Source organism: Pseudomonas sp. 5P_3.1_Bac2 (assembly GCF_025465995.1).
Taxonomy (GTDB): Bacteria; Pseudomonadota; Gammaproteobacteria; order Pseudomonadales; family Pseudomonadaceae; genus Aquipseudomonas.
Genome location: NZ_JANLNY010000022.1, coordinates 226,607 through 282,724, shown reverse-complemented (window position 1 = coordinate 282,724; position 56,118 = coordinate 226,607). Strand labels below are relative to the sequence as shown.

Annotated in this window: 54 protein-coding genes, 1 tRNA gene and 1 other RNA gene (2 of these 56 only partly in view); 31 read left to right on the top strand and 25 right to left on the bottom strand. The window is 59.6% G+C overall.

From position 1 onward, the window contains the following. From NTD81_RS12760 to ppk1, 3 genes are all read left to right on the top strand, one after another. Nucleotides 1-177: the 3' portion of a sterol desaturase family protein gene (locus NTD81_RS12760; protein ID WP_262182852.1), read on the top strand. It extends 1,059 nt beyond the left edge of the window; the window shows 177 of its 1,236 coding nt (coding positions 1,060-1,236); its start codon lies beyond the left edge, outside the window; the stop codon is at nt 175-177. A gap of 353 nt (nt 178-530) precedes the next feature. After that, entirely contained in the window at nt 531-1,544 is a 1,014-nt protein-coding gene (gene hemB / locus NTD81_RS12755; protein WP_262182850.1) for a porphobilinogen synthase, read from the top strand. A 16-nt stretch (nt 1,545-1,560) separates the two neighbouring features. After that, entirely contained in the window at nt 1,561-3,783 is a 2,223-nt protein-coding gene (ppk1, locus tag NTD81_RS12750; protein WP_262182848.1) for a polyphosphate kinase 1, read from the top strand. On the opposite strand, the gene ppx is transcribed toward ppk1, so the two are convergent. Beyond that, nucleotides 3,770-5,272, bottom strand: a complete 1,503-nt coding sequence (ppx, locus tag NTD81_RS12745) for an exopolyphosphatase (RefSeq protein WP_262182847.1) — start codon at nt 5,270-5,272, stop codon at nt 3,770-3,772. The two genes, ppk1 and ppx, sit on opposite strands and share 14 nt — an antisense overlap. Before the next feature lie 273 nt (nt 5,273-5,545). Between ppx and trxA the strand changes: the two genes are divergently transcribed. The 4 genes from trxA (at nt 5,546) to NTD81_RS12725 (ending at nt 9,960) form a co-directional block, all read left to right on the top strand. After that, complete coding sequence (gene trxA / locus NTD81_RS12740; RefSeq protein WP_262182846.1) at nt 5,546-5,872, top strand: thioredoxin TrxA; 327 nt, start codon at nt 5,546-5,548, stop codon at nt 5,870-5,872. 243 nt (nt 5,873-6,115) lie between these two features. Then, on the top strand, nt 6,116-7,375 hold the full coding sequence (rho, locus tag NTD81_RS12735) for a transcription termination factor Rho (RefSeq protein WP_262182845.1): 1,260 nt from the start codon (nt 6,116-6,118) through the stop codon (nt 7,373-7,375). A gap of 150 nt (nt 7,376-7,525) precedes the next feature. Continuing rightward, nucleotides 7,526-8,992 (top strand): 4-hydroxy-3-polyprenylbenzoate decarboxylase, encoded by a 1,467-nt coding sequence (gene ubiD, locus NTD81_RS12730; RefSeq protein ID WP_262182844.1) that lies wholly within the window; start codon nt 7,526-7,528, stop codon nt 8,990-8,992. Next, nucleotides 8,992-9,960 (top strand): CDP-6-deoxy-delta-3,4-glucoseen reductase, encoded by a 969-nt coding sequence (locus tag NTD81_RS12725; RefSeq protein ID WP_262182843.1) that lies wholly within the window; start codon nt 8,992-8,994, stop codon nt 9,958-9,960. The genes ubiD and NTD81_RS12725 overlap by 1 nt, the downstream gene beginning before the upstream one ends. 18 nt (nt 9,961-9,978) lie before the next feature. Here NTD81_RS12725 and glpT read toward each other — a convergent pair whose 3' ends face one another. Both glpT and NTD81_RS12715 read right to left on the bottom strand, forming a co-directional pair. Further along, a complete protein-coding gene (gene glpT, locus NTD81_RS12720; protein WP_262182842.1) occupies nt 9,979-11,307 on the bottom strand; it encodes a glycerol-3-phosphate transporter in 1,329 nt (442 codons plus the stop codon). A gap of 147 nt (nt 11,308-11,454) precedes the next feature. After that, nucleotides 11,455-12,435, bottom strand: coding sequence for an NADPH:quinone oxidoreductase family protein (locus NTD81_RS12715; RefSeq protein ID WP_262182841.1), 981 nt, complete (start codon nt 12,433-12,435; stop codon nt 11,455-11,457). A gap of 156 nt (nt 12,436-12,591) precedes the next feature. Here NTD81_RS12715 and NTD81_RS12710 point away from each other — a divergent pair, with 156 nt between their 5' ends. After that, nucleotides 12,592-12,999: a flagellar basal body-associated protein FliL gene (locus NTD81_RS12710; protein ID WP_262182840.1), complete on the top strand. Its 408-nt coding sequence runs from the start codon at nt 12,592-12,594 to the stop codon at nt 12,997-12,999. A gap of 5 nt (nt 13,000-13,004) precedes the next feature. Here NTD81_RS12710 and NTD81_RS12705 read toward each other — a convergent pair whose 3' ends face one another. Next, entirely contained in the window at nt 13,005-13,454 is a 450-nt protein-coding gene (locus NTD81_RS12705) for an EVE domain-containing protein (protein WP_262182839.1), read from the bottom strand. 133 nt (nt 13,455-13,587) lie between these two features. Here NTD81_RS12705 and NTD81_RS12700 point away from each other — a divergent pair, with 133 nt between their 5' ends. Continuing rightward, nucleotides 13,588-13,722, top strand: a complete 135-nt coding sequence (locus NTD81_RS12700) for a hypothetical protein (RefSeq protein ID WP_262182838.1) — start codon at nt 13,588-13,590, stop codon at nt 13,720-13,722. Between the two features lie 62 nt (nt 13,723-13,784). Here NTD81_RS12700 and NTD81_RS12695 read toward each other — a convergent pair whose 3' ends face one another. The 4 genes from NTD81_RS12695 to NTD81_RS12680 form a co-directional block, all read right to left on the bottom strand. Next, entirely contained in the window at nt 13,785-14,387 is a 603-nt protein-coding gene (locus NTD81_RS12695; protein WP_262182837.1) for a 5-formyltetrahydrofolate cyclo-ligase, read from the bottom strand. 48 nt (nt 14,388-14,435) lie between these two features. Then, nucleotides 14,436-14,614, bottom strand: a non-coding RNA gene (gene ssrS, locus NTD81_RS12690) — 6S RNA. 40 nt (nt 14,615-14,654) lie between these two features. Further along, nucleotides 14,655-14,960 carry a cell division protein ZapA gene (locus NTD81_RS12685; RefSeq protein ID WP_262182836.1) on the bottom strand — a complete coding sequence of 102 codons (306 nt, stop codon included), beginning with the start codon at nt 14,958-14,960 and terminating at the stop codon, nt 14,655-14,657. Beyond that, nucleotides 14,960-15,166, bottom strand: a complete 207-nt coding sequence (locus NTD81_RS12680; protein WP_262182835.1) for a TIGR02449 family protein — start codon at nt 15,164-15,166, stop codon at nt 14,960-14,962. Before NTD81_RS12680 ends, NTD81_RS12685 begins: the two co-directional genes overlap by 1 nt. Nucleotides 15,167-15,475: 309 nt before the next feature. On the opposite strand from NTD81_RS12680, the gene NTD81_RS12675 reads away from it, so the two are divergent. Genes NTD81_RS12675 through NTD81_RS12655 form a run of 5 tightly spaced genes read left to right on the top strand, consistent with a single transcriptional unit; the run spans nt 15,476 to nt 20,300 of the window. Then, nucleotides 15,476-16,030 (top strand): YecA family protein, encoded by a 555-nt coding sequence (locus NTD81_RS12675; RefSeq protein ID WP_262182834.1) that lies wholly within the window; start codon nt 15,476-15,478, stop codon nt 16,028-16,030. Nucleotides 16,031-16,065: 35 nt separating this feature from the next. Then, on the top strand, nt 16,066-17,400 hold the full coding sequence (gene pepP, locus NTD81_RS12670) for a Xaa-Pro aminopeptidase (RefSeq protein WP_262182833.1): 1,335 nt from the start codon (nt 16,066-16,068) through the stop codon (nt 17,398-17,400). Nucleotides 17,401-17,403: 3 nt separating this feature from the next. Next, nucleotides 17,404-18,591, top strand: coding sequence for a 2-octaprenyl-6-methoxyphenyl hydroxylase (gene ubiH / locus NTD81_RS12665; RefSeq protein ID WP_262182832.1), 1,188 nt, complete (start codon nt 17,404-17,406; stop codon nt 18,589-18,591). Continuing rightward, nucleotides 18,588-19,073 (top strand): DUF4442 domain-containing protein, encoded by a 486-nt coding sequence (locus NTD81_RS12660; RefSeq protein WP_262182831.1) that lies wholly within the window; start codon nt 18,588-18,590, stop codon nt 19,071-19,073. Before ubiH ends, NTD81_RS12660 begins: the two co-directional genes overlap by 4 nt. Before the next feature lie 9 nt (nt 19,074-19,082). Further along, complete coding sequence (locus tag NTD81_RS12655) at nt 19,083-20,300, top strand: 2-octaprenyl-3-methyl-6-methoxy-1,4-benzoquinol hydroxylase (protein WP_262182830.1); 1,218 nt, start codon at nt 19,083-19,085, stop codon at nt 20,298-20,300. 18 nt (nt 20,301-20,318) lie between these two features. On the opposite strand, the gene NTD81_RS12650 is transcribed toward NTD81_RS12655, so the two are convergent. From NTD81_RS12650 to rfbC, 3 genes are all read right to left on the bottom strand, one after another. Next, nucleotides 20,319-21,701, bottom strand: a complete 1,383-nt coding sequence (locus NTD81_RS12650) for a sigma-54-dependent transcriptional regulator (protein WP_262182828.1) — start codon at nt 21,699-21,701, stop codon at nt 20,319-20,321. Continuing rightward, nucleotides 21,698-23,512 carry an ATP-binding protein gene (locus tag NTD81_RS12645; protein ID WP_262182827.1) on the bottom strand — a complete coding sequence of 605 codons (1,815 nt, stop codon included), beginning with the start codon at nt 23,510-23,512 and terminating at the stop codon, nt 21,698-21,700. Before NTD81_RS12645 ends, NTD81_RS12650 begins: the two co-directional genes overlap by 4 nt. A 106-nt stretch (nt 23,513-23,618) precedes the next feature. Further along, on the bottom strand, nt 23,619-24,164 hold the full coding sequence (rfbC, locus tag NTD81_RS12640) for a dTDP-4-dehydrorhamnose 3,5-epimerase (protein ID WP_262182825.1): 546 nt from the start codon (nt 24,162-24,164) through the stop codon (nt 23,619-23,621). 425 nt (nt 24,165-24,589) lie between these two features. On the opposite strand from rfbC, the gene NTD81_RS12635 reads away from it, so the two are divergent. The 13 genes from NTD81_RS12635 to pcaC all read left to right on the top strand — a co-directional run bounded on the left by NTD81_RS12635 (nt 24,590) and on the right by pcaC (nt 37,632). Beyond that, complete coding sequence (locus NTD81_RS12635; RefSeq protein ID WP_262182824.1) at nt 24,590-26,011, top strand: amino acid permease; 1,422 nt, start codon at nt 24,590-24,592, stop codon at nt 26,009-26,011. Nucleotides 26,012-26,180: 169 nt separating this feature from the next. Then, nucleotides 26,181-27,113: a pca operon transcription factor PcaQ gene (gene pcaQ / locus NTD81_RS12630; protein ID WP_262182822.1), complete on the top strand. Its 933-nt coding sequence runs from the start codon at nt 26,181-26,183 to the stop codon at nt 27,111-27,113. A gap of 118 nt (nt 27,114-27,231) precedes the next feature. Beyond that, a complete protein-coding gene (gene pcaH, locus NTD81_RS12625; protein WP_262182821.1) occupies nt 27,232-27,951 on the top strand; it encodes a protocatechuate 3,4-dioxygenase subunit beta in 720 nt (239 codons plus the stop codon). 10 nt (nt 27,952-27,961) lie between these two features. Next, nucleotides 27,962-28,573, top strand: coding sequence for a protocatechuate 3,4-dioxygenase subunit alpha (pcaG, locus tag NTD81_RS12620; RefSeq protein WP_262182820.1), 612 nt, complete (start codon nt 27,962-27,964; stop codon nt 28,571-28,573). Continuing rightward, entirely contained in the window at nt 28,563-29,573 is a 1,011-nt protein-coding gene (gene zapE, locus NTD81_RS12615) for a cell division protein ZapE (RefSeq protein WP_262182819.1), read from the top strand. The genes pcaG and zapE overlap by 11 nt, the downstream gene beginning before the upstream one ends. A gap of 100 nt (nt 29,574-29,673) precedes the next feature. After that, nucleotides 29,674-30,525 (top strand): IclR family transcriptional regulator, encoded by an 852-nt coding sequence (locus NTD81_RS12610; RefSeq protein ID WP_262182818.1) that lies wholly within the window; start codon nt 29,674-29,676, stop codon nt 30,523-30,525. A 212-nt stretch (nt 30,526-30,737) separates the two neighbouring features. Then, on the top strand, nt 30,738-31,586 hold the full coding sequence (locus tag NTD81_RS12605; RefSeq protein ID WP_262182816.1) for a CoA transferase subunit A: 849 nt from the start codon (nt 30,738-30,740) through the stop codon (nt 31,584-31,586). Next, on the top strand, nt 31,586-32,368 hold the full coding sequence (locus NTD81_RS12600) for a CoA-transferase subunit beta (protein ID WP_262182814.1): 783 nt from the start codon (nt 31,586-31,588) through the stop codon (nt 32,366-32,368). The genes NTD81_RS12605 and NTD81_RS12600 overlap by 1 nt, the downstream gene beginning before the upstream one ends. Continuing rightward, a complete protein-coding gene (gene pcaF, locus NTD81_RS12595) occupies nt 32,368-33,573 on the top strand; it encodes a 3-oxoadipyl-CoA thiolase (RefSeq protein WP_262182813.1) in 1,206 nt (401 codons plus the stop codon). Before NTD81_RS12600 ends, pcaF begins: the two co-directional genes overlap by 1 nt. A 101-nt stretch (nt 33,574-33,674) precedes the next feature. After that, the gene (locus tag NTD81_RS12590; protein WP_262182810.1) at nt 33,675-34,964 is read left to right on the top strand and encodes an MFS family transporter; all 1,290 of its coding nucleotides are present in this window, start codon (nt 33,675-33,677) and stop codon (nt 34,962-34,964) included. 9 nt (nt 34,965-34,973) lie between these two features. Beyond that, nucleotides 34,974-36,332: a 3-carboxy-cis,cis-muconate cycloisomerase gene (locus NTD81_RS12585; protein ID WP_262182809.1), complete on the top strand. Its 1,359-nt coding sequence runs from the start codon at nt 34,974-34,976 to the stop codon at nt 36,330-36,332. Between the two features lie 12 nt (nt 36,333-36,344). Next, nucleotides 36,345-37,133, top strand: a complete 789-nt coding sequence (pcaD, locus tag NTD81_RS12580; RefSeq protein ID WP_262182808.1) for a 3-oxoadipate enol-lactonase — start codon at nt 36,345-36,347, stop codon at nt 37,131-37,133. Between the two features lie 94 nt (nt 37,134-37,227). Next, nucleotides 37,228-37,632, top strand: coding sequence for a 4-carboxymuconolactone decarboxylase (pcaC, locus tag NTD81_RS12575; RefSeq protein WP_262182807.1), 405 nt, complete (start codon nt 37,228-37,230; stop codon nt 37,630-37,632). Nucleotides 37,633-37,707: 75 nt separating this feature from the next. Here pcaC and NTD81_RS12570 read toward each other — a convergent pair whose 3' ends face one another. From NTD81_RS12570 to pchA, 5 genes are all read right to left on the bottom strand, one after another. Beyond that, nucleotides 37,708-39,285, bottom strand: coding sequence for a methyl-accepting chemotaxis protein (locus tag NTD81_RS12570; protein ID WP_262182806.1), 1,578 nt, complete (start codon nt 39,283-39,285; stop codon nt 37,708-37,710). Between the two features lie 272 nt (nt 39,286-39,557). Beyond that, complete coding sequence (locus tag NTD81_RS12565; RefSeq protein ID WP_262182803.1) at nt 39,558-41,123, bottom strand: FAD-binding oxidoreductase; 1,566 nt, start codon at nt 41,121-41,123, stop codon at nt 39,558-39,560. Next, entirely contained in the window at nt 41,120-41,815 is a 696-nt protein-coding gene (locus NTD81_RS12560; protein ID WP_262182801.1) for a hypothetical protein, read from the bottom strand. The genes NTD81_RS12565 and NTD81_RS12560 overlap by 4 nt, the downstream gene beginning before the upstream one ends. An 11-nt stretch (nt 41,816-41,826) precedes the next feature. After that, nucleotides 41,827-42,168 (bottom strand): c-type cytochrome, encoded by a 342-nt coding sequence (locus NTD81_RS12555; protein ID WP_262182799.1) that lies wholly within the window; start codon nt 42,166-42,168, stop codon nt 41,827-41,829. A 31-nt stretch (nt 42,169-42,199) separates the two neighbouring features. After that, nucleotides 42,200-43,675: a 4-hydroxybenzaldehyde dehydrogenase gene (gene pchA / locus NTD81_RS12550; RefSeq protein ID WP_262182796.1), complete on the bottom strand. Its 1,476-nt coding sequence runs from the start codon at nt 43,673-43,675 to the stop codon at nt 42,200-42,202. A gap of 461 nt (nt 43,676-44,136) precedes the next feature. Between pchA and NTD81_RS12545 the strand changes: the two genes are divergently transcribed. After that, on the top strand, nt 44,137-45,969 hold the full coding sequence (locus tag NTD81_RS12545) for a sigma-54-dependent Fis family transcriptional regulator (protein WP_262182794.1): 1,833 nt from the start codon (nt 44,137-44,139) through the stop codon (nt 45,967-45,969). A 72-nt stretch (nt 45,970-46,041) separates the two neighbouring features. Here NTD81_RS12545 and NTD81_RS12540 read toward each other — a convergent pair whose 3' ends face one another. Both NTD81_RS12540 and NTD81_RS12535 read right to left on the bottom strand, forming a co-directional pair. Next, a complete protein-coding gene (locus tag NTD81_RS12540) occupies nt 46,042-46,983 on the bottom strand; it encodes a transporter (protein WP_262182792.1) in 942 nt (313 codons plus the stop codon). A 202-nt stretch (nt 46,984-47,185) separates the two neighbouring features. Continuing rightward, entirely contained in the window at nt 47,186-48,055 is an 870-nt protein-coding gene (locus NTD81_RS12535) for a helix-turn-helix domain-containing protein (protein WP_262182790.1), read from the bottom strand. A 204-nt stretch (nt 48,056-48,259) separates the two neighbouring features. On the opposite strand from NTD81_RS12535, the gene pobA reads away from it, so the two are divergent. Together pobA and azu are read left to right on the top strand one after the other, a co-directional pair. Beyond that, complete coding sequence (gene pobA, locus NTD81_RS12530) at nt 48,260-49,447, top strand: 4-hydroxybenzoate 3-monooxygenase (protein ID WP_262182788.1); 1,188 nt, start codon at nt 48,260-48,262, stop codon at nt 49,445-49,447. Nucleotides 49,448-49,504: 57 nt separating this feature from the next. Further along, on the top strand, nt 49,505-49,951 hold the full coding sequence (gene azu / locus NTD81_RS12525) for an azurin (RefSeq protein ID WP_262182787.1): 447 nt from the start codon (nt 49,505-49,507) through the stop codon (nt 49,949-49,951). 385 nt (nt 49,952-50,336) lie between these two features. Here the strand turns inward: azu and NTD81_RS12520 are convergent, their stop codons facing one another. Further along, entirely contained in the window at nt 50,337-50,879 is a 543-nt protein-coding gene (locus NTD81_RS12520) for an adenylate kinase (protein ID WP_262182979.1), read from the bottom strand. A gap of 131 nt (nt 50,880-51,010) precedes the next feature. On the opposite strand from NTD81_RS12520, the gene NTD81_RS12515 reads away from it, so the two are divergent. Continuing rightward, nucleotides 51,011-51,448, top strand: coding sequence for a hypothetical protein (locus tag NTD81_RS12515; protein ID WP_262182786.1), 438 nt, complete (start codon nt 51,011-51,013; stop codon nt 51,446-51,448). Between the two features lie 173 nt (nt 51,449-51,621). On the opposite strand, the gene NTD81_RS12510 is transcribed toward NTD81_RS12515, so the two are convergent. The 6 genes from NTD81_RS12510 to NTD81_RS12485 all read right to left on the bottom strand — a co-directional run. Beyond that, entirely contained in the window at nt 51,622-52,191 is a 570-nt protein-coding gene (locus NTD81_RS12510) for a hypothetical protein (RefSeq protein WP_262182785.1), read from the bottom strand. Nucleotides 52,192-52,282: 91 nt separating this feature from the next. Next, a complete protein-coding gene (locus tag NTD81_RS12505; RefSeq protein ID WP_262182784.1) occupies nt 52,283-52,804 on the bottom strand; it encodes a hypothetical protein in 522 nt (173 codons plus the stop codon). 496 nt (nt 52,805-53,300) lie between these two features. After that, nucleotides 53,301-53,376, bottom strand: a tRNA-Thr gene (locus tag NTD81_RS12500). Between the two features lie 382 nt (nt 53,377-53,758). Then, a complete protein-coding gene (locus tag NTD81_RS12495; RefSeq protein ID WP_262182783.1) occupies nt 53,759-54,982 on the bottom strand; it encodes an SAM-dependent methyltransferase in 1,224 nt (407 codons plus the stop codon). A gap of 59 nt (nt 54,983-55,041) precedes the next feature. Then, on the bottom strand, nt 55,042-55,731 hold the full coding sequence (locus NTD81_RS12490) for an ABC transporter permease (RefSeq protein WP_262182781.1): 690 nt from the start codon (nt 55,729-55,731) through the stop codon (nt 55,042-55,044). Then, nucleotides 55,728-56,118 carry the 3' portion of an ABC transporter permease gene (locus NTD81_RS12485; protein ID WP_262182780.1) on the bottom strand. 305 nt of this gene lie beyond the right edge of the window, so only the last 391 of its 696 coding nucleotides appear in the window; its start codon lies off the right edge, out of view; its stop codon occupies nt 55,728-55,730. Before NTD81_RS12485 ends, NTD81_RS12490 begins: the two co-directional genes overlap by 4 nt.

Below are 56,118 nucleotides of genomic sequence, written 5' to 3'. Positions count from 1 at the left end.
GCGAAAACCCTGGAGGTGCTGCGTTTGCTGCTGAATCTGCCGGCACTGTGGCTGGCCACGCAGATGCTCTTGCTGCCCAGCACGGCGGGTTTATGGTTGGGCTTGGCGGTTTACAGTCTGCTCTGTGTGGCCTGGCTGTATTGGCCTGGGCGCCGCGCTGGCCTGCTGGCCAGCTAGCTTCGGCCGGCTGCGCGGAGCCGCTGGCGGCATGGGGGGAACCTCTAGGGCTGGCAACACTCCACACTAAGCTGTTAAGGAAAAGTGCCAGGCGTTGTTGGCGCGTGGTTATCCATCGGGGCACATTGCTCACCGGCCATTCGTACGCTTGAATGTGAGCCCAGCCGCTGGCTCAGCCATATTTGCCCCGCTGCACTGCGCGCGCCGTCTTTTCGATACAGCCAGGTTTCTGGCATTGGGCTAAACAGCTTGCGGCACGCGGTCGCAGAGTCGCCAAGCGACGTCATAATTTAGTCATAATCGCCACTTATAACTGTCACACTCGCCCGTCATTACGGGCTACGGAGTTTGCCGTGAGTTTTACCCCTGCCAACCGTCTGTTTCCTGCTACTCGTCTGCGTCGCAACCGTCGTGATGATTTCTCCCGGCGTTTGGTCCGTGAAAACCGTCTGAGCACTGATGACCTGATCCTGCCGGTGTTTGTGCTGGACGGCGAAAACCGCCGCGAAACAATTGCGTCGATGCCCGGCGTTGAACGTCTGTCGATTGATCTGCTGCTCAAAGAAGCCGAACACTGGGTGAATCTCGGTATTCCTGCGCTGGCATTGTTCCCGGTGACGCCGCTGGAGAAAAAATCCCTCCAAGGCGAAGAGGCCTGGAACCCCGAGGGCATCGCCCAGCGCGCCATCCGCGCTTTGCGCGCGAAGTTCCCGGAGCTGGGCATCATCAGTGATGTGGCTTTGGACCCGTTCACCACCCACGGCCAGGATGGCATCCTCGACGAAAACGGCTATGTGCAGAACGACATCACCGTCGATGCGCTGGTCAAGCAAGCCCTGTCTCACGCCGAAGCCGGCGCGCAGGTAGTGGCGCCATCGGACATGATGGACGGCCGGATTCAGGCCATACGCGAAGCTCTGGAGCTGGCTGACCACACCAACGTGCGCATCATGGCCTACTCGGCTAAATACGCCAGCGCCTACTACGGCCCGTTCCGCGACGCTGTGGGCTCGGCAGCTAACTTGGGCAAGGGCAGCAAAAACACCTATCAGATGGACCCGGCCAACGGCAATGAAGCCCTGCATGAAGTCGCTGCGGATCTGGCCGAGGGCGCTGACATGGTCATGGTCAAGCCCGGTATGCCGTATCTGGATATCGTTTGGCGGGTCAAAGACACCTTCAAGGTGCCGACCTTTGCCTATCAAGTCAGCGGCGAGTACGCCATGCACCGTGGCGCCATCGACAATGGGTGGTTAAGCGAAGCGGTGATTCTGGAATCGCTGACCGCTTTCAAACGTGCCGGTGCTGATGGCATTCTGACTTACTTCGCCGTACGTGCGGCAGAACTTCTGAAGCAGGGCCAGTAAGCCCCCAGGATTGACAATGAACACCGAAGGACTCAGCAACACTGAATTGCCAGAAGCCCCAGCACCTGTGGATGAGGCCGCGCTCGCGCCAGTGCTCGAACCCGAGCCAGCCGTAGAGCCGGCGGTTGTCGCGACGCCCACCCCAGCGCCGGCGCCGGTGACCAACCTGGATGACAGCAGCCTGTACATCCACCGCGAGTTGTCGCAACTGCAATTCAATATCCGCGTGCTGGAGCAGGCGCTGGATGAGTCCTATCCGTTGCTGGAACGCTTGAAGTTCCTGCTGATTTTTTCCAGCAACCTCGATGAGTTCTTTGAGATCCGCGTAGCGGGGCTGAAGAAGCAAATCAACTTCGCCCGCGAACAAGCCGGCGCTGATGGCTTACAGCCGCATCAGGCGCTGACACGTATTTCTGAATTGGTGCATGAGCAGGTTGTACGTCAGTACGCGATCCTCAACGACACCCTGTTCCCGGAACTGGCCAAGCACAACATCAACTTTATCCGCCGCAGGTTTTGGACCACCAAGCTCAAGGCCTGGGTGCGTCGTTACTTCCGCGACGAGATTGCGCCGATCATCACGCCGATTGGCCTGGACCCAACCCATCCATTCCCGCTGCTGGTGAACAAGAGCCTCAACTTTATCGTCGAGCTCGAAGGTGTCGACGCCTTTGGTCGTGACTCCGGTCTGGCGATCATCCCGGCGCCGCGCTTGCTGCCGCGTATCATCAAGGTGCCGGAGGATGTCGGTGGGCCTGGGGATAACTATGTATTCCTGTCCTCGATGATCCACGCCCATGCCGATGACTTGTTCCAAGGCATGAAGGTCAAGGGGTGCTACCAGTTCCGCCTGACCCGTAACGCTGACCTCTCGGTGGATACCGAAGATGTCGAAGACTTGGCCCGCGCCCTGCGTGGCGAGCTGTTCAGCCGCCGTTACGGTGATGCGGTGCGCCTGGAAGTGGTTGAGAGCTGCCCGCAGCCGCTGCTGGATTACTTGCTGAAGCAGTTCAACCTGAGCGAGAGCGAGCTGTATCGGGTGAACGGCCCGGTCAACCTGACGCGTTTGTTCAGCATCACTGGCTTGGAAAGCCATCCGGAGCTGCAGTACAAGCCGTTCACTCCGGTGATCCCGAAGATCTTGCAGAACGCCGAAAACATCTTCAATCAGGTGAGCAAGCAGGACATCCTTCTGCTGCATCCGTTTGAGTCCTTCACCCCGGTGGTCGATCTGCTGCGTCAAGCGGCGAAAGACCCACAAGTGCTGGCGATCAAGCAGACGCTGTACCGCTCCGGGGCCAACTCGGAGATTGTCGATGCGCTGGTCGATGCGGCCCGCAGCGGTAAGGAAGTCACTGCGGTGATCGAGCTGCGCGCGCGCTTTGACGAGGAATCCAACCTGCAACTGGCCAGCCGTCTGCAGGCCGCCGGTGCAGTGGTGATTTACGGCGTGGTCGGGTTTAAAACCCACGCCAAGATGATGCTGATTCTGCGCCGAGAAAACGGCGAGATCGTCCGTTACGCCCACTTAGGCACCGGTAACTACCACGCCGGCAACGCGCGGCTGTACACCGACTACAGCCTGCTCACCGCAGACGTGGCTTTGGGCGAAGACGTGGCCAAGCTGTTCAGCCAGTTGATCGGCATGGGTAAAACCCTGCGCATGAAGAAGCTTTTGCATGCGCCCTTTACCCTGAAGAAGACCCTGCTGGATATGATCGCCCGGGAAACCGCCCTGGCGGCTGAGGGCAAGCCGGCCCATATCATCGCCAAGTTCAACTCCCTGACCGATCCGAAGATCATCAAAGCGTTGTACAAGGCCAGCCAAACTGGGGTGCGTATCGACTTGGTCGTGCGCGGCATGTGCTGCCTGCGTCCGGGTATCGTCGGGGTGTCGCATAACATTCAGGTGCGCTCGATTGTCGGCCGCTTCCTGGAACACACCCGGGTGTTCTACTTCCTCAATGACGGCGAAGAGAAAATCTACCTGTCGAGTGCCGACTGGATGGAACGTAACCTCGATAAGCGCGTCGAGACCTGCTTCCCGGTGGAAGGCAAAAAGCTGGTGACCCGGGTTAAGAAGGAGCTGGAAAGCTACCTCACCGACAACACCCAAGCTTGGGTGCTGCAACCGGATGGTGACTATGTGCGTTGCAGCCCCAGTGGCAACCAGAACCCGCGCAGCGCGCAGGCTGGCCTGTTGGAAAAACTAACCGCGCCGGTAATCAGCGTACGCTGAGCTCGATACCGGTGCGCTTGAGCCATTCCGCTTCCTGGGTGAAGTCCGCCTGGGTAAGCGGGTTGCTCTCCAGCCAGCCGTCAGGGAATTGCAGTAGCAGCTTTTGCCCTTGAGCGCGCAGTTGCACCTTGGGCATTTCGTGGATGCCACGGATGTGGTGAAAGAGGATGGCGAAGCGCAGTAGCACGCACAGGCGCACCAGCTTGACGCCTTCAGCCCCGAAATCTGCGAACTTATCTTTGGGAATATTGCGCCGATGGCCACGCACCAGCAGGGCCAGCATCTGTTGGTCCTTGCGCGAGAAACCGGCCAGATCCGAGTGCTCGATCAGATAGGCGCCGTGTTTATGGTAGTGGTAGTGAGCGATGTCCATGCCCACTTCATGAATGCGCGCGGCCCAGCTGAGCAGCTCGCGGTAGCTTTCATCTTCCAGTTGCCAGTCTGCGGCGACTTTATCCAGCGCGGACAGGGCTTTGCTTTCGACGCGAGCAGCCTGCTCCTGATCGACGTGATAACGCTCCATCAGCGAGCTGAGCGTGCGTTCACGGACGTCCTCATGCTGGTGGCGACCGAGCAGGTCATACAGCACGCCTTCGCGCAGTGCGCCTTCGGAGTGACTCATGGTGGTCAATTCGCAGGCGTCAAAGATCGCCTCCAGAATGGCCAAACCCGCCGGGAAGATCGCCCGGCGATCAGGCTTGATGCCGTCGAGGTCGAGTTTCTCGACGTCGCCCAGCTTGAAAACCTTGCGTTTCAGCCAGGCCAGCCCTTCCAGATTGATTTCGCCGGAGCCTAGGCCAGCGGCCTTGATGGTCAAACCAATGGCCTTGATGGTGCCGGAGGCGCCCACGGCATCCTCCCAGCCGTGGCGGCGCAGTGCGTGCTCAATGCCCATCAGCTCCAGGCGCGCAGCGGTGTAGGCTTGGGCGTAGCGGGCCGGGGTGATTTTGCCGTCTTTAAAGAAGCGCTGGCTGTAGCTCACACAGCCCATTTGCAGGCTTTCGCGCAGCAGCGGCTCAAAGCGTTGGCCGATGATGAATTCGGTGCTGCCGCCGCCAATGTCCGCTACCAGACGCTTGCCCGGCGTGTCGGCGATGCTGTGCGACACGCCCAGATAAATCAGGCGAGCTTCTTCGCGGCCGGAAATGACCTCCACTTGATGGCCGAGGATTTCTTCGGCGCGGCGGATAAACTCGGCGCGGTTGCGGGCTTCACGCAGGGCGTTAGTGCCTACCGCGCGCACGGCACCGGCCGGCAGGCTGGCGGTCATCTGGGCAAAGCGGCTGATGCATTCCAGGCCACGGTTGATGGCTTCTTCACTGAGCAGACGATTTTCATCGATACCGGCTGCCAACTGCACCTTTTCACCCAGGCGTTCGAGGATGCGGATCTCCCCGTGATCAGCCTTGGCCACGACCATATGGAAGCTGTTAGAGCCTAGGTCGATGGCGGCGATCAACGGGAAAGACTGGGCGGGGGTAGGCGGCATAAAGAAAGATTCTCAGGGCTGAATCGCGCCATCCTGCCATGATCGTGCAGCCCCGCCAACGCAAACTAATGTCGCAGGGGCTTACTCTGCCCTGGCAGACACCTGGGCAGGCGTCTGCCCGTTAGCCGGTCGTCCGATAAATTCACGAAAGCGCCGTGCTAAGACCTTTTTGATCTTGGCCCATAGATAAGCTCAATTACCGGCGCCTTCCTGTGCGTGGCAAGCCGGGATATGATGGCGCCCATCTTTTGCTTCCTTAACCGGAGATTTTCCATGAGCGAATTCATCACCAATGTCAGCGATGCCAGCTTCGATCAGGATGTGATCCAGGCCGACGGCCCGGTACTGGTCGACTATTGGGCTGAGTGGTGCGGCCCGTGCAAAATGATTGCACCGGTACTGGATGAGATTGCTCAGACGTACCAGGGCAAGCTGAAAGTGTGCAAACTGAACATCGATGAGAACCAAGAGACTCCGCCAAAGTTTGGCGTGCGTGGTATCCCAACGCTGATGCTGTTCAAGAACGGCAGCGTTGAAGCGACTAAAGTTGGCGCACTGTCCAAGTCGCAACTTGCCGCATTCCTCGACGCTAATATCTAAGCGTTGTTGAGTGTTAAGAGCCTCGCAATTTGCGGGGCTTTTTTATGTCCGGATGCTGGACGTATCAATTCGTGCGGTGTTACATTCGGTCTCGCTGTATTTCCTATACAGCCTTCTGCATGCCGTCGCCGACGCATTCCTATTCGAATCTTTCGATAAACAAGCAGGCGCCCAGCCGGTCTCTCGGTACGGCCTTCCAAGCTCAACAGCTTATTTCCCTCCTTCAATGATTACGTCATTCCTATGAATCTGACCGAACTCAAGCAAAAGCCGATTACCGAACTGCTGGAACTCGCTGAACAACTGGGCCTGGAAAACATGGCTCGTTCGCGCAAGCAGGACGTGATTTTCTCGCTGTTAAAGAAACATGCAAAAAGCGGTGAGGAAATCTCCGGTGATGGCGTGCTGGAGATTCTCCAGGACGGTTTCGGCTTTCTCCGCTCCGCGGATGCCTCGTACCTCGCTGGCCCAGATGACATTTATGTCTCGCCGAGCCAGATCCGCCGTTTCAACCTGCGCACTGGCGACACCATTGTTGGCAAGATTCGCCCGCCGAAAGAGGGCGAGCGTTATTTCGCCCTGCTCAAAGTTGACACCATCAACTATGACCGCCCGGAAAACGCCAAGAACAAAATTCTGTTCGAGAACCTGACGCCGTTGTTCCCGAACAAGCGCCTGCTGATGGAAGCCGGTAACGGTTCCACTGAGGACATCACCGGTCGTGTTATCGACCTGTGTGCACCGATCGGTAAAGGCCAGCGCGGCCTGATCGTGGCGCCGCCGAAAGCCGGTAAGACCATCATGCTGCAGAACATCGCAGCTAACATCGCGCGCAATAACCCTGAGTGCCACCTGATCGTTCTGCTGATCGACGAGCGCCCAGAAGAAGTGACCGAAATGCAGCGCACCGTGCGCGGCGAAGTGGTGGCTTCGACCTTCGACGAGCCGCCAACCCGTCACGTGCAAGTGGCTGAGATGGTGATCGAGAAGGCCAAGCGCCTGGTTGAGCACAAGAAAGACGTGGTCATTCTGCTCGACTCCATCACCCGTCTGGCGCGTGCCTACAACACCGTGATTCCAAGCTCCGGCAAGGTACTGACCGGTGGTGTCGATGCCCACGCTCTGGAGAAGCCTAAGCGTTTCTTCGGTGCGGCACGTAACATCGAAGAAGGCGGTTCGCTGACCATCATCGCGACCGCGCTGGTGGAAACCGGCTCGAAGATGGATGAAGTGATCTACGAAGAGTTCAAAGGCACTGGCAACATGGAGCTGCCGCTGGACCGTCGTATCGCTGAGAAGCGTGTGTTCCCGGCCATCAACATCAACCGCGCCGGTACTCGCCGCGAAGAGTTGCTGACGGCTGATGACGAGCTGCAACGTATGTGGATTCTGCGTAAGTTGCTGCACCCGATGGATGAAATTGCAGCCATCGAGTTCCTCACCGATAAGCTCAAAGCGACTAAGACCAACGACGAGTTCTTCCAGTCGATGAAGCGTAAGTAAGCGACTAGCCTGGCTAGGATTGCTGAGCTTGCTGCCACCAAAGCCGGGTAATACCGGCTTTTGTGCATCTACCGAGTGGCCATTTAGTACCTGTGGCGATGTGGCTAAACTGGCCGGCCCAGTGGCTTGCGCCCCAACCGAGGCATCTTTATGCAGTATCGCGACCTGCGCGATTTTATCCGCGAGCTAGAAGCGCGCGGTGAACTCAAGCGCATTCAAACGCCGGTGTCGCCGGTGTTGGAAATGACCGAAATCTGTGACCGCACCCTGCGTAAAGGCGGGCCGGCGCTGCTCTTTGAGAACCCCACGGGCTTCGATATGCCGGTGCTCGGCAACCTGTTTGGCACACCTAAGCGTGTGGCCTTGGGCATGGGCGCGGAAGAGGTCAGCGAGCTGCGCGAAATCGGCAAGCTGCTGGCCTTCCTCAAAGAGCCGGAGCCGCCTAAGGGCTTGAAAGATGCCTGGAGCAAGCTGCCGATCTTCAAGAAGGTCATCAACATGGCGCCCAAGGTGCTCAAAGATGCGCCTTGCCAGGAAGTGATCGAGGAGGGCGATGACGTCGACCTCAGTAAGCTGCCGGTGCAAACCTGCTGGCCGGGCGATGTCGGCCCGCTGATCACCTGGGGCCTGACCATCACCAAGGGGCCGAATAAAGAGCGGCAAAACCTCGGCATTTATCGCCAGCAGGTGATCGGGCGGAACAAGGTCATCATGCGTTGGCTCAGCCATCGTGGCGGCGCTCTGGATTACCGCGAGTGGTGCGAGAAATTCCCCGGTAAGCCGTACCCGGTGGCCGTGGCGCTGGGTGCTGATCCGGCGACCATTCTCGGCGCGGTGACGCCGGTGCCGGACAGCCTGTCCGAATATGCCTTTGCGGGGCTCTTGCGCGGGCATAAAACCGAATTGGTCAAAGCCCGTGGCAGCGACCTGCAAGTGCCGGCCAGTGCCGAGATCGTGCTGGAGGGGGTGATTCACCAGGGCGAGATGGCCGACGAAGGCCCATACGGCGATCACACCGGCTACTACAACGAGGTGGACCGCTTCCCGGTGTTTACCGTGGAACGCATCACCCGCCGGCACAAGCCGATCTACCACAGCACTTACACTGGCCGGCCACCGGATGAGCCGGCGATTCTCGGGGTGGCGCTGAACGAAGTGTTTGTGCCGATCCTGCAGAAGCAGTTCCCGGAAATCACGGACTTCTACCTGCCCCCGGAAGGCTGCTCCTACCGCATGGCGGTGGTGACCATGAAGAAGCAGTACCCCGGCCACGCCAAGCGCGTGATGCTTGGGGTGTGGTCGTTCCTGCGGCAATTCATGTACACCAAGTTTGTCATCGTCACCGATGACGACATCAACGCCCGCGACTGGAACGATGTGATCTGGGCCATCACCACGCGCATGGACCCCAAGCGCGACACGGTGATGATCGATAACACGCCAATCGACTATCTGGACTTCGCCTCGCCGATCTCTGGCCTCGGCTCGAAAATGGGCCTGGATGCCACCCACAAGTGGCCGGGCGAGACCACTCGCGAATGGGGTCGGGTGATTGTGCAGGACCCAGCGGTGAAGCAGCGGGTGGATGAGCTGTGGTCAGAGTTGGGAATTGATTGATGAAAGTCACCCTGAATCCTTCAGGTGCGGTCCTTGAGGTCCAGCCCCACGAGCGCATCCTCGATGCGGCGCGGCGCTTAGGTTACGACTGCCCGCAAAGCTGCCGTAACGGCAATTGCCATATCTGCGCGGCGCTGCTGGTTGAGGGCCGCGTGCTGCAAGACGGCGTTGAGTTGGATCACGGCGAGCTGTTCACCTGTCTGGCTCAGCCGCTGCAAGACTGTGTGGTGCACTGGGATGGTGTGCTGGCCCCCGGTGAGTTGCCGGTGCGCGAGCTGGCCTGCCGAGTCTTGGGCTGTGATGAGGTCGGTGGCGATGTGCTGCGCGTGCGCCTGCAGGCGCCGGCGGGCAAGCTGCCGCGTTATCACGCCGGCCAGTATCTGCTGCTGCAGCGTAGCGCCGAGGACTATGCGGCGTTCTCCCTGGCCTCGGCGCCGCACAGTGGCCGCGAACTGGAGCTGCATGTACTGGCCCGCGATGACAAGACTCTCGAACTGATGGCGCAACTGCGCAGTCAGCCGACCGTCAGGGTCAAGCTGCCGTTTGGCGATACTCACTTGGCTGAGCTGCCTGATGGCCCGCTGGTGCTGCTGGCGGCGGGGACCGGCATGGCGCAGATGCAGAGTTTGATCGAGCACTGCCGCGCGGCTGGCTTTAGTCATCCGGTGCATCTGTACTGGGGTGCCCGGCGTCCGGAAGACTTCTACGCGCTGGCGCATTGGTCGCAGTGGCAACAGCTGCCCAATCTGTTCCTGCATCAGGTGGTCAGTGATGAGTGCGCGTGGAGCGGGCGTTTCGGCCTGTTGCATGAGGCGGTGCGTGAGGACTTTCCTGACCTCAAGGCGCTGCATGTGTATGCCAGCGGCTCGCCAGCGATGGTGTATGCCACCCTAGATGCGCTGGTGGACGCCGGCATGGATGCGCATCAAATGCGTGCCGACGTCTTCGCCTACGCGCCACGGGCCTGAGGCAAGCCCTGCCGCCGCTTAAGTGGCGGCAGGTTTTTTACCTAAGGTCAGGCTCAGGCAGAGAATGGCCAGCACGCAGGCGCCCAGCATCAGCTTAAAGCCGCCATCCCAGCCGAAGTGATCCACCGTGTAGCCAACCAAGGCACTGGCCGCCACTGATCCGCCCAGGTAGCCGAACAGCCCGGTAAAGCCTGCCGCCGTGCCCGCGGCTTTCTTCGGCACCAGTTCAAGCGCCTGCAAGCCAATCAGCATCACCGGGCCGTAGATCAAAAAGCCGATCATGATCAGCGCCGCCATATCCACGCTGGGGTTGCCTGCTGGGTTGAGCCAGTACACCAGAGTGCCAACGGTCACCAGCAGCATAAACACCACGCCGGTGGCGCCCCGGTTGCCCTTGAACAGCTTGTCCGAGAGCCAACCGCACAGCAGGGTGCCGGGTATGCCGGCCCACTCGTAGAGGAAGTAAGCCCAAGACGACTTATCCACGGTAAAGCCTTTGGCTTCCTTCAAGTACGTAGGCGCCCAATCGAGCACGCCATAGCGCAGCAGGTAAACAAACACGTTGGCTAAGGCGATGTACCACAACAGCTTGTTGCGCAGCACGTAGGTGACAAAGATCTCCTTGGCCGACAGCTCTTGCTCGTGTTGCTCGTTGTAGCCTTCGGGGTAGTCGTTTTTATACTGCTCAACCGGCGGCAAACCGCAGGACTGCGGGGTGTCGCGCATGCACACATAGGCAAACAAGGCTACGGCGATGGCGACAAACGCCGGCAGATAAAACGCCGAACGCCAGTCGGCAAACCAAAACAGGCCGAGCAAAAACAGCGGGCCGATCAGGCCGCCGCCGACGTTATGCGCCACGTTCCACACCGACACCACGCTGCCGCGCTCTTTCTGCGACCACCAATGCACCATGGTCCGCCCGCTCGGTGGCCAGCCCATGCCTTGCGCCCAGCCATTGATAAACAGCAGCACAAACATGATCGCCACGCTGGACGTGGCCCAATGGCTGAAGCCCATCAGCAGCATCACGCCGGCCGACACCAGCAAGCCAAAGGGCAAGAAAACCCGGGGGTTGGAGCGGTCAGACACCAGGCCCATGATGAATTTCGACAGGCCGTAGGCGATGGCAATAGCCGACATGGCCAGGCCCAGCTGGCCACGGCTATAACCCTCATCGATGAGGTAGGGCATGGCCAGGGAAAAGTTTTTGCGCAGCAGGTAATAGCCGGCGTAACCGATAAATATCCCGGCGAAGATCTGCCAGCGCAGGCGCCGATAGTCGCGGTCGACTTGTTCGGCAGGTACTGCGGGTTGATGGGGTGCGGGGCGAAACAGTGCAAACATGACCAACTCCCTAGTCGTCTCCAGCGCAATCCAGTGCGCGGCGGCAACACTACCTGTTTCGGCAGGGGAGCAGTAGGGTCAGGCGATCAATGTGCAATTAGCCGCTAACGCGGCAGCTGGGTGCTGCCGCGTTAGCCGGGGGCGGGACTAGCGGACGTTGACCACCAGTTTGCCCACCGCCTTGCGCTGGGTCAGGGTGGTGATCGCGTCGCTGGCTTGCGCGAGGGCGAAGGTTTGCGACACCAAGGGCTTGATCTTGCCTTCAGCGTGCCAGGCAAACAGCTGCTGGAAGTTGGCCGCGTTGTCCTGCGGTTGGCGCTGAGCGAAGGAGCCCCAGAACACCCCGACCAGCGCCGCGCCTTTAAGCAGTGGCAGGTTCGCCGGCAGCGCGGGGATGCCACCGCCAGCGGCAAATCCCACCACCAGATAGCGACCGTTCCAGGCCATATTGCGAAACGCCGGCTCCAGCAGCTCGCCGCCGACTGGGTCATAAACCACATCCACACCTTGGCCATTGGTCAGGGTCTTCAGTGCGTCCTTGAGGTTTTCTTCGCTGTAATTGAGCAGATGGTCGGCGCCGGCTTTACGCGCCACCTCGAGTTTTTCAGCGCTGCTGGCGGCGGCAATCACCGTGGCGCCCAAGGCTTTGCCGATCTCCACAGCGGCCAGGCCGACGCCACCAGAGGCGCCGAGCACCAGCAGGGTTTCGCCGGGCTGCAAGTGGGCTCGTTGCTTGAGGGCATGCATGGATGTGCCGTAGGTCATGCCAAAGGCTGCGGCGGTGGTGAAGTCCATGCTTTCAGGCATGGGCAGCACGTTGTAGGCCGGCACGGCGACCTGCTCGGCAAAGCTGCCCCAGCCGGTGAGGGCCATGACCCGTTGGCCGACTTTTAAGTGGCTGACTTTCTCCCCCACCGCGCTGATCACTCCTGCTGCTTCGCCGCCAGGGGAAAACGGCAAGTTCGGTTTGAACTGGTATTTGCCCTCGATAATCAGGCTGTCCGGGAAATTCACCCCAGCGGCGTGCACGTCCAGCAGCACTTCGTTGGCTTTGGCCACAGGCGCGGCGGTTTCTTCCAGAACCAGGCTATCGGCGGGGCCGAAGGCTTTGCACAGCACAGCTTTCATCGGGCGTTTCCTCTGCGATGGGTGGTTCTGCAGTGTAGATGGGGGGGGAAGGGGGTCAACGAGCATACTGATGCCTGATGCCATGGCATAAGCTTGGGACTTGGGTACTGGCGCTGCAATAGCTATGCTTAGGCGCAAATTGCTGAGGATCTTCTAGTGAAAGCCCTGATTAGCCTGCTGTTGTCCTGCTCTGTGATGCTGACCGCCCACGCTTCGCAAAGCGCCGAGGAGCAAGAGGGCGTGCCACAGGTGGCCTACGTCACCTTAGCTCCGGCGCTGGTGGGTAACTTTGGGGAGGGCGCACGGCTGAAGTTCTTTAAGGCCGACTTGTCCTTGCGCGTGACCGGCAAGGACAACGAAGACAAGGTTAAGCACCACGAACCCTTGATCCGCAACCAGTTGGTAATGCTCTTTTCGCAGCAAACCGAAGCCGCCATGGCCGCACCAGAAGCCCGCGAGACCTTGCGCGTGGAGGCGCTGAAACAGGTGCAAGCAGTGCTGACTGGCGAAGAAGGTCAGCCGCTGGTTGAGGACTTGCTGTTCAATAACCTGATCATTCAGTAAGGCGCCTAGGCCAACGCCAGGATCGCGGCCCACTCTTCTGCGCTGACCGGCATCACCGACAAGCGACTGCCTTTTTGCACTAAGGCCAAGCCGCTGAGAGCGCTCTGGGTTTTCAGGCGGCTCAAGGGGATGACCCGCTCGAACAGGCGATTAAAGCCTACGTCGGTGGCACTCCAGGGGTTCTTCTCTGCGCTGGCTTTAGGATCAAAGTAGTGGCTGTCGGCTTGCAGCGCGGTGGGGTCAGGGTAGTGCGCACTGATAATCTCGCCGATGCCGGCTATCCCCGGCTCGGGGCAACTGGAGTGATAAAAAAAGAACAAATCGCCGGGCTGCATGCTGCGCACAAAGTTGCGTGCTTGGTAATTACGTACCCCATCCCAGCGGGCTGTTTGCCGGTGGCGCAGGTCGCGGATGGAGAGCTCGTCGGGTTCTGATTTCATTAGCCAATAAGGCATGAACTTTGCTCCTAAGTTTAAGTCCCTTAGCGGTCAGTTTGCTTCGTTCCAGTTTTGCGGGGCGAGCACCCAAAGGGATCTATAAAAATAACGCAGCGGTCACACCGTGCGATGCACCAAATAGGGGAGTGGAATGAAGCGTAAACCAGATATGTTGATGATATTGCTGGTGCTGTTTGGTTTGGGCGTGGTTACCACGGGTTACACCCAGAGTTTATGGGAGCGTAACGTTGAGGTGACGGCGGTCCAGCAGAGCAGCGACAGATAATACTCAGGGTGCCGCAGGGAGCGCGGCACTTTTGCAACAGTCACTTCGCCCCTCTGTTTAATTCAATACCAGCCGCCATCCGTCACCGTCCCTTGCAGCGGCACATCCCAACTGGCCATGGCCAAATGCGGCACCTGCTGGCATTCATGGGCTAGGCCCAAAAGCGTCGGTTTCTGCCAATTTTTGCGCCTGCTGCGATACGCCAGGCTGCGATCATAAAAGCCCCCGCCCATTCCTAAGCGCCCTCCATGGCGATCAAAACCCACCAGCGGCAGCAAGACTAAATCCAGGCTCCATACCGGCCGTTGCTGGGCGCGGTTAGGGCGTGGCTCAAGAATGCCAAAGCGGTTCGCTTGCAGGCGCTCACCGGGACGGATGCGTTGGAAGGCCATGTGCGTGCGCGGCCAGCGATTAAGCAGTGGCAGGTACGTGGCCTTACCGCGCTTTTGCGCGGCGCGCAGCAGCAGGTGTGGATCGATCTCGCCGTCGTTGGCTAAATACAGCGCGATATGGCGCGCGCGGCGGAATAATGGATGCTGCGCCAGTTGTCGATACAGCTTTTGGGCGGCTTGGCGCTGGGCACTGGGGCTTAAGGCACGGCGCTGAGCGCGCAATTGGCGGCGTAGTTGGGCACGGCTTAAGGGGGCGGGGGTAGTGTCGAGCATCGGCTGGGCCACTGGCGCTTACTGTGGCAGTAAGCGGTGAGAATCTGAGGACTCCCCGACGTGCCGCTGTCGGTTTAGCCCTTGAACCCGAAGAGTTCAAGGTGGAGGTTACAGGGAGCGTTAAGGCTTTCCGTCAGGCGGACATGCACACCTGCTCCACTTGTAACCCCCGGGTTTGTGCGTATCGGCTCAGGGACATCACCAACTGGCGCACACTCCAGGGAGCGCCGGCAGTATACCCGATGGTGTCGGGTGGGTCAGCCGCTATTAGTCATCGCTGTCGTTGCTGAGCGCGTTATCGACGCGGTTGAGCAGGCTACGTACCTGATCCTGTGTGGCTCCGGCTTGTTGTTCGGCGTGCTGCTGTTTGTGCAATAAATCGTGGGCGATATTCAGTGCGGCCATCACGGCGACACGATCAGCCCCGATCACCTTACCGCTGGAACGAATCTCACGCATTTTGCCGTCCAGATAGCGGGCAGCGCTTTCCAGGTTAGTGCGTTGATCGCTCGGGCAGGCGATGCAATATTCTTTGTCCATGATCTGGACGGTAAGGGTGTTCGACTGAGTCATTAGTCCTGCTCCAGGGCTTTGAGGCGCGAAATCATGGATTCGACCTTATGCCGGGCCATTTCGTTCTTTTCAATAAGATGGGCGCGCTCTTCGCGCCATGCTTTTTCACTCGCCAGAAGCAGTCGATTTTGCGCCTTGAGCTGCTCGACACGCTGGATCAGTAACTCCAACTTAGCCGTAAGGGCATGCAGATCGGCATCTTCCATGGATTCTCTACTCGTGGGTGTGTGAGCGGGCTGATGGTCGAAAAATAGCGTCTTTCAGTGTTCTACAACAGTATCAAATACTGTCTGGGGCGTTATGTGGGCCATCGCTCATGTCTAATTGCGGCCCCTATAGTGTGCAAGACCGCACCGCGACATACCAATATCCGCTAAGCCGGTACGCGGCGCAGCAGCGGTGGGTGGGGTGAGTAGGCGCAACTGTCGCGCACCATGATTAGTCTTGGTGCGTCTGCCGGTGCTAGGATACAAGGCCTCCATTCTAGTCATTGCGCGGTCTTGCGCCTAGCTCATATGCCCACTTCGAATTCGCCTTACACCGCCTTTGCTGCCCTGCTCAACAGCAGTGGCCACACCGTTTCCCCTGCTGAGCTGCATGGCTTGCTGCTGGGCCGTAGTTGCGCCGGCGCAGGCTTCGAGCCCGAGCCTTGGCTGCAGGACGCCGCCGACCTGCTGTCGGCTCCAGCCGAAGACAACGTGCGCCAAGCGCTGATCGGCCTGCAGGAGATGGTCAAGAATGAACTGTCCGGTGGCGATATCGCCGTGGTTCTGCTGTTGCCTAACGATGATGCGCCGCTGGCTGAGCGCACCGCTGCGTTGGGCCAATGGTGCCAAGGCTTTCTCGCTGGCTTCGGGCTGATTGCCCGCGACAGCGCCCTGAGCGCCGAAGCCATGGAAGTTTTGCAAGATCTGTCAGCCATCGCCCACATCCAAGATGCTCTGGATGAGTCGGACGAAGGTGAGAGTGACTACATGGAAGTAATGGAATACCTGCGTGTGGCGCCTTTGCTGCTGTTTAGCGAAAACGCCAAGGCAGAGGTTGCCGCGCCGAAACCGTCGCTGCATTGATCTTCATGCATTTGCTATAGGGACTTAACTCGCTCATGACCAGCATTCCGAAGTCAGAATACGCCCGCCGTCGCAAAACCCTGATGGCGCAGATGGAACCCAACAGCATCGCGATTTTGCCGGCCGCGCCGGTGTATATCCGCAACCGCGATGTGGAACACATCTACCGTCAGGACAGTGACTTCCAGTACCTCTCCGGCTTCCCCGAGCCAGAAGCGGTGATTGTGCTGATCCCAGGGCGAGAGCACGGTGAGTATGTGTTGTTCTGCCGCGAGCGCGATCCGCTGCGTGAGCTGTGGGACGGCCTGCGCGCCGGCCAGGACGGTGCCATCAGCCAATATGGCGCCGATGATGCGTTCCCCATTGGCGATATCGACGACATCCTGCCGGGGCTGATTGAAGGCCGCGACCGCGTGTATTCGTCGATGGGCACCAACCATGAGTTCGACCGCCAGTTGATGGAGTGGATCAACGTGATCCGTTCCAAGGCGCGTCAGGGCGCGACCCCGCCTAATGAGTTCATCACCCTTGAGCATTTGCTGCATGACCTGCGCCTGTACAAGTCGGCGGCGGAAGTGAAGGTAATGAAGGAAGCTGCGGATATTTCCGCCCGCGCCCACGTACGGGCCATGCAAGCCAGCCGCGCCGGCCTGTATGAGTACCATCTGGAAGCGGAGCTGGATTACGAGTTCCGTAAGGGCGGGGCGAAGATGGCGGCCTATGGCTCCATTGTCGCTGCCGGCAAAAACGCCTGCATCCTGCATTACCGCGAGAACGATGCGCCGCTTAAAGATGGCGACCTGGTGCTGATCGACGCGGCCTGTGAAATCGACTGCTACGCCAGCGATATCACCCGTACCTTCCCGGTTAACGGCAAGTTCAGCCCTGAGCAGAAAGCTATCTATGAGCTGGTGTTGGCGGCACAAGAAGCGGCCTTTGCCGAGATCGCCCCCTGTAAACACTGGAACCAAGCCCACGAGGCCACTGTGCGGGTGATTACCGCTGGCTTGGTGGAATTGGGTCTGCTGAACGGCGATGTCGATGAGCTGATCGCCAGCGAAGCCTACCGCGACTTCTATATGCACCGCGCCGGCCATTGGCTGGGCATGGATGTGCATGACGTCGGCGAATATAAGGTTGGCGGGCAGTGGCGCGAGCTGGAAGTGGGCATGGCCATGACGGTCGAGCCGGGCATCTATATCGCCACCGACAATATGAATGTGGCGAAGAAATGGCGCGGCATTGGTGTGCGCATCGAAGACGACGTGGTGGTGACCAAAACCGGCTGCGAAATCCTTACTGGCGGCGTGCCGAAAACCGTCGCTGAAGTCGAAGCACTGATGGCTGCCGCGCGCAGTCAGGCGGCCTGAGTGATGCAGCAGGTGGATATTGCGATCATCGGTGGGGGCTTGGTCGGCGCCAGTTTGGCGTTGTGCCTGCAAGCCGAGGCCAAACAGCGGGGCTGGTCGATCTGCTTGATCGAGCCGTTCACCCCCGGCCAAGGCTATCAACCCAGCTATGACGCACGCTCCACCGCGCTGTCCTTCGGCTCCCAGCAAATCTACCAGCGCTTAGGCCTGTGGCAGGCGATCAGCCAACGTGCCGAGCCGATCAGCCAGATTCACGTGTCCGACCGTGGGCGCTTCGCGGCAGCGCGCTTAAGCGCCGCCGATGAGGGCGTGCCGGCGCTGGGGTTTGTGGTGGAAAACGCCTGGCTCGGCGAGTGCCTGTGGCAAGCCCTGGACCAAGACGTGGTGAGCTGGCGCAGCCCGGCCCAGGTCAACCAGATGCAGGCCTTGGCCGACGGCTATCGGTTGAGCCTGGATGACGGCAGCGAGCTTGAGTGCCAGCTGGCGATTCTCGCCGAGGGCGGCCGCAGTGGCTTGCGCGAGCAACTGGGTATTGATATCAGCGTTACGCCTTATGGGCAGAGCGCGCTGATCGCCAATATCACCCCGCAAGAGCCGCACCAGGGTATGGCGTTCGAGCGCTTTACCGAGCAGGGGCCGATGGCCATGTTGCCGCTGGCGGATAACCGCTGTGCGTTGGTCTGGACCCGCACCACGGTCGAGGCGCAGCGGTTGCTGGAACTGGATGAACGCAGCTTCCTTAGCCAGTTGCAGGAAGAGTTCGGTTATCGCTTGGGCAGCTTGCGCCAAGTCGGCGAGCGCCATGTGTATCCGCTGGCGCTGACGGCGGCCAAGGAGCAAATCCGCAAGCATTTGGTGGTGCTGGGTAACGCCGCCCACAGCCTGCATCCCATTGCCGGGCAGGGCTATAACCTGTCGCTGCGCGATACCTGGGTGCTGGCCGAAACCCTGCTCAATAGTCCTGAGCCGTTGGGCACGTTGGCGCCCTTGCAGCGTTACTTCGACAGCCAGCAGCGTGATCAGCAGTTCACCGTGGGCTTCTCCCACCAGGTCACGCGTTTGTTCAGCACGGGTCAGCCGCTGTTGGCCGCCGGACGCAACCTGGGCTTGCTGGGCTTGGATTTATTGCCGCCGGCCAAACACTGGTTCGCCCGCCAGGCCATGGGCCTCGGCACCCGGGTGCAGCCATGAGCAGCGCGGCGAAGTTAGCCGCCCGGGCGCGGCGCTTGCGTTGGTTGATGAACCTTTACCCGCCGTATCTCGGCGCCGGTATCCGGGTGCAGGAAATCAGCCCGGACTTTCGTCGCGCGCGGGTGAAGATGGGCTTGGGTTGGTACAACCGCAACTACGTCGGCACCCAGTTTGGCGGCAGCCTGTATGCCATGACCGACCCGTTTTACATGCTGCTGATCATGGAGTCCCTGGGCCGCGATTACATCGTCTGGGACAAGGCCGCCAGCATCGACTTCGTCTCACCCGGTAAAGGCCCGGTGTACGCCGAATTTATTATTGATGACGGCCTGCTTGAGGAGATTCGCCAGCGCACTGCCAGTGGCGAGAAGTACTTGCCGCAGTTGCAGGTTGAGGTACGCGACGGCCAGGGTGAGTTGGTCGCGCGAGTTGATAAAACCCTCTACGTGCGCCTGAAACCGCGCGCTCGGCAGGCAGTTTAAGGATGTGTTATGCAAGCGGATTTGATCATTGTAGGGGCTGGGATGGTGGGCAGCGCCTTGGCGCTGGCCCTGCAGGACCAAGGCCTGGAAGTGCTGCTGGTAGATGGCGGCGGGCTTAACGTCAGCCCGTTTAATGCAAGCGATGCCTTCGAGCCGCGGGTCAGTGCCTTGTCCATGGCCAGTCAGCGTGTGCTGGAGCGCTTGGGCGCCTGGCCGGCCATCGCCGCCAAACGTGCCTGCCCCTATAGCGAGATGCAGGTGTGGGACGGCTCCGGCACCGGGCACATCCACTTCAGCGCGGCCAGCGTGCATGCCGAGGTGCTCGGCCATATCGTCGAAAACCGCCTCGTGCAGGACGCGTTGTATGAGCGTCTGCTCGACAGCTCCGTGGGGCTGTTGGCCAATGCCCGCGTGGAACAATTGCGTCACTCTGGCGATGGCTGGCTGCTGACCCTGCACGATGGCCGCGAGTTGCGCACGCCCTTGCTGGTGGCCGCCGATGGCGCCAATTCGGCGGTGCGCCGCCTGACCGGTTGCCCGACCCGCGAGTGGGATTACCTGCACCACGCCATCGTCACCAGCGTGCGTGTGAGTGAGCCGCATCAGGCCACGGCCTGGCAGCGTTTTACCGATCATGGTCCGCTGGCCTTTCTGCCGTTGAGTGGCGCGGCGGATGAGCACTGGTGCTCGATCGTCTGGTCAGTGACCCCGGAAGAAGCCGAGCGCTTGATGGCCTTGGACGATTCTGGCTTTTGCGCTGAGCTGAGCGAGGCGTTCGAGCAGCGTTTGGGCACAGTGCTGTATGCCGATCAGCGTCTGTGCATTCCGCTGCGGCAACGCCACGCCAAGCGCTATGTGGAAGACGGCTTGGTGCTGATCGGCGACGCCGCCCACAGCATTCATCCGCTGGCCGGCCAGGGCGTTAACCTGGGCTTTCTCGATGTGGCGGTGCTGGCTGAAGTGCTGCTGCATGCCGCCCAGCGCGGCGAGCGCTTGGCTGATGTGAAGGTGCTCAGCCGTTATGAGCGCCGTCGTATGCCGCACAACCTGGCGATGATGGCGGCGATGGAGGGCTTTGAGCGCCTGTTCCAGTCTGACCAGCTGGCGCTGCGCTGGGTGCGTAACAGCGGCCTGAAACTGGTGGATAAACTGCCGCAAGCCAAAGCCCTGTTCGTGCGTCAGGCCTTGGGCCTGTCCGGCGATTTACCGGAGTTGGCCCGCGCCTAATACCTGTGCCGGGGCCGCTTAGGCCTCGGGTGGCAGGCTGTTGTCGGCGAAATTCAGCCCATGTTTGCGCAGCTTGTCGTGCAGGGTTTTGCGTGGCAAACCCAGAGCCTCGGCGAGGCTGCGCAGGGAGCTGTGCGAACGCTGCATCTCGGCATTGATCAGGCTGCGTTCAAAGGCTTCGACCTGGGCATTGAGGCCGCCGCTGACGGCGCTTTCGTCGTCGTGGCTGGCGCTCGGTGCGGCATCATCTAACTCCAAGCCCAGGCCTAAGGCAAAACGCTCGGCGACGTTTTGCAGCTCACGCACATTGCCCGGCCAGCTATGGCGCAACAGCGCCGCGCACTGCGCCGGCTGCAACTGGCGTTCGGCCAAGCCATGGCGTTCGCGGGCGGCCTGGCTAAAGCTGTGGAACAGATGCAGGACGTCCTCACCGCGCTCGCGCAGCGGTGCAATACGCAGCGGGGCGACGTTGAGGCGGTAATACAGGTCGGCGCGAAAGCGGCCCTGGTCGGCGGCTTGGCGCAGGTCTTCTTTGCTCGCGGCGATCACGCGGATATCCAAGGGAATCAGCTGATTGCCACCGAGGCGCTCGACCACGCGTTCCTGCAACAGGCGCAGCAGTTTGACCTGCACTTCCAGACTCATGCTCTCGATTTCGTCGAGGAACAGGGTGCCGCCGTTGGCGAACTCAAATTTGCCGATACGGCGTTTTTGCGCGCCGGTAAAGGCGCCTTGTTCGTGCCCGAACAGCTCGCTTTCGACCACTGACTCCGCCAGGGCGCCGGCGTTGATCGCCACGAAGGGCCCGTCGCGGCGGTTGGACAGGTCATGCAGGGCGCGCGCCACCACCTCTTTGCCGGTGCCGGTCTCGCCTAAGATCAGCACGTCGCTGTTGATCGCCGCCAGCGCGCCGATCTGCTCACGCAGGCGCTGAAGTGGCTGCGACTGGCCGAGCAGGCGACTCGCCAAGGTCTGCCGGTCCGCCAGGGCCAAACGCAGGCTGCGGTTATCCAGCACCAGCTGACGCAGGGCTAAGGCGCGGCGCACGCTGTCGAGCAGGTCGTCGCTGGCGAAGGGCTTTTCCAGAAAGTCGTAGGCGCCGCTGCGCATGGCTTGCACCGCCAGCGGGATATCGCCGTGGCCGGTGATCAGCAGCACCGGCAAATCGGCGTCTTGCTCGTGCAGTTGGGCGAGCAACTGCAAACCGTCGATATCCGGCATGCGGATATCGCTGACCACCACCCCCGGCCAGTCGCGCTCAATGCGCGCGGCCACGCCTTTGCCGCTGGCCAGGCTCTGGACTTTAAACCCGGCCAGATCGAGGGTTTGGCTCAGGGCTTGGCGCAGGTGCGGATCGTCATCGATCAGCAGTACCTGGGTGTGCCCGTCAATCATGCTCATACAACAAAATCCTCTGCCGACTGCGGTTTGATGCCTTGCTCCACTGCGCGTAAACGCAGGGTCAGCACGGCGCCGCCGCTTGGGTGATTACTGAGCACCAGCTCGCCGCCGAGGCTGCGCATCAGCGTATCGCAAATGGCCAACCCCAGGCCCAAGCCCTGGGCGCTGGTCTTGGTGGTGAAGAACGGCTCGCGGGCCCGCTGCAAGGCTTGCGCGCTAAAGCCGGGGCCATTGTCGCGCAGCTGCAACTCCACGCCATAGTCACTCAGCGTGCTGCTGAGCCACAGGCGCCGTGGCGGCGCGACTTCGCTTAAGGCATCGAGGGCATTGGCCAACAGGTTACCCAGCACCTGGCGCAGGCGGGTTTCGCCGGCTTGCACCCACAGGGTGGCCTCGGGCAGGTCGCGGATCAGTTCCACTTCGAGGCTGCGCCTGCGCTTGGCCAGCAGGGCGAGGGCGTCGTCCAGGGCCGGTTGCAGAGCCACGCTTTCCGGGGCGTGGCGATCACGCCGGGCGAAGGCGCGCAGATGGGCGGTGATCGAGGCCATGCGTTGGGTCAGCTGGCTGATCAGCTTGAGGTTGCCGCGTGCGTCTTCAATGCGCTGGTGATCGAGCAGCACGCCGGCGTTGTCGGCATAACTGCGGATGGCCGCCAGCGGTTGGTTGAGCTCATGGCTGATGCTGGCGCTCATGGTGCCCAGCGCCGACAGCTTACTGGCCTGGACCAATTCATCTTGGGCACAGAGCAATTCCTGCTGGGCTTGTTCGCGCTCCAGCACTTCATCTTTCAGGCGGCTGTTGAGACGCTCCAGGTCCTCGGTGCGTTCTAGCACGCGCTGTTCCAGTTCTTGCCGGGCGCGGCTGTCGAGGGCAATCCGCTCCAGATAATGGCGCTGGCGCTGCATCAGCAAACCCAGGGCCAGCAGTAACAACAGGAGCAGGCCGCCGGCGGCGACCATGGCCGTGCGTACCGGGCGGTCGAGCAGGCTGCGCGGGCTTAAGATGCTCACCGTCCAGCCGGTCTCCAGCAGTTGCCGATCCTGGCGCAGCCATTCTTCGTTTTTGAGCCTGAGCGGCGGTGGCGCCTGAGTCGGGTAGGGCAGGTTGGCCATAATCGCCATGCGCTCGACTTTGTCCAGCGGGCGGCTGGCGGTGAAGCGCCATTGGCTGTTGGAGGTGAGGATGACCACCCCTTGGGCGTCGGTCACCAGCAGTTGTTCAGGGGTATTGCCCCACAGGGTTTCGATATGGTCGAAGTCGACCTTGATCACCAGCACCCCTAGATTGCGTCCCGCATCGCGCATGGCTGCAGCAAAGTAATAGCCGCGCTTGCCGGAGGTGGTGCCGAGGCCAAAGAAGCGCCCCAGTTGGCCGGCGATGGCTTCGCGGAAATAGGGGCGAAAGGCAAAGTTGCGATTCACGAACGAATCGTCCTGCTGCCAGTTGGAGGCGGCCAGGCTATTGCCGTCGGCGTCCATCAGGTACACCACCTGCGCCCCGGTTTGCTGGCTGACTTGCTCCAGCAGGCGGTTTGCCGCGGCAATCACCTGGGGATCTTTGGGCGTCGCCAGGGCCTGCCGCAGCGCCGGCAAGTCGCCGAGGATCGGCGGCAGCACTTCATAACGACGCAGGCTGCCGAGCAGGTTCGCCACGTACAGATCGAGGGTCTGGTGATTTTGCTCGACCAGCTTGGCCAGGTAGTAGCGCTGCGCCAACTGCTGCACCGGCCACAGCAAGGGCGCCAGGACCAAGGCCAGGAGAATCAGGCTGCGCCAGCGCGGGCGGCGTAGGTGAGCAAAGACAGTGGGCATAACGGGCTCGGGACGGCTAAGGAAAGGCGCTGAACGGGCTCAGCGCCTGGGCACATCTTATCCAGCTTAGTGGGCGAGGCGGGCTAGCCTGCTAATCATGGCGGACTCAGGCAAACACCTGGGCGGTGGCCAACAGGCTGCCGGCTTGGTCCTTGGCCGACAGTTGCGGCGCTTCACTGAGCTGCCAGTCAATCGCCAGGCTCGGGTCATCCCAGCGGATGCAGCGCTCATGCTCGGGGGCGTAGTAGTCGGTGGTCTTGTAGAGAAATTCTGCGAACTCGCTGAGCACCACAAAACCATGGGCAAACCCTTCCGGTATCCACAGCTGGCGTTTGTTCTCGGCCGACAAGCGGACTGCCACCCATTGGCCGAAGGTTGGCGAGCTGCGGCGGATATCCACGGCCACATCCAACACCTCGCCCGCGCTGACCCGGACCAGCTTGCCCTGGGCCTGCTGCACTTGGTAATGCAGGCCGCGCAGCACGCCGCGAGCGGAGCGCGAGTGGTTGTCTTGGACAAACTCCGACTTAACGCCGGTGGCTTCGGCAAAGGCGCGGGCGTTGAAACTCTCATAGAAGAACCCGCGATCATCGCCAAATACGCGGGGTTCCAGGATCAACACTTCGGGGATAGTGGTGCTCACAACTTGCATGGGCAGGACTCAACTGGGGATGTAGGGGCAAATCATAGCCAGACTGGCCGGCGAAGTGTTGTTGAGCGTGCGTGGGCGCAGCAAGCGACCAACGGTGGCGAGCCGGGCTAGGCCACGGCTGCCGCTGCGGCGCGGGCAAGCCTGGCGCGTGGTCGAGGCCTCAGGCTGCGCATAGGTTTGCCTCGGTCGTCAGAAAATTCATATAGATCATTGAGTTGCCGCGACTTTTGTCTGATTGTGACAAACCAGAGAGTGTTTCATTCTGTTTCAAGCTTTCTTTACTGGTTCGCCGCTGATCCAGCCGTGAGTGGCTGCGGGACACAACTGCCCAAAAGGTAGCTGTGGTGTCGGCAGGTTTGGGCTTACTCAGCCTGGGTCTGGGCACTCGGTGGTCTTATCCAATAACAAATCGAGGTTACACCCTTATGCCTGTTGGCAATCATCTGCCCCCTGCTGAAGCCGCCCAAGGCGGTCCACTCAAACGTGAACTTGGAGAACGACACATCCGCCTGATGGCGCTGGGTGCCTGTATCGGCGTCGGTCTATTCCTGGGTTCGGCCAAGGCCATCGAAATGGCCGGTCCGGCGATCATGCTGGCCTACATCATTGGCGGTTTGGCGATTCTGGTGATCATGCGCGCCCTTGGTGAGATGGCGGTGCACAACCCGGTCGCGGGCTCCTTCAGTCGTTATGCGCAAGACTACCTCGGCCCGCTGGCGGGCTTTTTGACCGGCTGGAACTACTGGTTCCTGTGGCTGGTGACCTGCATTGCCGAGATCACCGCGGTGGCGGTGTATATGGGCATCTGGTTCCCCGATGTGCCGCGCTGGATCTGGGCCTTGGCCGCGCTGGTGAGCATGGGCTCGATCAACCTGATCGCGGTGAAAGCCTTCGGTGAGTTCGAGTTCTGGTTTGCCCTGATCAAGATCGTCACCATCATCGCCATGGTCATTGGCGGCGTCGGCATCATCGCCTTTGGCTTTGGCAATGATGGTGTGGCGCTGGGTATCTCCAACCTGTGGAGCCACGGCGGCTTTATGCCCAATGGCGTAACCGGGGTGCTGATGTCGCTGCAGATGGTGATGTTTGCCTACCTGGGCGTGGAGATGATCGGCCTGACCGCCGGTGAAGCGAAGAATCCGCAAAAGACCATTCCCCATGCGATTGGCTCGGTGTTCTGGCGCATCCTGCTGTTCTACGTCGGCGCCTTGTTCGTGATTTTGTCGATCTACCCGTGGAACGAAATCGGCAGCCAAGGCAGCCCGTTCGTGATGACCTTCGAGCGTCTGGGGATTAAAACCGCCGCCGGTATCATCAACTTCGTGGTCATCACCGCTGCGCTGTCGTCCTGCAACGGCGGCATCTTCAGCACCGGGCGCATGCTCTACAGCCTGGCGCAGAACGGCCAGGCCCCGGCTGGTTTCGCCAAGACTTCGGGCAGCGGGGTGCCGCGTCGGGCACTGTTGCTGTCGATCTTCGCCTTACTGCTGGGTGTGCTGCTCAACTACCTGGTGCCGGAGAAAGTCTTCGTTTGGGTCACGGCCATCTCCACCTTTGGCGCGATCTGGACCTGGGCGATGATTCTGCTGTCGCAGATGAAATTCCGCCGCAGCCTGAGCCCGGCTGAGCGGGATGCCCTTAAATATCGCATGTGGCTGTATCCGCTGAGCTCTTGGTTGGCCCTGGCGTTTTTGCTTGGGGTGGTGGGGCTGATGGCCTACTTCCCGGATACCCGCGTGGCGCTGTATGTCGGCCCGGCCTTCCTGGTCCTGCTGACGGTGCTGTACTACGTGTTCAAGCTGCAGCCTAAAGAGGCAAACCCAGCGGCGCAGGTGGCTGACGCTTAAGCCCCGGCCTGGTCAAGTCGCACCGCAAAGCCCCGGTCTGGTATCGGGGCTTTTTTATGCCGGTTAAGCAGGTTTATGGCTAGGGGGGAGCGGTCAACTATAACCAATTGGTTGGCTGTTCCACGCCTGGCAGGTAGGCTGGCAGTTGTTGGGTTAAGAAGGGCAAGCCGTGAATATCGATAACCGCATCAAGTTCCGCCATTTGCAGTGCTTCCTTGAGGTGGCGCGGCAGGGCAGCTTGGTGCGCGCCGCCGAGGCGCTGGCGATCAGTCAGCCGGCGGTATCCAAGACCCTCAAGGAGCTGGAGGACGTGCTCGCTGCACGGCTGTTTGAGCGCAGCAAGCAGGGCGTGAGCCCGACGCCCGCAGGCCTGGCCTTCTTGCGTTACGCCGGTCCCAGCGTGCAGGCCCTGCGCGAGGGGGTGCGTAGCTTGCGCAGCGGCGAGCATGAGGCCGGGCAATTACGTTTGGGCGTGCTCTCCACCGTGGAAAGCTCGCTGCTGCCCGATGTGGTGCGGCGCCTGCACGAGCGCCATGCGGCCTTGGTGGTCAGCGTGGTGACCGGGCAGAGCAATCATCTGCTCGATCAACTGCGCGCCGGCGAGCTGGATCTGGTGGTCGGGCGCATGACCGACAGCCCGCGTATCGAAGGCCTGAGCTTCGAGCACCTGTACAGCGAGTCGATGATCATGGTGGTGCGCTCCGGGCACCCGCTGTTGCTGCGTGGCCGCGTCGATGGCAGCTCGCTCGCAGACTATCCACTGGTGTTGCCGCTGGCCGGCACCACTATCCGCCGTTATGCCAATAGCTTGTTTGTGCAGGGCGGCATCAGCCTGTCGCAGCAGCGTTTGGAGACCCTCTCGGTGGCGCTCAGCCGCCGCTATGTGCAGGACTGCGATGCGGTGTGGGTGGCGCCGCTGGATGCTGTTCGTCAGGACTTGCAGCGCGGTGAGCTCCGCGAGCTGGACGTTGGTTTACGTGAGCCCGGCGGTTCAGTCGGCATCTGTAGCAATCCCTCGGCCGTGATGTCACTGGCGGCGCAGTGGTGTTGTGAGGCGTTGCGCGCTGCCGCCGCCGAGTATCGCGAGACTCTCGATACATAACCTATAGGTTATGTATGCGGTCGATCTTTTCAATTTTAACTGGGCGCCTCATCACCGAGACTGCCGGGCTATGCCTATGCCTGCAGGCTAAGTTAACTATCCCTAAGAGGAGATCGATATGTCCGATGCGCCGCATCGCCGTTTCGTCATTCGTGACCGCAACTGGCACCCGAAGGCCCTGACCCCCGACTACAAGACTTCCGTAGCCCGTTCCCCGAGTCAGGCGCTGGTCACCATCCCGCAATCGATCTCCGAGACTACCGGCCCAGATTTTTCGCACCTGAAAATGGGCGTGCACGACAACGATCTGCTGCTCAACTTCAACACCGGCGCCCTGCCGATTGGCGAGCGCATCATCGTCCACGGCCGCGTGGTCGATCAATTCGGCAAGCCGGTGCCGAACACCCTGGTAGAGATGTGGCAAGCCAACGCCGGTGGCCGCTATCGGCACAAGAACGACCGTTACCTGGCGCCGCTGGACCCGAACTTCGGGGGTGTCGGCCGCGTGCTGACGGACAGCGAAGGTCGCTACCACTTCCGCACCATCAAGCCGGGCCCTTACCCATGGCGCAATGGCCCGAATGACTGGCGTCCGGCGCACATCCATTTCTCGGTGAGTGGCCCGGCGATCTGCACCAAACTGATCACCCAGCTGTACTTTGAAGGTGATCCGCTGATCCCAATCTGCCCGATCGTTAAGGCCGTGAAAGATCCGCAAGCGGTTGAAACCATGATCGCCCGTCTCGACCTGACCGCGAACAACCCAATGGATTGCCTGGCTTACCGCTTCGATATCGTGCTGCGCGGCCAGCGTCAAACCTACTTTGAGAACCAATAAGGAGGCGACCATGACCGAGATTAATCTGCTGCGTGAGACCACCTCCCAGACTGGCGGTCCGTACGTGCATATCGGCCTGGCCCTGGCGGCTGCCGGTAACCCGACCCGTGAACAGGAAATCTGGAATGTGATGGCCAAGCCAGAGGCCCCCGGCGAGCACATCACCCTGATTGGCCGCGTATTCGATGGCAACGGCCACCTGGTACGCGACTCGTTCCTGGAGCTGTGGCAAGCCAACCACGAAGGCGTGTATGACGAGGAGTACAACCTCGACAAGCCGTTCAACAGCTTCGCCCGTACCGCGACCACCTTCGAGGCGGGCAGCGAGTGGACGGTGCAAACCATCAAACCGGGTGTGACCCTGGCGGCTGATGGCCGTCCACAAGCACCGCACGTCAACGTGTCGCTGTTTGCCCGGGGGATCAACATCAACCTGGCCACGCGCATCTACTTCGAAGATGAAGCAGAAGCTAACGCCGCTGACCCGGTGTTGAATTTCATCGAGCAACCAGAACGCCGCCAGACCCTGATCGCCAAGCGCGAGGTGGTCGATGGCAAGACCTTCTACCGCTTCGACATCCGCATCCAGGGTGAAGGCGAGACAGTGTTCTTTGACTTCTGAGTTAGCTCAGCAGGCCCGCGCCGCCATTGCCCAGCGCGGCCTGCACCTGGATGCCGGGCAAGCCCAGGCCTTTACGCGTCTGGCCGACTGGTTGCAGGCGCGTTTGCAGCCGCCCGGCTGGCTGCGCCGGGTGCCCCGTGGCGGCTATCTGCATGGCGCTGTGGGGCGTGGCAAAAGCCTGCTGCTCGACAGTCTGTTTGCCGCTGCGCCGCTGGCCAATAAGCGCCGCGTGCATGTGCATGCGCTGCTGCAAGAAGTGCAACAACGGCTGCTCGCCCACAGTGGTAAAGCGCAGCCGTTGACCCTGGTGGCTCGCGAGCTGTGCGCCGAGAGCCAGCTGTTATTTTTTGATGAGTTTCATGTGCACGACATTGGCGATGCCATTTTGCTCGGGCGCTTGCTGGAGCAGCTGTTCAAACACGACTGCACGCTGCTGTTCAGCTCCAACTATGAGCCGGCGCAGCTGTGTCCGAATCCGCTGTATCACAGCCGTTTTAAACCCTATGCCGAACTGATCAAGCGTCACTGTGTGGTGCTGCCCATGGAGGCGGGGCTCGACTATCGACCCCTGTCGCCCAGGCATTGGGGCCGTTATGTGCAGACCAGCGCGGCTGAATTGGCGGCGCAACTGAGCGACTTGCCGAGGCTGTCTGCGTTGCCAGTCGGTCGCCGGCAATTGTCGATTCGGGGTCACAGTGCCGATTGCCTGTGGCTGGATTTCGCCGCCCTGTGTCAGCAGCCGTTGGCCAGCAGCGATTATCTGCAGCTGTGCCAGCGCTTTAAGCGCATCGTGGTCAGTGACGTGCCACCCTTGGCGCGCTGCAACCTCGATGAGCAACAACGCTGGGTCAACTTTATCGACATTGCCTATGACGCCGGCACCCAGCTGTGGCTGCATTCGTCGCTGGATTTCGAGGCGCTCTGCGCGCAGGCCGGGCATACCGATTTCAGCCGCACGCGCAGCCGTCTGGCGCAGCTTGCACGCGGCGTCGAGGCCTAGAAATGCTCATATCGTTTGTCGGTCAATTGGTTGCGGAAATTGCGATAATCGCCCGTCGGGCCGATAATCGGCGCATTCCAGCCTATGCCCAGGAGGGTCTATGAGCGAGCATCGTCCGCCACTATCTATGCTGGCGCCACCGCCTTACGTATCACCGGCTAAGCGTATTGAAGAGTTCACCGGCGATCCGAACTTCATGTCCTCCCTGGCCCGTGGCTTGGCCGTGATCAATGCGTTCCAGGAACGTAAACGGCAGCTGACCATCGCTCAGATCAGTCACCGCACTGAGATTCCTCGCGCCGCTGTGCGCCGTTGCCTGTACACCCTGATGAAGCTGGGTTACGCCACCACCGATGGGCGCACCTATTCGCTGCTGCCCAAGGTGCTGACCTTAGGCCACGCCTATCTGTCCTCGACGCCCTTGGCGGTGTCGGCGCAGCCCTATCTGGACCGCTTGAGCGAGCAACTGCACGAGGCCTGCAGTCTGGCCACGCTGGAAGGCGAGCAGATTCTCTATATCGCCCGCTCGGCGATTCCCCAGCGTTTGATCTCGGTGGATTTAAGCGTCGGCAGCCGCCTGCCGGCCTATTGCACGTCCATGGGCCGGGTGCTGCTGGCCGCATTGGATGATGAGCAACTGCAGGATTACTTCACCCACGCTGAGTTGCTGCCCAATACCAGCCGCACCTTGGACAGCCCGGACTCATTGTGGGAATGCCTGCAAAAAGTCCGCAAGCAAGGGTGGAGCATCGTCGACCAGGAGCTGGAGCAGGGCCTGCGTTCCCTGGCCGTGCCGGTCTACGACTCCACCGGCCATGTGCTGGCGGCGATGAATATCAGCACCCACGCCGGCCGGGTGCCGGCCAGTGAACTGGAAAAGCGTTATTTGCCCCTGATGCTCAACGCCAGTCGTGAGCTGAGCAGCCAACTGTTCCGTAATCCTACTGCCTAGTCTCGGCCGGTAAGGGTCTCTGCAAAAACGCGCTTTGTGTGTGACAAGGCGCGTGGCGACTGGGTGTTGCCTGAGGAAAATCCGCTGATCGAGTTCAGTTCGATAATCGAACATTAAGGCGATTATCGGATTGTTCCGTCGCGGGCACAGGCCTAACCTCAGCGCACCGCCACCTGGCCAGGTGGCTACTGTGACCCACGAGAGAACCACACATGGCTGACATCATTTCCCTTGGCGAAGCTATTTCGCGCTACGTCAACGACGGCGACACTGTTGCCCTTGAGGGCTTCACCCACCTGATTCCGACTGCGGCGGCGCACGAAATCATTCGTCAGGACAAAAAAGACCTGACCCTGGTGCGGATGACTCCAGACCTGGTGTATGACTTGCTGATCGGTGCCGGTTGCGCCAAAAAGCTGATCTTCTCTTGGGGTGGCAACCCGGGCGTGGGCTCGTTGCACCGCCTGCGCGATGCCGTCGAGAAACAGTGGCCACAGCCGTTGGAAATCGAAGAGCACAGCCACGCTGACCTGGCTAACGCCTATGTCGCCGGTGCCTCTGGCCTGCCGTTCGCCGTACTGCGCGCATACGCCGGCAGCGACCTGCCCAAGGTCAACCCGCTGATCAAGTTCATCAACTGCCCGTTCACCGGTGAGCAACTGGCCGCTGTGCCCAGCGTGCGCCCGGACTTGACGGTGATCCACGCGCAGAAAGCTGACCGCAAGGGCAACGTGCTGATCCAGGGCATCCTTGGGGTGCAGAAAGAAGCCGCGCTGGCCGCCAAGCGTTGCATCGTCACCGTGGAAGAGATCGTCGACGATCTCAACGCCCCGATGAACGCCTGCGTGTTGCCGAGCTGGGCGCTGGCTGCCGTGTGCCGGGTGCCTGGCGGCGCGCATCCGTCCTACGCGCACGGTTACTACGAGCGTGATAACGCGTTCTACCAGGCGTGGGACCCGATTGCCCGCGACCGTGACAGCTTCACCGCGTGGATCGACACCTATATCCGTGGCACTGCTGACTTTGCAGCGTTCCAGGGCAAATTGCAGGAGGCCAAATAATGAGCGCCTACACCACTAACGAAATGATGACCGTGGCCGCTTCGCGCCGCCTGAAGAACACTGACGTAACCTTCGTGGGCATTGGTCTGCCGTCCAAAGCGGCCAACTTGGCGCGTCTGACCCACGCCCCAGAAGTGACCCTGATTTACGAATCCGGCCCGATCGGCGCCAAGCCCAACGTGCTGCCGCTGTCCATCGGTGATGGTGAGCTGGCGGAAACGGCCGACACCGTCGTACCGACTGGCGAAATCTTCCGCTACTGGCTGCAAGGCGGCCGTATCGACGTGGGTTTCCTGGGCGCGGCGCAGGTCGACAAGTTCGGCAACATCAACACCACCGTGATCGGCGATTACTTCTCGCCGAAAGTGCGCCTGCCCGGTGCCGGTGGCGCGCCAGAAATCGCCGGTTCCGCGAAGAAGGTATTCATCATCCTCAAGCAGGGGCACCGCACCTTCGTCGATAAGCTGGCCTTTATCACCTCCGTCGGCCATGGCGAAGGCGGCGATCACCGCAAGCGTCTGGGCCTGCCAGGTGCCGGGCCGGTGGCGATCATCACCGACCTGTGCATCATGGAACCGGAAGAGGGGACAAACGAGTTCATCGTCACCTCGATTCACCCAGGCGTAACCCGCGAGCAGATCATCGAGAACACCGGCTGGGCGATTCGTTTTGCAGAGGTGGTGACAGATACCGCAGTGCCGCAAGCGCATGAGCTGCAAGCCCTGCGTGCCCTTGAAGAGCGTACAGCGATTGCCCACGGGCAAAAGAGTGGTGACGAATAATGAGCCGCGACGTATTTATCTGCGACGCCATCCGCACACCCATCGGTCGCTTCGGCGGTGGTCTGGCCACGGTACGGGCTGACGACCTGGCGGCGATCCCGCTCAAAGCCCTGCTTGAGCGCAATCCGCAGCTGGACCCAGGCGCGATTGACGAAGTGTTTATGGGCAGCGCCAACCAGGCCGGCGAAGACAACCGCAACGTCGCCCGCATGGCGCTGCTGTTGGCCGGCATTCCGGCCAGCGTGCCGGGCGTGACCTTGAACCGTCTGTGCGCCTCCGGTCTGGACGCGGCGGGCAGTGCCTTCCGCGCCATCGCCAGTGGCGAAATGGAACTGGCCATCGCGGGCGGCGTGGAGTCGATGTCCCGCGCGCCCTACGTGATGGGCAAAGCCGAAACGGCTTTTGGGCGTACGCAGAAGATCGAAGACACCACCATCGGCTGGCGCTTTATCAACCCGAAAATGAAAGCGCTGTATGGCGTGGATGCCATGCCGCAAACCGCCGACAACGTCGCCGATGAGTTCAACATCAGCCGCGCCGATCAGGACGCCTTCGCCCTGCGCAGTCAGCAAAAAGCCGCGCGCGCTCAGGCGCAAGGTTTCTTCGCCGAAGAAATCGTCCCGGTAGTGATCAAGGGCAAGAAAGGCGACACCATCATCGACACCGATGAACACCCACGGGCGGACACCACGCTGGAAATCCTGAGCAAGCTCAAGCCAGTCAATGGTCCGGATAAGACCGTCACCGCGGGCAACGCCTCGGGCGTTAACGACGGTGCGGCGGCGATGATCCTGGCCTCCAAAGCGGCGGTCGAGAAGTATGGTCTGACTCCGCGCGCCAAAGTGCTGGGCATGGCCAGTGCTGGCGTGGCGCCACGCATCATGGGCTACGGCCCGGTGCCGGCAGTGCGCAAGCTCAACGAACGGCTGGGCCTGACCATCGACGACTATGATGTCATCGAGCTCAACGAAGCTTTCGCGGCGCAAGGTCTGGCCTGTATGCGTGATCTCGGCCTGGCCGATGACGCCGCCAGTGTTAACCCTAATGGCGGCGCTATTGCCTTGGGTCACCCACTGGGTATGAGCGGTACGCGCCTGGTGTTGACCGCGCTGCATCAGCTGGAAAAATCCGGCGGTCAGCTGGGGCTGGCAACCATGTGCATTGGCGTTGGTCAGGGCTTGGCGCTGGCTATCAGTAAAGTCTAAAAATGACCCCGGCAGGCAAGGCCTGCCGGGGGTTTGCTTGTGGAACGCAGGTGGTCAGTCATGGTCAGATTTCAGCTATCCCTCTCTAGGATTCGAACGCCATGACAACAACACATTACTCAGCAGAGCTGAAGCGCAAAAGAATCTTCTCCATCGTCGGAGCTTCATCCGGCAACCTGGTGGAATGGTTCGATTTTTATGTATATGCGTTCTGTGCGATTTATTTCGCCTCTTCGTTTTTTCCTTCCGATGATCCGACTGTACAGTTGCTTAATACGGCTGGTGTATTCGCTGCCGGCTTCTTGATGCGGCCAATTGGTGGCTGGATCTTTGGCCGTTTGGCGGATCGACGTGGCCGCAAACATTCCATGGTGGTGTCGGTGATGCTGATGTGTGTCGGCTCACTGGTGATCGCCTGCCTGCCGACGTATAACGAAATCGGTGCCTGGGCACCGTTTTTATTGCTAATGGCGCGCCTGCTGCAAGGCCTGTCGGTGGGGGGCGAGTACGGCACCACCGCGACCTATATGAGCGAAGTGGCGCTGCGCGGCCAGCGCGGTTTTTATGCCTCGTTCCAGTACGTCACATTGATTGGCGGACAACTGCTGGCGGTGCTGCTGATCGTGGTCTTGCAGCAATTGTTGAGCGAAGACCAGATGCACGCCTGGGGCTGGCGCATTCCGTTCGCCGTGGGCGCTTTAGCGGCGGTGGTGTCGCTGTATCTGCGCCGTTCGCTGGTCGAGACCAGCAAGCCGCAAGAGCGTGAAAGCGCAGAGGCCGGCAGTGTCAAAGGGCTGTTCCGCAATCACTTCGGCGCCTTTATCACCGTGCTCGGTTACACCGCTGGCGGTTCGCTGATTTTCTACACCTTCACCACATACATGCAGAAGTACCTGGTCAATAGCGCCGGCATGCCCAAGTCCACTGCCAGCTTTGTGATGACCGCCGTGCTGTTTGTGTACATGTGCATGCAGCCGCTGTTCGGCATGCTCAGCGACCGTATTGGGCGACGTAATTCCATGCTCCTGTTCGGTGCCCTTGGCACCCTCTGCACCGTGCCGTTGATGCATGCGCTGAAGAGCGTCGACAGTCCGTTTATGGCCTTTGTGCTGATTACCCTGGCCTTGGCTATTGTCAGTCTGTACACCTCGATCAGTGGCCTGGTGAAGGCGGAGATGTTCCCGCCGCATGTCCGCGCCTTGGGGGTCGGCTTGGCCTATGCGGTGGCCAACGCGCTGTTTGGCGGCACGGCGGAATACGCGGCCTTGGGTTTGAAAACCCTGGGTATGGAAGACGTCTTTTATTGGTATGTGACGGCCATGCTGGCCATCGCTTTCTTGTTTAGCTTGCGCCTGCCCAAACAGGCGGAGTACCTCCATCACGATCACTAAGGTTAGGTAATGAGCCAAGGCACAGGTAACCAATTGTTTGAACGCTACTTCAGCAGCAGTGCCATGAGTGCGGTGTTTTGCGACGCCGGGCGTGTACAGGGCATGTTGGATTTCGAAGCAGCGTTGGCCCGAGCTGAGGCCCGCGTAGGTGTAATCCCGCAGAACGCGGTGGTGCACATTGAGGCAGCTTGTGACGCTGACCAATACGACTACGCGGCGCTGGCCGAAGCGATTGCCACTGCCGGTAACTCGGCCATTCCATTGGTTAAAGCGTTGGGCAAACGGGTTGCCGCGTGCAATGCCGAAGCCGAACGCTATGTGCACTTGGGCGCCACCAGTCAGGACGCCATGGACAGCGGTCTGATTGTGCAACTGCGCCATGCCATCTTCCTCCTGGAAACTGATTTGGCGCAGCTGGCCGCTGCCCTCGCGGCACAGGCCACGCTGCATGCCGACACCGTCCTGCCGGGGCGCACCTGGCTGCAACACGCCACGCCTGTGACCTTGGGCATGAAGCTCGCGGGCATGCTGGGGGCCATCACCCGTCATCGCCAGCGCTTAGCTGAACTCAAACCACGCCTGCTGGTGCTGCAATTCGGCGGCGCCGCCGGCACCTTGGCGGCACTGGGCGAGCCTGCGTGGGCGGTAAGCGAAGCGTTAGCCGCCGAGTTAGGGCTGGGCCTGCCGGAGCAGCCTTGGCACACCCAGCGTGATCGATTAGTGGAGTTCGCCAGCCTGCTCGGTTTGATCGCCGGCACCTTGGGTAAGCTCGGCCGTGATCTGAGCCTGTTGATGCAAACCGATGTTGGCGAAGTATTCGAGCCGTCGGCGCCGGGTAAAGGCGGTTCTTCGACCATGCCGCATAAGCGCAATCCGGTCGGTGCGGCGGTTTTGATCGGCGCGGCCAGTCGCGCACCGGGTTTGGTTTCGACCATGTTCGCCGCCATGCCGCAGGAGCACGAACGCAGCCTGGGCCTGTGGCATGCCGAGTGGGAAACCCTGCCGGAGCTGTGCCGCTTGGTCGCCGGCGCCTTGCAACAGGCGCTGATCGCCGTGCCGGGGCTGGAAGTCGACAGGGCGCGCATGCGCCGCAATCTGGATTTGACCAAAGGTCTGGTGCTGGCCGAGGCGGTGAGCATCGCCCTGGCCCAACGCATCGGGCGCGACACCGCTCACCATCTGGTGGAGGTCTGCTGCCGTCAGGCGCTTAGCCAAGGCCGTCATCTGCGCGAGGTCCTGGGCGAAAACGCCGAGGTGAGCGCCGAGCTGAATTCTGCCGAGCTGGATCGTTTGCTTGATCCGGCTCACTACCTGGGTCAAGCACAGCGTTGGGTCGCCCTCGCCGTGGCTGAACATCAAAACTTCTGAAGGAGAATCGTTGTGGCAACTCTGCAACTGGCTGATGGCGTGTTGAACTATCAAATCGACGGCCCGGCCGCTGCCCCTGTCTTGGTGCTGTCCAACTCGTTGGGCACGACCCTGGGCATGTGGGATGAGCAAATCCCGCAGCTGAGCCAATCCTTTCGCGTGGTGCGTTACGACACCCGGGGGCATGGCGGCTCCAGCGTCACTGACGGTCCTTACCGCATCGAACAACTGGGGCGCGATGTGCTGGCCCTGTTGGATGCACTTAAGGTCGAACGCGCGGCGTATTGCGGCCTGTCCATGGGCGGCTTGATCGGCCAGTGGCTGGGCATCAACGCTCCTGAGCGCTTCAGCCATATCGTGCTGTGCAACACCGCTGCCAAGATCGGCAATGCCGAGGGCTGGAATGCGCGCATCGCCACCGTCACCGCCGGTGGCGCGCAAGCCATGGCCGAGCTGCGTGACGGCTCCATCGCCCGTTGGTTTACCCCGCAATTTTCCGCCGCGAACCCGGTGGTAGCCGAGCGTATCGTGTCGATGCTGGCCAGCACTAACCCGGCCGGTTACGCGGCTAACTGCGCCGCTGTGCGCGATGCGGACTTCCGTGAGCAACTGGGCCAGATCCAAGCGAAAACCTTGATCATCTGCGGCACCGGCGATGCCGTGACCACCCCCGAAGACGGGCGCTTTATGCAGCAGCGCATCGCTGGCGCGCAGCAGCTCGACTTCCACGCCGCGCACCTGTCCAACGTCGAGGCTGGCGCGGCGTTCACCCAGGCTCTGGAACATTTCCTCAAGGCCTGAACGCGTGCTGAGCAGCGCCTTGCTCAGCCCCGTGTAAAACTCTCTGTGCGGCGCCTGCTGGCGCTGCATTCAAATTGCGACAAAGGTGTACAAGATGGACGAGAAACAACGCTACGACGCCGGCATGCAAGTGCGCCGTGCCGTGCTGGGTGATGCCCACGTAGACAACAGCCTGAAGCACCTCACGCCGTTCAACGAGGAGTTCCAGGAAATGATCACCCGCCACGCCTGGGGTGATATTTGGACCCGTCCGGGCCTGCCGCGCCACACCCGCAGCCTGATCACTATCGCCATGCTGATCGGCATGAACCGCGAGGCCGAACTCAAGCTGCACCTGCGCGCCGCCAAGCACAACGGCGTGACCCGTGACGAGATCAAAGAAGTGCTGATGCAGAGCGCCATCTACTGTGGCATCCCGGCAGCCAACGCGACCTTCCACCTGGCCGAATCGGTGTGGGATGAAGTCGGTGTGGAGTCGCTCAACCCGCAGGCTGAATAAGCCCCCGGCGCGTTTCGCGAGGATAAAAAAACCAGAGCCTGGCTCTGGTTTTTTTTGCCTGTAAGCCTGCTGGGTTTAGCTGCGGTGTTGCAGCTCAGTCACCTTGCTGAGGTTCTGCGAGACGCTGCGCAGGTTTTGGCTGGCTTGTTCGGTGCGCTGCACGTTGTGCTGGTTGTCGGTGGCGATCATCACCAGGTCGGTGAGGTTGCGCGAGATGTCTTCGGCCACCAGGGTTTGCTCTTCGGCAGCGGTGGCGATCTGCGTGCTCATATCGCGGATGGTCAGCACGGAGTTAGTCACGCCAGCCAAAATCGAACAGGCCAGATCGACCTGCTCGACACCTTTGAGGCTGCTGCTCTTGCCGCTTTCAATGGCCTTCACCGCACTTTCCGCACCGCGCTGCACGGCGTTGATGATGGTGTTGATCTCGGCGGTGGACTCCGCTGTGCGCTGCGCGAGATTACGTACCTCATCGGCCACCACGGCAAAGCCGCGACCGCTTTCCCCCGCGCGCGCGGCCTCGATGGCGGCGTTGAGGGCGAGCAGGTTGGTCTGTTCGGCGATGCTGTGAATCACCGCCAGCACTTTGCCGATGCGCGCACTGTCGTCTTCGAGTTGCAGGATCACTTCTGCGGTGCGGCCGATTTCGTCGCGAATGCTGCTGATGCTGTTGACCATGCCGATCATGGCTTGCTCGCCTTGCTGCGTGGCTTGCTCGGCATCGTCGGCGGCGCGGGCGGCGGCCACGGTATGGCGAGCCACCTCCTGGGCGGCGGCGCTCATCTCTTCCATGGCGGTGGCCACCTGATCGGTGCGCAGGCCTTGGTTCTGAATGCCTTGGCTGATCTGCGCGGCGATGGCGTTGAGCTCATCACTGGCTTGATCCAGACGGTTGCTGTTGGTGGTCAGGTTGGCAAAGGTGTCGGAGAGAAAATCGCGCAGGTTATTGGTAGCCCAAGTCAGGCGTCCCAACTCGTCGGTGCTCAGGTGATGGACTTGCTCGGAGAAGTTACCCTTGCTCAGTTGCACCATGCAGGCGCTTAAGCGGGTCAGCGGGGTGATGAGGTTTTTGCTCAGCCAGTACAGGCCCGCCAGCGCCGTCAGCAGTGCAATCGCCAGTATGCTGAGGCTGCCGATCAGCCAGGTGCGTTTGGCTTGATCATCGAGCTGCTGCAGGCGTTGCTCGGTGCTCTGATCGATCAGGCTGAGCAGGTTGGTCAATTGCTGGTCGGCGTGCGCGGCCAATTCTTGCGCGCTGCTGCCGGGCACGCCTTGTTGATACTGGGCGGCCAGGCTTTGCTGCTCTTGCTGCAGGCGCTGAATCTGCTCCCGGGCGCTGGCGTCGAGGGGCAGGGCGGCCAGTTGCTGCAGGTTGCGCAATACCCGCTGTTGTTGCTCGGTAACGCGTGCGCGGCTGGCGGGGCCATCTTGCCGTTCAGGCGCGGTGCTGAGTTCCCAGGCTTGCAGCTTGTAGGCGAGGTTAGCTTGGGTGATGAGTTCGGAGGCAACCACGGATTGCTCGGCCAGGGTTTTGTAGCCTTGGTTGTAGTTCGATAGCAGACAGAAAATCGACAGTGCAGCGATCAGCAGCAGCAACAGGCTGGCGCCAAACAACGCGACAATCTTGCTGCGCAGGGAGTTTTTAACAAGCATCTAGCGGATCCATCTTATTCGAGTGGTAAGTGATGTGGTGGCCGCTGGTAAGCCAGCGTGAGGTTTATGCACCTGCTCTGCGGCAGGTTATGGAGGCCACGCCTGGGTAAGGCGTGGACCTGGCCGCAGTGGGTAAATGGCGGCGGTAACGCTCGGTAGACTTAGGTCTGTGGAATAGATCAGCCGCACGCGGATAGCGCGCTGGCGGTACGCATTGAATTCACGCACATAAAAAGGCCCCGCCGACTCGGTCGGCGAGGCCTTGGCACGACTTAGAACTTGTTGTTCAGGTCGATGCCGGATTTGCCCGGAGCCAAGATGTTGTTCGGGTCCAGTGCCTGCTTGAGGGTGTGCTCAAGTTTGCGCTTAACCTTGCCGTAGCTTTGCGCTACACGCTCTTGGAAGTGGGTGTTAACGCGGTATACCGCGTAACCCAGTTTCTCGAACTCATCCAACAGCTCGTTGAAGCAGGCATCAGCCCGCTGCATTTCTTCTGGATTGGTGCGGTCATACAGCACGTCGATCACGTGGTGCATGTCGCGCCAGCCGACGATGAACTCGCCGACGTAGTCCAGACCGTGCTTGTTGAGGATCTTCTTGGCCAGGCCGTATTGCTTGTCGCACTCGCTACCGCGCGCCTGGCTCACTGGGGCGAACCACATCGAGCCACCGCCGCCGCGCCAGTTGTACAGACCGAATTCCTGCAGGTTCGGAATGCCTTTCATCATCTCGGAGCGGTAGGTGAACGGCTGCTTACCGAGGGATTCTTTCTCGGTGTACATTTTGCCCTTGCCCAGTTTGGCCAGCGCGCCTTGAACGATCTTGAAGTTCACGTCGACCTGTTCTTGGGTGCCGTACAGGCAGGCGTAAACGTTCCACGCGCCCATGTCTTTGTCTTTGCGGATCTGCTCGATCACGGCGTCTGGCGTCACCCCAGGCTCGCTGATGTAGTCGGAACGACGTACGCCGGCGGCAGCAGCTTCCCAGATAGTGCCGGCGATCACCACGGAGTTCGGGATGATGTTGGCGATACGCAGAGGACGGATGAACTCAACGATTTCGTTGATATCGGTCTCTTTCGGGAACTTCATTTCCAGCGGCATCATCACCGGTGGCTTGGGCATCAGCCAGAAGCCCATCTTGGTGCAGATACCGTAGTTAGCCTGGGTGAACATGCCGTCCAGCGTCGGGCCGTAACCCCACTTGAACACCTGCCAGGAGTTGGAGCCTTCAACGCCGCCCATACCGGTACGGTAAACGTCGCCGTTAGCCAGAACCACTTCCATACCGCACTGCATCAGGAAGTGTTCGCCGTATGGGGTGTAGCCCACACCGCGGTCCATGGTGTTGCCAACCGGGCCGGCGATAGCCGACGGCGCGGAGAAGGACAGCATCAGCGGCAGGTTGTTTTCGTTGATGTAGTCGTACAGCTGCCCGTAAGTCACCCCCGGCTCAACCAGAGCGGTGCACAGCTCTGGGTCGATGTGGATGATCTTGTTCATTTTCTTCAGGTCGAGCATGACCTGGCCGCGCTGGCCTGGGGCCGCCGAGCCGTAACCGAAGTTACGCCCGGTGGAGAAAGTCCAGACCGGGATTTTGTGCTCGTTACAGATCTTCACCACGCCTTGCACGTGTTCCACGGTCAGGGCGGTGATCGCCGCCGAAGGTGTGTGGTTCTCGCTGTCGGTGGACATCATGATCTTGGTGTACGGCACGAGCTGCTCGCTCTTCACCAGTACGTTTTCGTCACCGACCAGCTTGCGGAACTTGGCCATTGCCTGCTCGAAGTTGGCAGCATCTACGCCCTTAGGCAGTAGTGGGGTGTTTTGTTCGGTCATACGTTAAGGCTCCTTCCGGACTCGATCGAGAACGAAACGAAATGGCCGCGTAGCGGCGTTTGTAGATTGCTAATGCGTGGCGCTGCTGGAGCGTCCGCACGGCCTGCGCAGGCCAAGGTGTGCCCCAGAGTGGCAAGCCACTGGTCAGCGGCGTCAGCGTTTGTGGCGCTGACGGCCAGATCCAGGCTCAGGCCTTGTTTGGCCTGACCTTGCTCACGCAGGCTGAAGCCCGCGCCACAGCTTTGCAGCTGGTGACCGAAGCGCAGGGCACAGGCTTCGCTGCCCGTCGCGCTGAGCAGCTCATGGCGCGAGCCATCAGCGCTCGCCGCGTGGTGGCCAACGAACTGCACACGCGCACCGGCGCTGCGTGCCAGGTCGAGGATCAGCGTGGCGCTGGCGTCATCGACCAGGCCGATGATGCGTTGCGGCTGCGGGCTGGCCAGTTGGGCAGCCAGTTGCTGCATGTACGGCAGGCCAAGGTCAGTGCGCTGTACCTTGATGCTCGCTGCGCTGGCGCGTGCGCCCAGAAGAAACGCAGCTTCAGCGGCGCTGCCGCTGACCAGGGCCAGCGCCGGGCGAGCGGGCTCACGCAGCAGGCTCGAAGCCATGCCAAGGCCCGAGGCACTCAGCGCAGCGGCGGACAAGCCACCGACCGCGGCGCCTTTAAGCAGGGAACGACGTGCGACGTTCATGGCGTCACTCCTCAAGGCTTAGCCGGGGCCGCCGGAGCGGGGGACTTCTGGACGTACTCGGCGACTTCTTGCAACGACTTATTGTCGATGTAGGCTTCGGTCCAAGCCGGCATTGCGCGCAAACCATTGCGGACGATGGCCTGGGTGTACTCAACCGGCAATTGCCGGCCTTTGATCACCGGGCCAACACCGATTTCGTGGCAACGACCACAGACTTTTTCGTAAACGTTCTCGCCACCGCGCCATTTGCCATCGCCTTCGGCGAACGCAGCAGCACTGAGCAGAATTAACGGCAGGGCAAGGCCGGCGGCGATGGCTTGGCCACGCGCCGAGCGGTTTTTCAGTTGGAACATTGGGTGCTCCTTATTCTCTTTTACATCACGGTTAGAAAGGGTATTGACGCGGCTTGTGCTGCACCGAGATCCAATGATCAGTGGTGAATTCTTCGATAGCCCAGTCGCCGTTAAAGCGCCCCAGCCCCGAGTTCTTCTCACCGCCAAACGGCGTGTTCGGCTCATCGTTGACGGGGATGTCGTTGATGTGAGTCATGCCGGCGTGGATACGTCGGGCGAACTGCACGCCGCGCTCCAGGTTCTCGGTGAACACTGCGCTGGACAGGCCGTATTCGCTCATGTTGGCCAGTTCAAGCGCGTGTGCTTCGTCGCGGGCGCATTGAATGCCAACCAGCGGGCCGAAGATTTCTTCGCGGGCAATTTCCATGTCTGCAGTCACGTCAGCGAAGACATGTGGAGGCATGACGTTGCCTTGCGGTGCGTTGGCCACCAGCACCTTGGCGCCTTCAGCGATAGCCGTCGCGACTTTGTCTTTCAGCCCTGCCAGTTGCTTGGCGTTGATGACGGGACCGACAACGGTTTTCGGATCGCTTGGGTCGCCGTATTGCAGCTCTTTAACGCGGGCGGCATAGCGCTCACAGAATTCTGCGTACAGGGGCTGTTCCACGATGATGCGGTTGATCGCCATGCAGATCTGCCCTTGGTGCAGGAACTTGCCCACAGCGGCAGCGTGCACGGCGCGGTCCAGATCGGCGTCAGCCAGAACGACGAAGGGGCTGTTGCCACCCAGTTCCAGGGCGACGTGTTTGAGGTGCTCGCCACCGCTGGCAATGCGCCCGATGTTGCGCCCCACTTGGGTCGAGCCGGTGAAGGAGATAAAGCCAGGCACCGGGTGCTCAACGAAGGCATCACCGATTTCCGCGCCGGAGCCCACCACTACGCTGAGAACGCCTGCTGGCAGGCCCGCTTCCTCGAAGATCCGCGCCAGCAGCAGACCGCCAGTTACTGGGGTGTCGCTGGCGGGTTTGATCACCACGGCGTTACCCAGAGCCAGAGCCGGGGAAGCGGAACGGGCCGTCAGGTGCAGCGGGAAATTCCATGGGCTGATGACACCGATAACGCCCAGCGCTTCGCGGTAAACGCGGTTTTCTTTACCCGGCACGTTGGACAGCATGATGCGGCCGTGGACGCGGCTCGCCAGGCTGGCGGATTCCAGAGTGATAGCGCGCGCAGCGCCCCATTCGATCTCAGCCTTGATGCGGGTACCACCGGCCTCTTGGATGATCCACTCGACGATTTCGTCGTGGCGCTGGTCGAAGATTTCAACGGCCTTAACCATGATCGCAGCGCGTTGCGCCGGACCTGTTTGCGCCCACTCTTGCTGGGCTTTTTGCGCCGCCAGATAGGCCTCGTTGAGGTCTTCGCGGGTGGCCAGCGGGATGCTCAACAACTTCTCGTCGTTGTAAGGGTTGAGTACGTCAAGGGCGCGCGAGGACGAGCCGGCGCGCCACTGACCTGCAATAGGTTGCAGCTCAAGATTGGCGTAAGCAGTAGGGCGTGGGGACATGGGATTAGTACCTTGGGTTCTTCAGGTTTCAACGTAGACACTAAGCGGGCGATTGCCGGGTAAAACCCCAATCGCTTGTCTGGCTGTGGCAGTGCGATCGTTCAAGGCTTGCGCAAACGGGCCGGTCACGATGAGGGCGATGCTTAAGCAACAGGGGTTCTTCACAACCTGAGCGTTATCAAGAAGCGTGCCCATTTGTCGCAGGCATGAGTGATATTGCCGCAGGGCAGGTGGGCTGGGCTTTTGCAGGGGAGTGCGGAAATTCGCCGCGGAGTAAGCGAGCATTTGCCTGTGGAAAATTAGTGATGATTTTTTGCAGCGAGCAGAAAACACGACGAAAATATCGAGTCTTGCGTCCGATAATCGGACGAAATCCTGACCATTTGACTGACATTCATTGACCCCGGAGCCCGGCGTGGCTAACCATTGCGGCCGTTGAAACATATAGAAGCGTATTCGTCATGCCACGCAGCAAAATGTCTGCTCCGTCGATTGAAGAGGACCTGCTCAGTAGCCTCTTAACGCGCAAAAAACGCCTGCTGGTTAACCGCACCAGTGAGTTTCGAGCGGATGGTCTGCCTAACGCCGAGGACTTGGCAGACACCGTCGCTTTCGCCCCCCAGGACGGTTTTATCTGGCTCTGTGGCCAGCGCATGATGCTGCTGCAAAGCTCGGTGTTCGGGGCGATGCGTGCCGAATTGATTAGCTCGCTAGGGCTGGAGGGCGCGCGCAGTTTGCTTACCCGCCTGGGGTGGCAATCCGGTGCCCGTGATGCGGAGCAAGTGGCCAAGCATTGGCCTGACGGCGATCACGATGCACTGTTCAGTGCCGGTCCGCGTCTGCACATGCTTGAAGGCATGATGAACGTCGAAGCGATTCGTTTCGAGATAGACAATGGGATCGGTCACTTCTACTCGGAACTGCTCTGGAACAACTCTCTTGAGGCCGATGAGCATCTGGCAACTTACGGTTTAAGTGATGATGCCGTGTGCTGGATGGCGATCGGTTATGCCAGTGGCTATGCCTCTTCCCTGTTGGGGCGGCTGATCGTTTTTCGCGAGATCGAATGCAGTGGTTGTGGCCACTCGGCCTGCCGCATTGTGGGCAAGCCCGCTAATCAATGGGCCGATGTTGACCCTGAGTTGATCAGGCTCAATGCCGAGGCTTTTTTCGGGCAGAGTAATCACCCGCAGCGCAGCCCTGAAGATGAAGCCTTGGCGCCCTCGATCAAAACCGCGCTGAGCGATGAAATGGTCGGTGGCTCCTCAGGTTTTATCGCGGCGCGGCAGTTGCTGGAGAAAGTTGCGCCGACCCAGGCCACGGTGTTGCTCACCGGTGAGTCGGGGGTGGGTAAAGAGTTCTTCGCCCGTACCTTGCACCAGCGCAGCCGGCGCAGTGAGCGGCCCTGGGTGGCACTGAACTGCGCCAACCTGCCGGAGAATTTGGTTGAGGCCGAATTGTTTGGGGTTGAGCGCGGTGCCTTTACCGGGGCTGAGCGTTCCCGTCCGGGGCGCTTTGAACGGGCTGATGGCGGCACCTTGTTCCTGGATGAAATCGGCACCTTAAGCGCCAGTGCGCAGAGCAAAATTCTCCGCGCTTTGCAGGAGGGGGAGATTGAGCGCGTCGGTGGCAACGCGGCGATTAAAGTCGATGTGCGGGTGATCGCGGCCACCCATGCGAATCTGCGCGCAGAGGTGGCGGCCGGGCGCTTTCGTGAAGACCTTTACTACCGCCTCAACGTCTACCCGATTCACCTGCCACCGCTGCGGGAACGGCGCGAAGATATCCAGCCGTTGATGAATCATTTTCTGCAGCGTTTTACCCGTCGTTATGAGCGCAATATTCCGGGCTTTACCACGCGTCTGCGCAACGTGCTGCTGACCCATTTATTCCCCGGCAACATCCGGGAGCTGCAGAACCTTATCGAGCGTGGGGTGATCACCTGCCCCGATGGTGAGGCGATGGATCTCAAGCACATCACCTTGGGTAATCAGGACAGTTTCCCGTTGCCAGCTGGCTTGACCTTGGATGGGCGCTTGCACGGTGTCGCCCACGCTGCTGAGCAGCCCGCGTCAACTGCTGCGGAGCCTGATTTGTGCGCGGCCGAAAATGCCTTGGACAGCCTACGTGCTTTCGTCAGCGGGCAGACCCGAGAGCTGGGCACTTCACTGGAGGAGGTGGAGTTGATGCTGGTGCGTTTGGCGCTGGAAAAGACCGACGGCAACATCACGGCTGCCGCGCAGATGCTGGGTATGAGTCGCGCCCAAGTCAGCTATCGGATCAAGCCTAAGTAGTGCCCCGGCTTAACCCAAAGGCCCTGAGTGTTCGCGCGTTCAGGGCCTTTTTGCTTAACTGCCGGTTGTGCCTTACAGCGCGGTAGTGAACTTGAACCAGTAAGCCTGGCCTTCTGGACGGTTACGCACGCCGGACTCGTCTTGCCACTTGGCGCTCAGCTGCCAGCCGTTCGGGCTGGAGTACTGCACGGCTGGGCCGATCGAGAAGCTGCTGCCACGGTTGCCGTGGGCGGCGTCCACTGCGGCGGCTGCGTCGCAGTTGGAGTAGCTGCACTTGTCGTCGCTGATTTGCTTGTAGAGATTACCGCCGACACCGATCACCAGGCCTGGGGCGAAAGCCCAGCCTAGGGTGTAGTCCGCGTGCAGTTCTTGACCGGACTTGTAGTTGGTCGCGCGGTTCTCAAAGTTGTAGTCGTACATCATGCGGATGTCGGCGTTGAAGCCGGTTGGGTCCATGTAGGTCAACGCTAGGACGGCTTCGGCAGTCCAGTAGTTGTTGCCTAGGTTGATGATGTCGTTCTTGTCGTACTCGCTGCCCGTTGGCGCGGTGATGTCCAGGCCGCCGGCAACGTGGAACTTGTCGCTTGGGTGGTAGCCCAGTACTGCGCCGACGTGCATATCACCGATACCGGTCTTACGGTCATGCGGGCCGTTCTTGATATTCAGGCGCATGTCGTTCAGTGGCAGCAGGGCGTGGAAACCCAGTTGGCCACCGAGAACTTTCTCTTCGGTTACCCAGATAAAACGCGGCACGATGGTGGTTACGCGCAGGTCGATATCAGCGGCTTTGTGGCCGGCATTGTCGCGCAGGGTGTCGGCGCGGTAGTCGCCGGTAAAAATCTGCCCGTAAGTACCGGGCGGCGGCAGGATGCCCATGCCGTAGATTTCAATGCCGTTGGGCCACGAGCCGGTGCCGCCTTCGGTGGCGTGGGCCGCAGTGGTAAAAGCAGCAGTAGCAACCAAAGTGGCGGCCGCGAGAGTTTTCAGGCGCAGGGCTGGAGACAGTTTTTTCATTGGCGTGCTCATAGTGGGTAGACCCATTTATTTTTTATAGCTCTGGCGCGCTTACAAAGATCAGGCCAACTTTATTTAAAGTATAAAGTCCTTATAAATCATTGGTTTGTGATTTATTTTTGCTTGCATCAGGCGTGCGTAAGCAGCTTTACGCAAGTTCCTGTTAAGAGAATTCTGCTCGCTGCAGAAGTATCTGCGCCGCTCAGGGAGTGGGGCGTTGTTGGCGAAACATCTGGGCGGTTTGGCCGCTCATGCGTTTGAAGAAACGCGAGAAATAAGCCGGATCGGCAAAGCCTAAATTGTCGGCAATTTGCGCCACGGACATGGCGGTATAAATCAAATTGCGCTTGGCCTCGAGCAGCAAACGTTGATGCACTAATTGCAGTGCGCTGTGCTCAGTGAACTGCCGGCACAGGTTGTTTAAATAGGTGCTGGAAACGCCAATGCGATAAGCGTATTGATCGATCGACCAGTGCTCGCGGTAGTGCAATTCAATCAGCTTTAAATAGTGCGCCAAATAGTCGCGACTGCGCTCGCTGCTGCCGCTCACCGCATCGTGGCGTTTGCGTCGGCGTGCGAGCCAGACGGCCAATGCATCGACCAAGGCCTGCAACAAGGTGTTGCGTGCCGTCTCACTGCCTTCGTATTCACTCTGCAATACCGCGAACAGCGTATCTAGGTGTTGGCTCCACTCGCGCACCGGGTAGCACGCAGCGCTACTCAAGTTGGGTTCCAGCTGCGCTTCGAGCTGGGCCACCAAAGGTGCGGCGAGGGTTAGCACGTAGCCGTCGACGTCCTTATCGAATTGAAAGCCATGGACAAACAGCGGAGGCACGACCTGGATGGAGGGCTCGCGAATCTCCTGATGCACGCCTTCGATTTCGACTTGGGCGACACCGCTGCGGATATAGAACAGCTGGTAGAGATCAACGTGCTGGTGCAGTTGGATCTCGCCATGGTGCTTGCTGCTGCGCGCTGAAATTGTCTCGCAGTGCATGAGGTCAGGGGTTGGCCAGCCCTGCATCTCACCGTACAGCTTGAAAACTGGCACAGCCATTTGAGTCTTATCCATTAGTCGTATGGGTCTCATGCAAGACCGCATGTTATGCGGCTTGAGAACTATCCGGTAACCGCACGGTGTTTTGAAAAGTACATTTATTTGCCCGATTTTAACCTTAACAGGGCGATGCTTTTGGCAAAAATGCAGCTAGTTAATCAAACACCCCAGTCGACGGCACTTGCGGCCACGACAAAATCACAGCGGGAAAAGTACAAAATGAAGACTCAGGTTGCGATTATCGGTGCCGGTCCATCCGGACTTCTGCTGGGCCAACTGCTGCATAAAGCAGGTATCGATAACGTCATTATCGAGCGGCAAACCCCTGATTATGTCCTGGGTCGCATTCGTGCCGGTGTGCTGGAGCAAGGCACCGTCGACATGCTGCGTGAGGCCGGTGTGTCGGCGCGTATGGACGCTGAAGGCCTGGTCCATGATGGCGTTGAGCTGCTGGTCGGGGGCAAGCGCGTACGCATCGATCTGAAACAGCTGACGGGTGGCAAGACGGTGATGGTCTACGGCCAAACCGAAGTCACTCGTGACCTGATGGAAGCCCGTGAAGCCAGCGCTGGCATCACCATCTACTCGGCTGAAAATGCCAAGCCGCACGACATGAAAGGCGAGCAGCCTTACGTGACTTACGAGAAAGATGGCCAGACTCATCGCATCGACTGTGACTATATCGCCGGTTGCGATGGCTACCACGGTGTGGCCCGGCAGAGCATCCCCGCTGAGCTGTTGACTCACTACGAGCGCGTTTATCCGTTCGGCTGGTTGGGCCTGCTGGCGGATACCCCGCCGTGCAGCGAAGAGCTGATCTACGCCCACCACGAAGATGGCTTTGTGCTGTGCAGTCAGCGCTCGCTGACCCGCAGCCGTTACTACCTGCAAGTGCCGTTGACCGACAAGGTTGAAGAGTGGTCCGACGAGCGGTTTTGGGACACCCTGAAATCCCGCCTGCCGCAGTCCGTTGCCGACAACCTGCAAACCGGCCCATCGCTGGAGAAGAGTATTGCCCCGCTGCGTAGCTATGTGGTCGAACCGATGCAGTACGGCAAGCTGTTCCTGGTCGGCGACGCTGCCCACATCGTTCCTCCAACCGGTGCTAAAGGTCTGAATCTGGCCGCGTCCGACGTATGCTATTTGTACCGCATATTGGTCAAGGTCTACACTGAAGGCCGGACCGACTTGTTGGACAAATATTCTGAGCTGGCCCTGCGTCGCATCTGGAAAGGTGAGCGCTTCAGCTGGTTCATGACAAATCTGCTGCACGACTTCGAAGGTCATAAAGACGCTTGGGATCAAAAGATGCAGCAAGCCGACCGTGAGTACTACCTAAGCTCCCATGCCGGTCTGGTCAACATTGCCGAGAACTACGTAGGCCTGCCCTACGAAGAGATCGAGTAAACCCATCGGCTGTCGACTCACAAGGTTGGCAGCCATTAGCGAATCAGAGGAACACCCATGATCCGTAAATGTTTAGCTGTATCCCTGCTGGCTCTGAGCAGCACCGGCCTGATGGCCGCTGAGTGCTCGGTCGATGTACAGAGCACTGACCAAATGCGCTTCAGCACCGACAACATCGTGGTCGATAAGTCGTGCAAAGAGTTCACTGTAAACTTGGAACACACCGGCACTATGCCTGCCTCGATCATGGGCCATAACCTGGTAATCAGCACCGCTGCTGACCAGCAAGGCGTGATCAACGAAGGCATGAGCGCTGGCGTTGCCAACAACTACGTTAAGGTTGACGACGCTCGCGTTATTGCGCACACCAAAATCCTCGGTGCCGGTGAGAAAGACTCGGTTAAATTCGACACCAGCAAGCTCAAAGCCGGCGAGAACTACACCTTCTACTGCACCTTCCCAGGCCACGTGGCTCTGATGAAAGGCACCCTGACGCTTAAATAAGCGTCTGTGGCCTGCGCCGTTTTAAAGAGTAGGCCAGCACGTCTTGAGGCGATCGCGCTATCGCCTCAAGCGCTGCAAGTCCCGCGCTAATTCCCTTCTGCCTCATCGCCTCTGTGCTGACGCGACTCGTTCTGGTTTCCCCCTGACTGAAATCCCCGCGCTAACCTCAGGTTCTTATCCTGTGAATCGCTGTTGGTTTCGTAGTACCTCCAAGGCTCGTAATACGGCCGATCAGGAGGTGCCATAAGCAACCTGGGGCTATTCAAACCTCTGTTATGCGTTCGTCCCTATCGCTGGAAAAGACGCCAGCTTAACTACCTTGATCTGATCAGTCGAAGAGCACTTTTGCGCGATGAAACTCATTCATCGGCCGTCATTCTTCGAGTTATTGCGATGCTTGTGACAGCGCATGAACGACATCTGCAGCCATATTTTCAGCATTCTTCATCCCGTCAATCCGCAAAATCTGAGCGGTCTGCTCTGATAGCCAGGCCTCGTGCCAGGCCCGGTTGCGTCCTGAAAAGTCCGGATTGTCATATTGCGAAGCCCATTCTCGAAAGGCCACATGTGTCTCATGCATGTCACCACCTGGTGCTATCCGATCTCCAAAGCGCCTCTTCTCCCGTACGGCCAGCCTTTCGAGGCGAACGGGCGTCGGTGTGACAACGAACACAATCAGATCGACATGTGTAATCAGCGCTTCTCCCCAGCCCATACAAGAGCCGGACAACACCCAATCGTCGTCACCGAGCTTTTGCTGGATCAATGAAACGCGCTCACTGGGAGGTCGTTTGGTTGTAAAAGGTGGGTTAGTGGGCATCCAGAAATAATCATCGACATCGACCTGTCGTAGACCGAGCAGAGCTGCGACGTTTTGACCCAAAGTGGTCACACCCGCGCACGATGCACCTGTTATGTAAATCCTCAATTTTTCCTCCATGAGTACAAGTCGTTTTCGAGGTGGCAAGGTACGACGTCTCCCCCGATTTGAGTAGCGCTTAAGGCAATAGCTATTCAGGCTCTACCGCTTGGTACAATAGCGCTCGTTCGCGTTTAGCTATGACTGATAAAGACGGTTTTATCAGTGTGGTACACGAGAAGGCGAACTTATCGGCCAGGGCTGAGCCTGTTAGCGTAGAGTTTAAACAAGGCATTCCTATGCCTTCGGGTGCTGGCGCAGGAAGTGATGGCATTACACAGGCGCTATTCGATCAGGTATCGATTGTGCGCGTGCTTAAAGTCGCCCATAAGGCAGATATAACGGTTCCGGCTGTTATGTCAGGCCCCAGCACAGCGCTCCATGTGCTTGAAGCGTTTCCAGAGTACCCAAGTGAGCTTAAACGTAATAGGACTGGCAAAGAGCGGGCAAGGGCTGCAATAACTGCATTCAAACGCGAGGGGCGACTTGTTGTCGATACCTTCAAAACGCCCAGCCGTAACACTAGAGAGCGGTTAGTGCTAACTGAATTAGCCGATCTGTTGTGTGATTCTGCGTAGGTTCGCAACGCTCTAAGGTGTTGCGTTAATAACCCCATACCCCTTGCGTTAACTAACGCGCGCAAGGGATTGGTTCGTAGGTCGCGTGAGATGTAGTAACTCACGCAACTTACGATACTTAGCATCTCTGTCTCTTAGGTCGATGTTAGGTGCTCTAGCTTCTGTAAGAGCATTTACATTTCAAGGCTTTCAAGCGTAAACGTATCGGAGTCTTTGTTGTAAATTGTTATAGCCGTGTAGTTCTGTTGCAAGTACACGCCAAAGCTATTTTGAGCATCAATGTAGCCATTGTGCATTACTCGGCAGTCGCCCATATAAACCGAGTTCTGACTAGTCACCTTGGCTGTGCTAGGTGACTTCATCTGATTAGTAATAAGGCGTTGAGAGATTGCCTGATGCCCATAGGTGGATTTGCACTCTCGCTCAGCTTTTTCGATTTTTTGAGCAGCCAGCACTTCGGGAGGCGTATCGCTTGTGATCCACGCGAAAACATACATAAAGCCACCCGCCATAACGCAACCTAGAACCCACTCAAGCCAATGATGCCCAAGGAAGGTCTTGTTCCAGTCAGTACCATTGCTTGAGTGGGCACGATTAAGTTGTGCTGTAGCTGCCATCTTTTCTCCAGCAGATTTAAGCTCAGCTTCACTCTTGAGGTGTGCTAACGCTTCTTGCTCTGAGCTAAATCCATATGAGGTGCCGTCGACGTACCAAAGCCCATATTTACCTTTTTTTGCTTCCATGCCGCACCTCCATTGCTACTAATGCAGTCATCTCCCACTAGCTTGGCTAAGCGACTTCCCTTATCAAAAACAATCCGCTATTAGCACCCGCCTATTGGCTTATGTTCACATCTAATGCCGTCCATGTCTTATTGTCATTCTCTTTGATTTTGCAGTTCCAAGTGCTTCGCAGCATTGCGCCAAAACCATTCTGTGAGTCCACATACCCAACAACGTCGTAAACGCCGCCACCAACATGAGTGGAGCTGACGCCGGATTTGCCGGAATGGGGGAATTTGGCGCTACTTGGGGAGGTGAGTCGATCAGTAATAGGTTTTTGGCACATAACAAACGCCATCATTTCCTGACCGCCATCTATTGAGGAGCGCGTAGTCTTGCTGGCGCGATTAGTGCTGCTGTCATTGTTGATCAGCGAGTAAATGAAAAACCCAAACAATACAAGCGCGATCAGTTTGCCAAGGCTGTAATGCTTTGGGCCTTGCGGCGCTCCACAGGTAGGGCATTTATCAGCTTTTTTGCTGACTAGTGACTTGCACTCTTTGCAATTTTTTAACGCCATTTCAAATCTCAAGCCTCTGCCTAATGTCCATGCATTGGCATAGATTAGTGTCATGTTTGCAGGCTTAAATCAAAAGGCTTGCGCCTATCGCGTGATGGTCTTGGCACTGTGTTGGAGGCGGTAAAATACTCACTCCAAAGCATGGCTAAAGGCATTCAATGAAAAAAGAATTGATCTACGCGGAACACAGCATTGCCTTAGTGATTGAGGCAATCGAGGCGGGCGAGCGAATGGCAGCGTTTCCGCGTAGGTGGTTGGCGCGTTACGGGGCAATCCCGTATGTGGCACACACAGGGGCAAGTCCTGAGCTGCGTAGGGCTTATGTTGAGATGCAGAAAAGCTATAACGCTAAATTGAGAGCGTAGGGGGCGTGTGTCTATTCTGTGGGTGGTTTTGCGCGCTATCGCCCCACATTCGCTGGCGCAGATTAAATCCCTGTTTTGGGATTATTCAAGTGAGCGCTGAATCAGAGTGGTACTCGTAGTGGTCCTTTTTTCGAGTTGTACCCACAAACAAAAAAGCCCCGCATTGCTGCGAGGCTTTCTGTGTATGGTGCCGGCACCAAGAATCGAACTCGGGACCTACTGATTACAAGTCAGTTGCTCTACCAGCTGAGCTATACCGGCATCTGAGGGTCGCCATTATATCCATTTGAAAGGTCGAGTAAAGCCCTAAAAAGGGCGTTCTTCGCAACAATTTCAATAAGTTGCCATAAGCTTATGCACACAGGAGGGTTTTCTGGCTCTATCGTTCTATTTTTTGTGCGACAGTTCACCGCATCCTATAAGTGTATGTTTTTACAGTGAATATCTTTTGATCAAAAAATGATCAGGTTTTTCCTGGCCTTTTATTCTGCCGTTTTGCGTGCTTTGCGCAGATTCTGCTCACAGAGTTATCCACAGATGTTGTGGGCAAGTAAGGTCGTTGGCACTGAGTTGTTGATTAGCTGCTGGGGTTGCGCCCGATCACAGGGTTTGCACGGCTAGACGCTGGGGTATTAAGGCGATTTTAACGCTCGGCCAGCAGCATTAAATTACGTGGGCTTTGTGCGTAAGCGCAAAAGGTGCCGAGGCGCACGCGGTAGCCTTGTTCGTGCAGGTACAGGGCGAGATTGAGCTGGAGCCATAACTCCAACGGACGGCGGAACAAGCCTCGAACCAGTTCCAGATTGCGCACTTCGGCCAAGCGCTGCCAGCCTTGCTGCTCTAGGGCTTGCCAGTCTTGGGCGGGTGTTGCGGGGAGTCCTTTGAGGGCGGCTAAATCACGGCAGTACTGGGCAAATGGCTTTTCCAGCCAGGAGCTCGGTAGCGATGGAGTGGGCAGGTACTGGTCGATGCCGCGTAGTTGCCGTTGCAGTAAATCGAAGGCTAAACGGCGCGCCATTGAGGTGTCCCGTTGGCGCCGCACGCGGGCCCCGGCAGTGACGGTTTCGCTCAAGGGCAAGGCCAAATCTTCACGACTTAAATGCAGCGCAGAAGCGCGTCCGGCCTTGGATAAGGCTTGGTAATTTGCGCTGCTGATACGGTTGTAACAGCAGGGGGCGACGGCCAGTTGTCCACAGCCTGCGGCACTGGCTAATTGCAGCAGGCGCGTATGCAGTTCACCGCAGGCATGCAGTGCCACTGGGGTGTGTTTGCCTTGCAGCTGTTGGCCGGCATCGGCGGCTAATACATCCTGCTGGATATGCTCGGCCTGGATGCCGTGCTTGCGACTCAGTTGCTGGCCGGCGCTTATTAGCTCTGGGTCGTATTCCAGGCAGGTCAGCGGTTCGCCCTGTTGGGCTAACAGGCGACCCAAATGACCTTTGCCGGCGCACCAATCCAGCCAATGTTGCGGTGTCTGACTAAAGCTCAAGCTGCTGGCGAAGGCTTGGATTTGCTGCCATTTACGTCCCGGTACCGCACTGTCGAGACGCCCAGCAGGGGTGGCAAGGGCGTGCTGGGGAAGGGCGCCGACAGCACTTAACGCAGCGGCTTGCTGCGCCAGTTGGGCGAAGGGCGCTGGTGCGTCAATCAACTGTGCTTGGTTATGCGCCGCCTCGGCGTGTTCCAGGCTTTGTTGCCGTAGCCAAGTGGCCAACTGGGGATAGTCCGCTTCCCATGGCACGCTGGGGTGGTACACGAAAGGGCGTGGGCGCCAGAGCTTTTGCTGAGCCAACAAAAAGCGCTCCAAGGCGGCAAAGCGCTGGGCAAAATCGGCGTTGCTTAATGGGGCGATAGGCTCAGGGTGCATCGGCGTGGCCACTGAGTAGGGCGCTGGTTAAGAGGGGGATCAGTCCCCCTCTCGACAGCTTAACGGCCTTGGCAGGCGTCGACCCGCAGCCAGCGTTCGAGCAGGCGGAAGGCGCGCACCAGAATAAAGGCGATCACCAAGTAGAACATGCCGGCGGCAAAGAAGATCTCTACCGGCAGGTAGGTACGGGCAATGATCGTGCGGGCCATGCCGGTCAGTTCCAGCAGGGTCACGGTGCTGGCTAAGGCGCTGGCCTTGAGCATCAGAATCACTTCGTTGCTGTACGCCGGCAGACCAATACGCGCGGCGCGCGGCAGGATGATAAAGATCATCGCCTGGGTGCGGGACATGCCCAGCGCGCGGGCCGCTTCAATCTCACCTGGTGGTACGGCTTGAATCGCGCCGCGCAGAATCTCGGCGATATACGCCGCCGTATGCAGCGTCATGGTCAGCACTGCGCACCAGTATGGGTCACGCAGGTAGGGCCACAGGACGCTTTGTTTAACCGCGTCAAACTGCGACAGGCCGTAGTAGACCAAGAACAGTTGCACCAGCAGCGGCGTGCCACGGAAGAAGAAGATGTAGCTGTACGGCAGCGCGCGTACCGCCAGGTATTTCGAGGAGCGGGCGATGCCCATGGGGATCGCCAGAATCAATCCGGCGATCACCGCGATGGCCACCAGTTCGAGGGTCAGCACGGCACCGTCGAGCAGCTTTGGCAGGTATTTGTAGATCACTTCCCAGTTCATTGGGCGCTCCGCACAAAGCCGCGGCTAGCGCGTTTTTCTAGGTAATACATACCGATCATGGCGAGGATGGTCAGCCCCAAGTAGATGATCGCGGCCACGGCGTAGAAGGTGAATGCCTGCTTGCTGTGGGTCACGGCGATTTGCGCGTTGCGCATGATTTCTTCGAGGCCAATGACCGACACCAGGGCGGTGTCTTTCATCAAAATCATAAACAGGTTGCCCAGGCCCGGCAGGGCGATGCGCCACATTTGCGGCAGGATCAGGCGCAGGAAAATATGCGGCTTGGACATGCCCAGTGCCAGGCCCGCTTCACGGTGGCCCTTGGGGATGGCGAGGATGGCGCCACGGAACACTTCGGTGGCGTAGGCGCCGAAGCACAGGCCTAAG

Excerpts from the sequence above, each read along its gene's own strand:
- ppk1 (WP_262182848.1), top strand. The coding sequence starts at position 1,561 with ATGAACACCGAAGGACTCAGCAACACTGAATTGCCAGAAGCCCCAGCA.
- ppx (WP_262182847.1), bottom strand. The coding sequence starts at position 5,272 with ATGCCGCCTACCCCCGCCCAGTCTTTCCCGTTGATCGCCGCCATCGAC.
- trxA (WP_262182846.1), top strand. The coding sequence starts at position 5,546 with ATGAGCGAATTCATCACCAATGTCAGCGATGCCAGCTTCGATCAGGAT.
- rho (WP_262182845.1), top strand. The coding sequence starts at position 6,116 with ATGAATCTGACCGAACTCAAGCAAAAGCCGATTACCGAACTGCTGGAA.
- ubiD (WP_262182844.1), top strand. The coding sequence starts at position 7,526 with ATGCAGTATCGCGACCTGCGCGATTTTATCCGCGAGCTAGAAGCGCGC.
- NTD81_RS12725 (WP_262182843.1), top strand. The coding sequence starts at position 8,992 with ATGAAAGTCACCCTGAATCCTTCAGGTGCGGTCCTTGAGGTCCAGCCC.
- glpT (WP_262182842.1), bottom strand. The coding sequence starts at position 11,307 with ATGTTTGCACTGTTTCGCCCCGCACCCCATCAACCCGCAGTACCTGCC.
- NTD81_RS12715 (WP_262182841.1), bottom strand. The coding sequence starts at position 12,435 with ATGAAAGCTGTGCTGTGCAAAGCCTTCGGCCCCGCCGATAGCCTGGTT.
- NTD81_RS12705 (WP_262182839.1), bottom strand. The coding sequence starts at position 13,454 with ATGCCTTATTGGCTAATGAAATCAGAACCCGACGAGCTCTCCATCCGC.
- NTD81_RS12700 (WP_262182838.1), top strand. The coding sequence starts at position 13,588 with ATGAAGCGTAAACCAGATATGTTGATGATATTGCTGGTGCTGTTTGGT.
- NTD81_RS12695 (WP_262182837.1), bottom strand. The coding sequence starts at position 14,387 with ATGCTCGACACTACCCCCGCCCCCTTAAGCCGTGCCCAACTACGCCGC.
- NTD81_RS12685 (WP_262182836.1), bottom strand. The coding sequence starts at position 14,960 with ATGACTCAGTCGAACACCCTTACCGTCCAGATCATGGACAAAGAATAT.
- NTD81_RS12680 (WP_262182835.1), bottom strand. The coding sequence starts at position 15,166 with ATGGAAGATGCCGATCTGCATGCCCTTACGGCTAAGTTGGAGTTACTG.
- NTD81_RS12675 (WP_262182834.1), top strand. The coding sequence starts at position 15,476 with ATGCCCACTTCGAATTCGCCTTACACCGCCTTTGCTGCCCTGCTCAAC.
- pepP (WP_262182833.1), top strand. The coding sequence starts at position 16,066 with ATGACCAGCATTCCGAAGTCAGAATACGCCCGCCGTCGCAAAACCCTG.
- ubiH (WP_262182832.1), top strand. The coding sequence starts at position 17,404 with ATGCAGCAGGTGGATATTGCGATCATCGGTGGGGGCTTGGTCGGCGCC.
- NTD81_RS12660 (WP_262182831.1), top strand. The coding sequence starts at position 18,588 with ATGAGCAGCGCGGCGAAGTTAGCCGCCCGGGCGCGGCGCTTGCGTTGG.
- NTD81_RS12655 (WP_262182830.1), top strand. The coding sequence starts at position 19,083 with ATGCAAGCGGATTTGATCATTGTAGGGGCTGGGATGGTGGGCAGCGCC.
- NTD81_RS12650 (WP_262182828.1), bottom strand. The coding sequence starts at position 21,701 with ATGAGCATGATTGACGGGCACACCCAGGTACTGCTGATCGATGACGAT.
- NTD81_RS12645 (WP_262182827.1), bottom strand. The coding sequence starts at position 23,512 with ATGCCCACTGTCTTTGCTCACCTACGCCGCCCGCGCTGGCGCAGCCTG.
- rfbC (WP_262182825.1), bottom strand. The coding sequence starts at position 24,164 with ATGCAAGTTGTGAGCACCACTATCCCCGAAGTGTTGATCCTGGAACCC.
- NTD81_RS12635 (WP_262182824.1), top strand. The coding sequence starts at position 24,590 with ATGCCTGTTGGCAATCATCTGCCCCCTGCTGAAGCCGCCCAAGGCGGT.
- pcaH (WP_262182821.1), top strand. The coding sequence starts at position 27,232 with ATGTCCGATGCGCCGCATCGCCGTTTCGTCATTCGTGACCGCAACTGG.
- pcaG (WP_262182820.1), top strand. The coding sequence starts at position 27,962 with ATGACCGAGATTAATCTGCTGCGTGAGACCACCTCCCAGACTGGCGGT.
- NTD81_RS12610 (WP_262182818.1), top strand. The coding sequence starts at position 29,674 with ATGAGCGAGCATCGTCCGCCACTATCTATGCTGGCGCCACCGCCTTAC.
- NTD81_RS12605 (WP_262182816.1), top strand. The coding sequence starts at position 30,738 with ATGGCTGACATCATTTCCCTTGGCGAAGCTATTTCGCGCTACGTCAAC.
- NTD81_RS12600 (WP_262182814.1), top strand. The coding sequence starts at position 31,586 with ATGAGCGCCTACACCACTAACGAAATGATGACCGTGGCCGCTTCGCGC.
- pcaF (WP_262182813.1), top strand. The coding sequence starts at position 32,368 with ATGAGCCGCGACGTATTTATCTGCGACGCCATCCGCACACCCATCGGT.
- NTD81_RS12590 (WP_262182810.1), top strand. The coding sequence starts at position 33,675 with ATGACAACAACACATTACTCAGCAGAGCTGAAGCGCAAAAGAATCTTC.
- NTD81_RS12585 (WP_262182809.1), top strand. The coding sequence starts at position 34,974 with ATGAGCCAAGGCACAGGTAACCAATTGTTTGAACGCTACTTCAGCAGC.
- pcaC (WP_262182807.1), top strand. The coding sequence starts at position 37,228 with ATGGACGAGAAACAACGCTACGACGCCGGCATGCAAGTGCGCCGTGCC.
- NTD81_RS12570 (WP_262182806.1), bottom strand. The coding sequence starts at position 39,285 with ATGCTTGTTAAAAACTCCCTGCGCAGCAAGATTGTCGCGTTGTTTGGC.
- NTD81_RS12565 (WP_262182803.1), bottom strand. The coding sequence starts at position 41,123 with ATGACCGAACAAAACACCCCACTACTGCCTAAGGGCGTAGATGCTGCC.
- NTD81_RS12560 (WP_262182801.1), bottom strand. The coding sequence starts at position 41,815 with ATGAACGTCGCACGTCGTTCCCTGCTTAAAGGCGCCGCGGTCGGTGGC.
- NTD81_RS12555 (WP_262182799.1), bottom strand. The coding sequence starts at position 42,168 with ATGTTCCAACTGAAAAACCGCTCGGCGCGTGGCCAAGCCATCGCCGCC.
- pchA (WP_262182796.1), bottom strand. The coding sequence starts at position 43,675 with ATGTCCCCACGCCCTACTGCTTACGCCAATCTTGAGCTGCAACCTATT.
- NTD81_RS12545 (WP_262182794.1), top strand. The coding sequence starts at position 44,137 with ATGCCACGCAGCAAAATGTCTGCTCCGTCGATTGAAGAGGACCTGCTC.
- NTD81_RS12540 (WP_262182792.1), bottom strand. The coding sequence starts at position 46,983 with ATGAAAAAACTGTCTCCAGCCCTGCGCCTGAAAACTCTCGCGGCCGCC.
- NTD81_RS12535 (WP_262182790.1), bottom strand. The coding sequence starts at position 48,055 with ATGGATAAGACTCAAATGGCTGTGCCAGTTTTCAAGCTGTACGGTGAG.
- pobA (WP_262182788.1), top strand. The coding sequence starts at position 48,260 with ATGAAGACTCAGGTTGCGATTATCGGTGCCGGTCCATCCGGACTTCTG.
- azu (WP_262182787.1), top strand. The coding sequence starts at position 49,505 with ATGATCCGTAAATGTTTAGCTGTATCCCTGCTGGCTCTGAGCAGCACC.
- NTD81_RS12515 (WP_262182786.1), top strand. The coding sequence starts at position 51,011 with ATGACTGATAAAGACGGTTTTATCAGTGTGGTACACGAGAAGGCGAAC.
- NTD81_RS12510 (WP_262182785.1), bottom strand. The coding sequence starts at position 52,191 with ATGGAAGCAAAAAAAGGTAAATATGGGCTTTGGTACGTCGACGGCACC.
- NTD81_RS12505 (WP_262182784.1), bottom strand. The coding sequence starts at position 52,804 with ATGACACTAATCTATGCCAATGCATGGACATTAGGCAGAGGCTTGAGA.
- NTD81_RS12495 (WP_262182783.1), bottom strand. The coding sequence starts at position 54,982 with ATGCACCCTGAGCCTATCGCCCCATTAAGCAACGCCGATTTTGCCCAG.
- NTD81_RS12490 (WP_262182781.1), bottom strand. The coding sequence starts at position 55,731 with ATGAACTGGGAAGTGATCTACAAATACCTGCCAAAGCTGCTCGACGGT.